The sequence below is a fragment of the Cohnella sp. genome (assembly GCF_041641335.1).
In the GTDB taxonomy this organism is placed as follows: domain Bacteria; phylum Bacillota; class Bacilli; order Paenibacillales; family Paenibacillaceae; genus Cohnella.
The window spans coordinates 1-46,671 of sequence record NZ_JBEPYQ010000052.1 but is presented as its reverse complement, the minus strand read 5'-3'; the positions used below and the strand labels follow the sequence as shown (position 1 = coordinate 46,671).

General features: G+C 58.4%; 43 protein-coding genes, 2 pseudogenes and 1 riboswitch. Of the genes and pseudogenes, 2 read left to right on the top strand and 43 right to left on the bottom strand.

Annotated elements, in window-relative coordinates; genetic code table 11:
• From ACESLM_RS17450 to upp, 23 genes and pseudogenes are all read right to left on the bottom strand, one after another.
• Positions 1-271: pseudogene (locus ACESLM_RS17450) on the bottom strand (NADH-quinone oxidoreductase subunit M); the annotation flags it as partial.
• The gene (gene nuoL / locus ACESLM_RS17445; protein WP_372632851.1) at positions 271-2,139 is read right to left on the bottom strand and encodes an NADH-quinone oxidoreductase subunit L; all 1,869 of its coding nucleotides are present in this window, start codon (positions 2,137-2,139) and stop codon (positions 271-273) included. The pseudogene ACESLM_RS17450 and the gene nuoL, both read right to left, overlap by 1 nt.
• A 4-nt stretch (positions 2,140-2,143) precedes the next feature.
• Positions 2,144-2,446, bottom strand: a complete 303-nt coding sequence (gene nuoK, locus ACESLM_RS17440) for an NADH-quinone oxidoreductase subunit NuoK (protein ID WP_369827110.1) — start codon at positions 2,444-2,446, stop codon at positions 2,144-2,146.
• Between the two features lie 2 nt (positions 2,447-2,448).
• Positions 2,449-2,973, bottom strand: coding sequence for an NADH-quinone oxidoreductase subunit J (locus tag ACESLM_RS17435; protein ID WP_372632850.1), 525 nt, complete (start codon positions 2,971-2,973; stop codon positions 2,449-2,451).
• A gap of 3 nt (positions 2,974-2,976) precedes the next feature.
• A complete protein-coding gene (gene nuoI, locus ACESLM_RS17430; protein WP_372632849.1) occupies positions 2,977-3,423 on the bottom strand; it encodes an NADH-quinone oxidoreductase subunit NuoI in 447 nt (148 codons plus the stop codon).
• A gap of 13 nt (positions 3,424-3,436) precedes the next feature.
• Positions 3,437-4,444: an NADH-quinone oxidoreductase subunit NuoH gene (gene nuoH, locus ACESLM_RS17425; protein WP_094047609.1), complete on the bottom strand. Its 1,008-nt coding sequence runs from the start codon at positions 4,442-4,444 to the stop codon at positions 3,437-3,439.
• Positions 4,444-5,544, bottom strand: coding sequence for an NADH-quinone oxidoreductase subunit D (locus tag ACESLM_RS17420; RefSeq protein ID WP_372632848.1), 1,101 nt, complete (start codon positions 5,542-5,544; stop codon positions 4,444-4,446). The genes nuoH and ACESLM_RS17420 overlap by 1 nt, the downstream gene beginning before the upstream one ends.
• 6 nt (positions 5,545-5,550) lie before the next feature.
• On the bottom strand, positions 5,551-6,693 hold the full coding sequence (locus ACESLM_RS17415; RefSeq protein ID WP_372632847.1) for an NADH-quinone oxidoreductase subunit C: 1,143 nt from the start codon (positions 6,691-6,693) through the stop codon (positions 5,551-5,553).
• Positions 6,690-7,208, bottom strand: a complete 519-nt coding sequence (locus ACESLM_RS17410) for a NuoB/complex I 20 kDa subunit family protein (RefSeq protein WP_116060706.1) — start codon at positions 7,206-7,208, stop codon at positions 6,690-6,692. The genes ACESLM_RS17415 and ACESLM_RS17410 overlap by 4 nt, the downstream gene beginning before the upstream one ends.
• Entirely contained in the window at positions 7,193-7,564 is a 372-nt protein-coding gene (locus tag ACESLM_RS17405; protein ID WP_372632846.1) for an NADH-quinone oxidoreductase subunit A, read from the bottom strand. Before ACESLM_RS17405 ends, ACESLM_RS17410 begins: the two co-directional genes overlap by 16 nt.
• Positions 7,565-8,468: 904 nt before the next feature.
• Positions 8,469-8,903, bottom strand: a complete 435-nt coding sequence (locus ACESLM_RS17400; protein ID WP_372632845.1) for a Dps family protein — start codon at positions 8,901-8,903, stop codon at positions 8,469-8,471.
• Positions 8,904-9,497: 594 nt separating this feature from the next.
• Positions 9,498-9,920: a F0F1 ATP synthase subunit epsilon gene (locus ACESLM_RS17395; RefSeq protein ID WP_372632844.1), complete on the bottom strand. Its 423-nt coding sequence runs from the start codon at positions 9,918-9,920 to the stop codon at positions 9,498-9,500.
• 27 nt (positions 9,921-9,947) lie between these two features.
• Positions 9,948-11,366 carry a F0F1 ATP synthase subunit beta gene (gene atpD / locus ACESLM_RS17390; protein WP_372632843.1) on the bottom strand — a complete coding sequence of 473 codons (1,419 nt, stop codon included), beginning with the start codon at positions 11,364-11,366 and terminating at the stop codon, positions 9,948-9,950.
• 115 nt (positions 11,367-11,481) lie between these two features.
• On the bottom strand, positions 11,482-12,342 hold the full coding sequence (atpG, locus tag ACESLM_RS17385; RefSeq protein WP_372632842.1) for an ATP synthase F1 subunit gamma: 861 nt from the start codon (positions 12,340-12,342) through the stop codon (positions 11,482-11,484).
• A gap of 89 nt (positions 12,343-12,431) precedes the next feature.
• Positions 12,432-13,946 (bottom strand): F0F1 ATP synthase subunit alpha, encoded by a 1,515-nt coding sequence (gene atpA, locus ACESLM_RS17380; RefSeq protein WP_372632841.1) that lies wholly within the window; start codon positions 13,944-13,946, stop codon positions 12,432-12,434.
• A 46-nt stretch (positions 13,947-13,992) separates the two neighbouring features.
• Entirely contained in the window at positions 13,993-14,541 is a 549-nt protein-coding gene (locus tag ACESLM_RS17375) for a F0F1 ATP synthase subunit delta (RefSeq protein WP_372632840.1), read from the bottom strand.
• Positions 14,538-15,023, bottom strand: a complete 486-nt coding sequence (gene atpF / locus ACESLM_RS17370; RefSeq protein WP_372632839.1) for a F0F1 ATP synthase subunit B — start codon at positions 15,021-15,023, stop codon at positions 14,538-14,540. Before atpF ends, ACESLM_RS17375 begins: the two co-directional genes overlap by 4 nt.
• 107 nt (positions 15,024-15,130) lie before the next feature.
• Positions 15,131-15,355 carry a F0F1 ATP synthase subunit C gene (atpE, locus tag ACESLM_RS17365; RefSeq protein WP_094047624.1) on the bottom strand — a complete coding sequence of 75 codons (225 nt, stop codon included), beginning with the start codon at positions 15,353-15,355 and terminating at the stop codon, positions 15,131-15,133.
• A gap of 57 nt (positions 15,356-15,412) precedes the next feature.
• Positions 15,413-16,168 carry a F0F1 ATP synthase subunit A gene (gene atpB / locus ACESLM_RS17360; protein ID WP_372632838.1) on the bottom strand — a complete coding sequence of 252 codons (756 nt, stop codon included), beginning with the start codon at positions 16,166-16,168 and terminating at the stop codon, positions 15,413-15,415.
• A 1-nt stretch (position 16,169) separates the two neighbouring features.
• Positions 16,170-16,574, bottom strand: coding sequence for an ATP synthase subunit I (locus ACESLM_RS17355; RefSeq protein ID WP_372632837.1), 405 nt, complete (start codon positions 16,572-16,574; stop codon positions 16,170-16,172).
• Complete coding sequence (locus ACESLM_RS17350) at positions 16,574-16,816, bottom strand: AtpZ/AtpI family protein (RefSeq protein WP_372632836.1); 243 nt, start codon at positions 16,814-16,816, stop codon at positions 16,574-16,576. The genes ACESLM_RS17355 and ACESLM_RS17350 overlap by 1 nt, the downstream gene beginning before the upstream one ends.
• A 252-nt stretch (positions 16,817-17,068) precedes the next feature.
• The gene (wecB, locus tag ACESLM_RS17345) at positions 17,069-18,241 is read right to left on the bottom strand and encodes a non-hydrolyzing UDP-N-acetylglucosamine 2-epimerase (RefSeq protein WP_372632835.1); all 1,173 of its coding nucleotides are present in this window, start codon (positions 18,239-18,241) and stop codon (positions 17,069-17,071) included.
• Between the two features lie 16 nt (positions 18,242-18,257).
• Entirely contained in the window at positions 18,258-18,887 is a 630-nt protein-coding gene (upp, locus tag ACESLM_RS17340) for a uracil phosphoribosyltransferase (protein WP_094047629.1), read from the bottom strand.
• A gap of 214 nt (positions 18,888-19,101) precedes the next feature.
• Between upp and ACESLM_RS17335 the strand changes: the two genes are divergently transcribed.
• Positions 19,102-19,401 (top strand): LSm family protein, encoded by a 300-nt coding sequence (locus ACESLM_RS17335; RefSeq protein ID WP_372632834.1) that lies wholly within the window; start codon positions 19,102-19,104, stop codon positions 19,399-19,401.
• Between the two features lie 97 nt (positions 19,402-19,498).
• Here the strand turns inward: ACESLM_RS17335 and ACESLM_RS17330 are convergent, their stop codons facing one another.
• The 14 genes from ACESLM_RS17330 to thrC form a co-directional block, all read right to left on the bottom strand.
• Positions 19,499-21,178: a glycerophosphodiester phosphodiesterase family protein gene (locus tag ACESLM_RS17330; RefSeq protein WP_372632833.1), complete on the bottom strand. Its 1,680-nt coding sequence runs from the start codon at positions 21,176-21,178 to the stop codon at positions 19,499-19,501.
• Complete coding sequence (locus ACESLM_RS17325; RefSeq protein WP_372632832.1) at positions 21,168-22,100, bottom strand: hypothetical protein; 933 nt, start codon at positions 22,098-22,100, stop codon at positions 21,168-21,170. Before ACESLM_RS17325 ends, ACESLM_RS17330 begins: the two co-directional genes overlap by 11 nt.
• Complete coding sequence (locus ACESLM_RS17320; protein WP_372632831.1) at positions 22,097-24,766, bottom strand: sulfatase-like hydrolase/transferase; 2,670 nt, start codon at positions 24,764-24,766, stop codon at positions 22,097-22,099. The genes ACESLM_RS17325 and ACESLM_RS17320 overlap by 4 nt, the downstream gene beginning before the upstream one ends.
• Positions 24,767-24,784: 18 nt before the next feature.
• Positions 24,785-27,535, bottom strand: coding sequence for a glycosyltransferase (locus ACESLM_RS17315; protein ID WP_372632830.1), 2,751 nt, complete (start codon positions 27,533-27,535; stop codon positions 24,785-24,787).
• On the bottom strand, positions 27,525-28,397 hold the full coding sequence (locus ACESLM_RS17310) for a hypothetical protein (RefSeq protein ID WP_372632829.1): 873 nt from the start codon (positions 28,395-28,397) through the stop codon (positions 27,525-27,527). Before ACESLM_RS17310 ends, ACESLM_RS17315 begins: the two co-directional genes overlap by 11 nt.
• An 18-nt stretch (positions 28,398-28,415) precedes the next feature.
• Complete coding sequence (locus tag ACESLM_RS17305; protein ID WP_372632828.1) at positions 28,416-31,340, bottom strand: glycosyltransferase; 2,925 nt, start codon at positions 31,338-31,340, stop codon at positions 28,416-28,418.
• A gap of 91 nt (positions 31,341-31,431) precedes the next feature.
• Positions 31,432-32,130, bottom strand: coding sequence for an S-layer homology domain-containing protein (locus ACESLM_RS17300; protein ID WP_372632827.1), 699 nt, complete (start codon positions 32,128-32,130; stop codon positions 31,432-31,434).
• 256 nt (positions 32,131-32,386) lie between these two features.
• Positions 32,387-33,634 carry a serine hydroxymethyltransferase gene (locus tag ACESLM_RS17295; protein WP_372632854.1) on the bottom strand — a complete coding sequence of 416 codons (1,248 nt, stop codon included), beginning with the start codon at positions 33,632-33,634 and terminating at the stop codon, positions 32,387-32,389.
• A gap of 45 nt (positions 33,635-33,679) precedes the next feature.
• Positions 33,680-34,294 carry a TIGR01440 family protein gene (locus tag ACESLM_RS17290; RefSeq protein WP_372632826.1) on the bottom strand — a complete coding sequence of 205 codons (615 nt, stop codon included), beginning with the start codon at positions 34,292-34,294 and terminating at the stop codon, positions 33,680-33,682.
• Positions 34,295-34,477: 183 nt separating this feature from the next.
• A riboswitch (ZMP/ZTP riboswitch) is annotated at positions 34,478-34,560 on the bottom strand.
• A gap of 52 nt (positions 34,561-34,612) precedes the next feature.
• On the bottom strand, positions 34,613-35,203 hold the full coding sequence (locus ACESLM_RS17285; RefSeq protein ID WP_372632825.1) for a low molecular weight protein arginine phosphatase: 591 nt from the start codon (positions 35,201-35,203) through the stop codon (positions 34,613-34,615).
• 36 nt (positions 35,204-35,239) lie between these two features.
• Positions 35,240-35,800: a manganese efflux pump MntP gene (locus ACESLM_RS17280; RefSeq protein WP_372632824.1), complete on the bottom strand. Its 561-nt coding sequence runs from the start codon at positions 35,798-35,800 to the stop codon at positions 35,240-35,242.
• A 126-nt stretch (positions 35,801-35,926) separates the two neighbouring features.
• Positions 35,927-37,132 (bottom strand): L-threonylcarbamoyladenylate synthase, encoded by a 1,206-nt coding sequence (locus ACESLM_RS17275; RefSeq protein ID WP_372632823.1) that lies wholly within the window; start codon positions 37,130-37,132, stop codon positions 35,927-35,929.
• Between the two features lie 61 nt (positions 37,133-37,193).
• Entirely contained in the window at positions 37,194-37,838 is a 645-nt protein-coding gene (locus ACESLM_RS17270; RefSeq protein ID WP_372632822.1) for a stage II sporulation protein R, read from the bottom strand.
• Positions 37,839-37,963: 125 nt separating this feature from the next.
• Positions 37,964-39,217: a threonine synthase gene (thrC, locus tag ACESLM_RS17265; protein ID WP_372632821.1), complete on the bottom strand. Its 1,254-nt coding sequence runs from the start codon at positions 39,215-39,217 to the stop codon at positions 37,964-37,966.
• Between the two features lie 104 nt (positions 39,218-39,321).
• On the opposite strand from thrC, the gene ACESLM_RS17260 reads away from it, so the two are divergent.
• The gene (locus ACESLM_RS17260) at positions 39,322-40,251 is read left to right on the top strand and encodes a LysR substrate-binding domain-containing protein (protein ID WP_372632820.1); all 930 of its coding nucleotides are present in this window, start codon (positions 39,322-39,324) and stop codon (positions 40,249-40,251) included.
• Between the two features lie 214 nt (positions 40,252-40,465).
• On the opposite strand, the gene ACESLM_RS17255 is transcribed toward ACESLM_RS17260, so the two are convergent.
• The 6 genes and pseudogenes from ACESLM_RS17255 to ACESLM_RS17230 all read right to left on the bottom strand — a co-directional run.
• Positions 40,466-41,422, bottom strand: a complete 957-nt coding sequence (locus tag ACESLM_RS17255) for a N5-glutamine methyltransferase family protein (protein ID WP_372632852.1) — start codon at positions 41,420-41,422, stop codon at positions 40,466-40,468.
• Between the two features lie 174 nt (positions 41,423-41,596).
• Positions 41,597-41,839, bottom strand: a pseudogene (locus tag ACESLM_RS17250) (protein-(glutamine-N5) methyltransferase, release factor-specific); the annotation flags it as partial.
• Between the two features lie 13 nt (positions 41,840-41,852).
• Positions 41,853-42,929 (bottom strand): peptide chain release factor 1, encoded by a 1,077-nt coding sequence (gene prfA / locus ACESLM_RS17245; RefSeq protein WP_372632819.1) that lies wholly within the window; start codon positions 42,927-42,929, stop codon positions 41,853-41,855.
• Positions 42,930-43,309: 380 nt separating this feature from the next.
• Positions 43,310-44,440 (bottom strand): stalk domain-containing protein, encoded by a 1,131-nt coding sequence (locus ACESLM_RS17240; RefSeq protein WP_372632818.1) that lies wholly within the window; start codon positions 44,438-44,440, stop codon positions 43,310-43,312.
• Between the two features lie 206 nt (positions 44,441-44,646).
• On the bottom strand, positions 44,647-45,747 hold the full coding sequence (ychF, locus tag ACESLM_RS17235; RefSeq protein WP_372632817.1) for a redox-regulated ATPase YchF: 1,101 nt from the start codon (positions 45,745-45,747) through the stop codon (positions 44,647-44,649).
• Positions 45,748-45,877: 130 nt separating this feature from the next.
• Positions 45,878-46,671 (bottom strand): DUF6612 family protein (locus tag ACESLM_RS17230; RefSeq protein WP_372632816.1); only part of this gene is annotated, 794 nt, incomplete at its 5' end.

Here is a 46,671-nt window from a genome sequence, read left to right as displayed (position 1 = left end):
AGCTCAGCTTTAAGGATTGAATTCCCTCTCCGAACGCTTCGATGTTCAGCGGAATCGCCAGCCACTCGACCTGTTCCGAGTACGCCGCCCCTCCCGCCGAAGGGTTGTAGGAAGCGTATAGCCATAATGTCAGAGCAAGCGGAATGAGCGTGAATACGATCGCGGTTCCGCGAATCCAATGACTTCTGCCGCCAGGCAGCAGGAGCACGACGAGGGCGCCAAGCAGCGGCGCGAACGCAATCAGAGATAGAACCGGCAGGTCTTCCAGCATTACCAGAACCTCCTTCCGGCGATCGCGAGCATCAGAATCACGATGCCGATAACGGCGGTCAGCGCGTAAGCTTGAACTTGCCCGCTCTGCAGCCTCGTATTCAGCCTGCCCACCGCTCCGACCGCATGGCCGGACAGCCGGACGAGGCCGTCGATCACATATTCGTCGAACAGTTCAAGCAGCTTGCCGAGCCCCTGAAGCGGCTTGACGAACGCGGCCTGATAGAGCTCGTCGATGTAATATCTTCTCTCCAGCACTTTAACGAGTCCCGGAACGCGCGAGGAGACGGCGTCTCTGCGGATCGTTCCTTTGGCGTACATCAGCCAGCCGATATAGATGCCCAGCAGACCGACGGCCGCCGAGACGATCATGACGAGGCCGCTGATAGGATGCTCCGCTTCCCCTCCGAGCAGCCATCCTCCAAGCCAACCGTTGAACGGCGTCTCCACGAAGCCCGAGACGACCGCCAGCACCGCCAGCACGATCAGCGGGATCGTCATGACGGCCGAAGACTCCTTCGCCGCTTGCCCCTCTTTGGGCTTGCCCGCGAAAACGAGGAAGAACAGCCTTGCCATATACAGGGCGGTGAAGAACGCCGCGACCAGAGCGACGACGAACAGAATCGGCTGCTCCTCCAAGGCCGCGGTTAGAATCGCGTCCTTGGACCAGAATCCCGACAGCGGAGGAATGCCCGACAAGGCCAGCGCTCCGATGCCGAACGTCCAGGCCGTGATCTTCATCTTGCCGCCAAGGCCGCCCATCTCGCGGATGTCCTGCGTATGTACGCTATGAATGACGCTGCCCGCTCCGAGAAACAGCAGCGCTTTGAAGAACGCGTGCGTAAACAGGTGGAACATCGCTCCCCCGACTGAGCCGACGCCCAGCGCCAGCATCATGTAGCCGAGCTGGCTGATCGTGGAGAACGCGAGTATCCGCTTGATATCGTTCAGCGCCAGCCCGATCGTCGCGGCGAAAATCGCCGTGAACGCGCCGATGATCGCCACCGTGTTCATCGCGACCTGCGAGGCCTCGAAAATATCGAACGTACGGGCCACGAGAAACACGCCGGCCGCGACCATCGTCGCCGCGTGAATCAAGGCGCTGATCGGCGTCGGACCTTCCATCGCGTCCGGCAGCCAGACGTGCAGCGGGAATTGACCGGATTTGCCGACCGCTCCGAGGAAGATCAGCAGGGCGATCAACGTCGTGATCCCCGTGGAGATGACGCCGCCTTGCGTATCGAACACGTTATGGATCGCCGTGAAGTCGAGCGCGTTGCCCGGCATGTACCAGAACAGCAGCAGGATAGCGATCAGCAGGCCCAGATCCCCGATCCGGGTGACGATGAAAGCTTTCTTGGCCGCCGCCTTCGCCTCCGGCTTGCGATACCAGAATCCGACGAGCAGGAACGAGCATACGCCCACCAGCTCCCAGAAAATATAGAAGGTTAAGAGATTGTCGGCCAGCACCAAGCCCAGCATCGAGCTCGTAAACAGGGCCACGTAGGCGTAGAAAGTCGAAATTCTCTCGTCTTTCTTCATATAACCTTGCGAGTACAGATTGACCAGAAAAGCCACCAGAGTGACGACGACCAGCATCAGCGTAGACAGGTTCGTCACCTCGAAGCCGGCCATCAGCTTCAGCTTACCGATCGAGATCCATTCGAACTGCTTGCTGTACTCCGGCGCATTGCCCGACATTCTCTCCGTGGCGAGGCATACGGCCAGCACCAGGGAAACGAACGAAGCGACCGTGGCGATCCAGGCCCCCGCTTTTCCCAGCGATTTGCCCATCCCCGTCAGTATAATGAACGCGGCGAACGGAAACAGCGGAATCAGCCAGGCGTATTCGGTAAAGAAGGTGCTCATGAAGTTACCTCCTCAACTCGTCGAATTCGTCCACGTTCACCGTAACGCGGCTGCGATAGAAGACGATCAATATCGCGATGCCGACCGCGGCTTCCGCCGCCGCGACCGAGATGGTGAACAAGGAGAAGATTTGTCCCGTCAGCGACGGGAGCGCTCCGTATTTGGAGAAAGCGATCAGGTTGAGGTTCGCGGCGTTGAGCATCAGCTCGATCGAGAGCAGCACGATGATCGCGTTGCGCTTCGTCAGCACGCCGTACAGCCCGATGCAGAACAAAACCGCCGCCAGCGTCAAGTAAGAGGACAGCATGCTCATTCCGCGTCCTCCTCTCTCTTCGCCAGAGCGATCGCTCCGATGAAGGCGACCGTCAGCAGAACGGAAGTCAGCTCGAACGGAATCGCGTATTGGGTAAACATGAGAATGCCGATTTCCCTCGTATTCTCTTCCGCCAGAGAGACCGTCTGGACCGGGAACGTCGCGTTGCGGATTCCGAAGAAGAGAATGCCGAACAAGCAGATGCAGCCAACGGCCGCCAGCGTCTCAAGCAGCGGCCTTGCCGGCTCCCGCCCTTCCCCGTCGTGCTTCGTCATCATGATGCCGAAGATCATCAGAATCGTGATGGCGCCCACGTACAGAAGCACCTGCACGAAGGCGATAAACTCCGCTTCCAGCACGACGTACAGCCCGGCCAGGGCGATAAACGTGAAAGCGACCGAGAGAGTCGTGTGCACGACCTTCGTGAAATTGATCGCCAGCACCGCGCCGACGATCGCGCACACCGACAGCAGGAAGAAGGCGACGAATTCTCCCGTGAATTCAAGGTTGAAGTTGAACACCGTTTATTTGGCGCCTCCTTTCGGAGAGCCGATGTTGTTGTTGTCCAGGCGGATGTTCGTGCTGTTGTCGAACAGCCAATCCTTGTCCTTGAACAGTTCGTCCCGGCTGTAAGCCGCCAGCTCGAAATTGTTCGTCATGACGATCGCCTCGGTCGGACACACCTCCGTGCACAGGTCGCAGAGGATGCAGATTTCGAAATTGACGTCGAACGTATCGATGACTTTGCCCTTTTTCTCCGGATCCGGATTCGGCTTGCCCGACAGCGTGATGCAGTCCGTCGGACAGATGCGCGCGCATTGATTGCACACGATGCATTTCTCCGGGTCGAAATACTGAATCCCGCGAAACCTTTCCGGCATCTGGATCGGGATGTCGGGATACGCGTACGTCACCTTCTTGGTTCCCATCGTTTTTAGGGTCACGCCTAATCCTTTGAGCATGCCTTTCATGGCGACCGCCTCCCTATCCCATCAATTCAATGCCAATTGCCGTCAAGAATATATTGAGAATCGCCAGCGGCAGCAATACCTTCCACGCCATTCCCATCAGTTGGTCGACGCGGAGCCGCGGGAACGTCGCCCGCATCCAGAACAAGAAGAAGACGATAAACGCGAACTTCAGGAAAAACCAGACCAGCCCCGGTATAAAATCAAGCTGCGGGAACGGAGCGTTCCAGCCGCCGAGGAACAAAATCGTCGTCAAGCAGGCGATAGCGTACACGTACACGTATTCCGACAGCATGAAGAATGCGAACCGGAAGCCGCTGTACTCGACGTGGTAGCCGGCGACCAGCTCGGACTCCGCCTCCGGCAAGTCGAACGGCGTGCGGTTGAGCTCGGACACCGCCGCGACGATGAAGATGCCGAAGCCGAGAATCTGGGGCAGGAAGTTCCACTCCCAGAAGTAGCCGCTTTGCGCCAGCACAATCTCCCGCAAATTCAGGCTGCCTGTCATCATGACGACGCCGACGACCGACATGACGAGCGGCACCTCGTAGCTGATCATCTGCGCCGCGGAACGCATCCCGCCCAGCAGGGAGTACTTATTGTTCGACGCCCAGCCGGCGATGACGATCGCGATCGTCGTAATTCCGGAGAGCGCGATGTAATAGAGAAAGCCGACGTTCAGGTCCGCGAATTGCAGATTCATCGAATAAGGAATGAAAGCGAGCACCAGGAACGAAGGAACGAACGCCATTACCGGAGCCAAAATAAACAGCCCTCTGTCGGCTTTCCGAGGAATCGTATCCTCTTTCAGCAGCAGCTTGGCAACGTCCGCCACCGTCTGCAGCAAGCCGAGCGGCCCCGTGCGGTTCGGACCTTTTCGGTACTGCATCCAGCCAATGACCTTGCGCTCGAAGTAAATCGCATAGGTAACGAACAGGATCACGACGGCCAGCACTCCGATTCCCCCGGCGACGAAGATCGCCGCGTTGCCCCAGCTCAGGGGCTCATCCCAGAAGCGTTGCATCAGCAGTCAACCTCCCCCAGCACGATATCGATGCCGCCGAGAATCGTAACGAGGTTCGTCATGCTCTCGCCTACGAGCAGCTTAGGCAAAATCTGCAGGTTTACGAAAGAGGGTCTGCGGAACTTCAGCCGGTAAGGCTCGGCTTTTCCCTTGGAGACGATGTGGCAGCCGATCTCTCCGCGCGGCGATTCGATGCGGACGTAGATTTCTCCGGCCGGCGGGCGGATAGCGCGCGGCACCTTCCCCATCGTATCTCCGTCGCCAGGGAATTGCTCGAGCGCCTGTTCCAGAATGCGCAGGCTTTGCTCGAGCTCCGCTATGCGGATCAGATAACGGTCGTAGCAGTCCCCGTTCTTGCCGACCGGCACGTCGAATTGGAAGCGATCGTACAGGCTGTACGGCTCCGCCTTGCGCAGATCCCACTGCACGCCCGTGCATCGCAGGTTCGCCCCGGACAAGCCGTAGCTGATCGCCGTCTCCGCGTCGTACTTGCCGATCCCTTTGACCCGGGACAAGAAAATCTCGTTGCCGCTGACGAGGTTGTGATACTCGTCCAGCCGGAAATACATGTCTTTGACGAACGTCTTGACCCGATCAATCCAGCCCTCGGGCGCGTCCCATTTCACACCGCCGACGCGCATGTAATTATACGTCAGCCTCGCGCCGCACAATTCATTGAACAGCCCCAGTACGCGTTCCCGGTCGCTGAAAGCGTACAGGAACGGACTAAGGGCTCCGATGTCCAGCAAATAAGTTCCCCACCAGACGAGATGGCTGGCGACGCGCTGCAGTTCCATGACGATCAGACGCAGAAACTCCGCCCTTTCGGGAATTTCCAGCCCCATCATCTTCTCTACCGCATGGCAGAGAACATAGTTGTTCGTCATCGCGGAGACGTAGTCCATCCGGTCCGTATAAGGGATGATCTGCGTAAAATTCAAATTCTCCGCCAGTTTCTCCGTACCGCGATGCAGATACCCCATCACGGGGGTTGCTTCCGTGATGACTTCCCCGTCCAGCTTGACGATGATCCGGAACACGCCGTGCGTGCTCGGATGCTGCGGACCTACGTTGAGCAGCAGCTCTTCAGTACGAATCACGTGATCTTACACCTCCGGGTCCAGCGGAACGTAGTCTTTGCGAAGCGGATGGCCGACCCAGTCGTCGGGCATCATGATGCGTCTCAGATCCGGATGCCCCGGAAAATCGATGCCCAGCAGGTCGTAAATTTCTCTCTCGTTCCAGTTCGCCGTCTCCCAGATCGGAGTAACGGACGCGACGGAAGGACTTTCCCGATCCGTGCGCACCTTGACGCAATAACCTTCTCGAGCGTTCATGTTCCAAGGGTAATAGACGACTTCCATATGAGTCTCGTAATCTACTCCGGACACGTTGCGCAGATAAGCGCATGCCAGCTCCGCATGGTCGCGAAGCAACCTCGCCGCCTGGCCCCACCGCTCGTTCTTGATGACCAGCGTCGGCAGGTGATCGTTCGCTTCATTGATATAAGCTTCCTCGACCGCATCCTCCGCCACCAACTCCCGCAGCATCACCGCGACGCGGTCGAGCCTGGGCTGGCTGGGCGACGGCGGCTTCGGCGGCGGCGCATCCGCTCCCGCGCCCTCTCCGGCCCCCGCCGCTCCAGCCGGAGCGCCTCCTTGCGCGGCTTGCGCCGCCGCTTGGGCCGCGGCCGCCTTCGCCGCTTCGCGCGCCTCCAGCGCGGCTTTGCGCCGGGCTGCCTTCTCCTCGTCCGTCTCCTTGCGGCGGACCGGCGCATCGCCTTCGCTTGCCGCCGGCGTTGCTGCTGCCGTACCCTCGCTCGCGACCGAGCCTACTGCTGCGGCGCCCTCGCTTGCCGATGACCCGCCTGCTGCCGCTGCGGCCGGAGCCTCTGTCGCTCCCTTCGCGCTCTCTTCCGCCGGCTGTGCACCCGCTGCACTCGCTGACGAGCCGCCTTTCGCCGCCTCAGCTGCCGCCAGTGCGGCTGCTACCTTCGCAGCCTCGCGCGCCTCCAGCGTCGCTTTACGTCGCGCCGCCTTCTCCTCGTCCGTCTCCTTGCGACGCTCCGGAACGGGCGCATCGCCCTCGCTTGGCGGCTGTCCCGCCGACGCTGCGACGGCTGCCGGAGCCTCTGCGGCCGATTCCCCTGCCTTCGGCTCGGCTTCAGCCGACGGATGAGCGGGCGGCGCTTCCGATTCCGGAGGTTTATTTTCAACAGGATTATCGTCCCGTTTGTTCTCTTCGCTCATCGGCTAGTCACCTGCTTCCCGGTTTTCGCCTCGTAGCGTATTTTCGCCTGCAGTTTATTGATGCCGTAGATCAGGGCGGCGGGATTCGGCGGACAGCCGGGTATGTAGACGTCCACGGGGACGATCTGATCGACGCCCTTCACTACGGAATAAGACTTTACGTACGGGCCTCCCGCGGTCGCGCAGGACCCCATCGCAATTACCCACTTCGGCTCCGGCATCTGATCGTACAGACGCTTGAGCAGCGGCGCCATTTTCTTCGTTACCGTTCCCGAGACGATCATGACGTCGGCCTGCCGGGGAGATGTCCGAAACATAACCCCGAAACGGTCCAAATCATAGTGAGCCCCGCCCGCGGCCATCATTTCGATCGCGCAGCATGCCAAACCGAAGGTCAGCGGCCACAGCGAATTGCTCCGCGCCCACCCCTTCAGTTGTTCAATGGTGCCAAAGAAAACGTTGCGCTCCACTTCCTTCCGGTCCTCCGGAGATACGTTCGCTAAATCGAGTTCCATTTGAACACCTTCTTTCTCCATGCATACACCAGGCCGACGAGCAGCAAGCCCGCGAAAATCAACATCTCGATCAACGCAAATAGACCAAGCTGATTGTAAGCTACGGCCCAAGGGTAAAGAAATACGGTTTCCACGTCGAAAACGACAAACATAAGCGCGTACAAATAATACCGGACGTTAAAGCGGATCTGGCTGTCTCCCACCGGCTCGTTGCCGCTCTCGTAGGTGGTCATCTTCTCTTCAGTAGGCTTGCGGGGCCTAAGAATAGAACCGAGCCACAGGACGAAAATCGGAAACACGATACCCAGCACCAGGAAGACGGTAACAATGACGTATGAGTTGATGTACTTCTCCACTGCAACGCCTCCGCAAACAGGTAAATTTACCCCATAATTATAACAAATGCCCCCATTCAAGTCCATGGAAAAAGCGTTTTCATTGGAAGCTGTCCAAATTTGTCGAACGTCCATCAGCCAGTTTCAGAAATAAAATACGATTCTTCACCACGCCGATGCAGTCGACTTAAGGTGGGAGTGCCCGTCAGCCAGGCAGCCCCTGCAGCTCGATTCAGTGCGATTTCAGCCTCGCCTCGCCGCCTTTTGCCGCTATCCCACCCGCTCAGTACGCCTGCAACCTCCGCTGTACCTCCATTTTCCGCTCTATCCCCCGACTCAGCGCGATTGCAGCCTCGCCTCGCCGCCTTTTGCCGCTATCCCACCCGCTCAGTACGCCTGCAACCTCCGCTGTACCTCCGTTTTCCGCTCTAGCCCCCGACTCAGCGCGATTGCAGCTTCGCCTCGCCGCCTTTTGCCGCTATCCCATCTGTTCAGTACGCCTGCAACCTCCGCTGTACCTCCGTTTTCCGCTCTAGCCCCCTACTCAGTGCTATTGCAGCCTCACCTCGCCGCCTTTTGCCGCTATCCCATCCGTTCAGTACGCCTGCAACCTCCGCTGTACCTCCGTTTTCCGCTCTAGCCCCCTACTCAGTGCTATTGCAGCCTCACCTCGCCGCCTTTTGCCGCTATCCCATCCGTTCAGTACGCTTGAAATTGTCGACTGCCTGCTTGGTTTCATTATTTTGGAGTACCCTACCGGCCATTACTCGAACGCTCCGCACCTGCCTCCCACCCAACGAACGAAACATTGGGGATACTACAGTCTGCCAGTACCTATATATATGCGGCTTTGTTCTCCCTAGTCCCAGAACACGCAAGAACCGCCGAGCGTATGCTCAACGGTTCCCTCTACCGCTCGCCCTGTTTACGCCAGTGTCGACTTCAGCATCCAGACCTGTTTTTGAAGCCCCTCCACCTGACCGATTAACATATCCGAAGTCGCCGTGTCCTCGGCTTCCTCAGCCGTAGCCGCGGCATCCTTCAGCCCCTGGATCAACTCTTTCAGATCCTCGATCGTCGCCGATAACATGTCGCTCTCGCTATTCGCTTTATCCGCTTCCTTAATAGTGGCATGCGCTAGAAACTCCCTCATCGTAGACAGCGGGCTTCCTTCGATCGAGAGAATCCTCTCTGCAAGATCGTCCAACTTCAACGCAGCCATATCGTATAGCTCCTCGAACTTCGCATGAAGCACGGGAAAATGCGGGCCTTTCACATACCAATGATAATGGTGAAGCTTAATGTACAGCACCGCCCAATTTGACAGCTGAACGTTCAACGAATCCGTCAACGCGCTCATCTCAGCCCCTCCTTCATTAAACTTTCCCTTCCTCCCTCTAATGTACCCCTCCTCGTGAAAAAGAATCAGTGATAACCGTCACTTTCGTCGAAAGGATAGCGACAAATGCCCGCGATACGACCACTGCTCTGAGCAGACGGGATACCGGCAAAAGGAGCGACACGACTACTGCACTGAGCAGAGGGGATACCGGCAAAAGGAGCGGCGCGACTACTGCACTGAGCAGAGGAGATACCAGCAAAAGGGGGACGCGACCACTTTACTGAGCAGAGGGGATACCAGTAAAAGGGGGACGCGACCACTTTACTGAGCAGCGGGGATATCGGCAAAAGGGGAGACGCGACCACTTTACTGAGCAGCGGGGATATCGGCAAAAGAGGCGACGCGACCACTTTACTGAGCAGGGGGGATATCGGCAAAAGGGGGCGACGCGATGACTGCACCGAGCAGCGACAGCGTTACACACTTGGCGGAACCCCCGACACAGTCGGAACCGCCACTCACCCACCCCCAGCGAAATATCGCCAAAACGGCAAAAAAGCCGCCCCACGGAAGATCGTTTCCGATCCTCCGCAGGGCGGCCGATAAAGCCGATTATTGGTTGCGATGCTGCTGTTCCTTCTCGTTGACCGTTTCCAGCCGCAAGATGGCCCGTTGCAGCGCCAGTTCGGCGCGAGCCGCATTGATGTCCGCTTGCTTCTGCGCGAGACGACGTTCAGCGCGTTCCTTCGCAAGACGCGCGCGGGAAACGTCAATGTCCGATTCAAGCTCGGCGGCTTCGGCCAATATAACGACTTTGTCCTTGCGCACTTCCATAAAACCGCCGTGAACGGCAATGAATTCGTTCGTATTGCCGATCTTGGCTTTAACCGGAGCCACTTTCAGCGGCGTAACCAGAGGAATATGGTTGGGCAGAATACCGAGCTCGCCGGCTACGCCTTTAACGACGACCATATTCACGTCTTTCTCGTAAACCTTGTGCTCCGGAGTGACGATCTCTAACCGTAAGGTGCTCATATCGATCCCTCCAAACCAACCGCCGGATTAAACCTCGGCAGCGAGTTTCTTCGCTTTCTCGACCGCTTCCTCGATAACGCCGACATTGTGGAAAGCCGGTTCCGGAAGATCGTCGTGCTTGCCTTCGAGGATTTCCTTAAAGCTGCGGATCGTTTCTTTGATCGGAGCATAGACGCCCGGGATGCCGTTGAACGCCTCTGCGACGTGCAGCGGTTGGGACAGGAACAGTTGAATGCGACGAGCGCGTTGAACGACCTGTTTGTCTTCGTCGGACAACTCGTCCATACCGAGGATGGCGATGATGTCTTGAAGCTCTTTGTAACGCTGCAGCAATTTCTTAACGCCTTGCGCTACGTTGTAGTGCTCTTCGCCGACGATTTCCGGAGCAAGAATCCGGGAAGAGGAAGCCAGCGGGTCAACCGCCGGGAAAATCCCCATCGCCGCAATGTTACGCTCCAAGTTCGTCGTGGCGTCCAAGTGGGCGAACGCCGTAGCCGGAGCCGGGTCGGTATAGTCATCCGCTGGGACGTAGATCGCTTGGATCGACGTTACGGAACCCTTTTTCGTAGAGGTGATACGCTCTTGAAGTTGACCCATCTCGGTAGCCAGCGTAGGCTGGTATCCAACCGCGGAAGGCATACGGCCGAGAAGCGCCGATACTTCGGAGCCCGCTTGGGTAAAGCGGAAGATGTTGTCGACGAACAGAAGAACGTCGCGGCCTTCTTGATCGCGGAAGTATTCCGCCATCGTCAGACCCGTCAGAGCAACGCGCATACGCGCGCCCGGAGGCTCGTTCATCTGACCGAACACCATCGCCAGCTTCGCGATAACGCCGGATTCCGTCATTTCGTGGTAGAGGTCGTTCCCTTCGCGGGTACGCTCCCCTACGCCGGCAAATACGGAAATACCGCCGTGCTCGGATGCGATGTTATGAATCAGCTCTTGCATCAGAACGGTTTTACCTACGCCCGCGCCGCCGAACAGACCGATCTTACCGCCCTTGGTGTAAGGCGCGAGCAAGTCGACGACTTTGATTCCCGTCTCCAGCATTTCCGTCTGGGTAGTCAAATCTTCGAAAGAAGGAGCTTGACGGTGAATCGGGTTCGTGTGCGTGCGATCGGCTTCGCCTTTGCCGTCAATCGCATCGCCCAATACGTTGAAAACCCGGCCCAATGTCGCAGGACCTACAGGAATCGTGATCGGTACGCCCAAGTCGACCGCTTCCGTTCCTCTGACCAAACCGTCGGTAGAGGACATCGCGACCGCGCGAACCAGATTGTCGCCAAGGTGCTGCGCGACTTCAACCGTAAGGCTGACGTCGGTGCCGCTAGCGCTCTCGGCCTTCGCTTCAATTTTAATCGCATTGAGAATGTCAGGCAGATGACCGTGGTCGAACTCGATGTCGACGACAGGCCCCAGCACCTGAACAACGCGCCCTTTGCTCATGGATTTACCTCCTAAAATAGTGCGATCACCGAGTTGCGCCTTCGGCGTCTGCGGTTGATCGTCACGGTGCAATTGAATTCTTGCCCGCCGGGCATGAAAGCAATCGTCACGATTGTTATTGCTGTGCGTTCGCTCCCGCGACGATCTCCGAGATTTCCTGCGTAATCGCCGCTTGACGAGCACGGTTGTAATGCAGCGTCAAATCGGCGATCATCTTCGTCGCGTTCTTCGTCGCATTGCCCATTGCCGTCATCCGCGCCCCGAACTCGCTGGCTTTGCCCTCGAGCACCGCGCTGAACACGAGCGTCTCCGCGTATTTAGGCAGAAGCACGTTAAGCACCTCTTCGGCGGACGGCTCGTATTCGTATTCGGCTTTGTCGACTCCCGCGCCGATATCGCCAAGCGGCAGCAGACGTTTAAGCGTCGGAATTTGGGTGACCGCGTTCCTGAATTCATTGTAAGCCAGGTGCAGCTCGTCGTACTTGCCTTCCTCGAAGCCTTGAACCGCTTTGGCCGCGATCTCTTTAATGTCCGAGAACTTAGGAGAATCGGACAGCCCGGTCACTTCCTCGACGATCGGAATGCCGCGTCGTTGGAAGAAGTCGCGCCCTTTACGGCCGATCACGAATACGGCGTACTCGTCCTTCGAGTTATGCTGGTCTTTAATCGTCAACAGCACTTTACGCAAAATGTTGGCGTTGTAGCCTCCGGCCAGACCGCGATCCGAGGTAATGACCAGGTATGCCGTTCTCTTGATCGGACGGCTCTGGAGCATCGGATGCTTGCTGCCGCCCGAGGCGGACGCAATGCTGGATACGACTTCCTTCAGCTTATCCGTGTAAGGCCGAGCGGAGACGGCTGCTTCCTGGGCTCTTCTAAGCCGCGAAGCGGCGACCATCTCCATCGCTTTCGTAATCTGCTTCGTATTCTGCTTGCTCTTGATCGAGCGCTTGATCTCGCGCATCCCTTTAGCCAATCGTTTCACCACCTTATTGCCAGGCTTGCCGACGGCAAACCCGGCTCAAGCTTATTGTTGCGATTCGAGTTCCATGTTCCGACTCTATATTATGCCGATGCGTTAAAGCCCTTCTTGAACGTCGCGATCGCGTCGATCAGAGCGCTGTCGGTGTCGGCCGTCAAATCCTTCGTATCGCGGATCGACTGGAAGATTTCCGGACGGTTCGCTTCCACGTAAGCAAGGAACTCCGCTTCGAAGCGGCGAACGTCCTGCACGGGAATCGTGTCCAGATGGCCTTTGGTTACGATGTACAGAGATACGACTTGACGCTCGACCGGAAGCGGCTGGTTAACGCCTTGCTTCAAAATTTCGAGCGTACGGATTCCGCGATCCAGACGCGACTTCGTCACTTTGTCGAGGTCGGAGCCGAATTGCGCGAACGCAGCCAATTCGCGATATTGCGCGAGGTCGGTTTTGAGCGTGCCCGCAACCTTCTTCATCGCTTTGATCTGAGCGGAGCTGCCTACCCGGGATACGGAAATACCGACGTTAACCGCCGGACGTTGGCCGGAATAGAACAGGTCTGCTTCAAGGAAGATTTGACCGTCGGTAATCGAGATTACGTTGGTCGGAATATACGCGGAGACGTCGCCCGCTTGCGTCTCGATGAACGGCAGAGCGGTCATCGAACCGCCGCCCTTCTCGTCGCTCAGCTTGGCAGCGCGCTCGAGAAGACGGGAGTGCAAGTAGAATACGTCGCCCGGATAAGCTTCACGGCCCGGAGGACGGCGAAGCAAGAGGGAAAGTTCGCGGTAAGCGGCGGCTTGCTTCGTCAGGTCGTCATAGATGATCAGAACGTGCTTGCCGTTGTACATGAATTCTTCGCCCATCGATACGCCCGTATAAGGAGCGAGATAGAGCAATGGAGCCGGTTCGGACGCGTTCGCCGTTACGACGATCGTGTAGTCGAGGGCGCCATGTTTGCGCAGCGTTTCAACCAGGCCGCGCACGGTCGATTGCTTCTGACCGATCGCAACGTAGATACAGATAACTCCGTTGCCCTTCTGGTTAACGATCGTATCGACCGCGATCGTCGTCTTGCCCGTTTGACGGTCGCCGATGATCAATTCCCGTTGGCCGCGGCCGATCGGAATCATCGCGTCGATCGCTTTGATACCGGTCTGCATCGGCTCGTGAACGGATTTACGATCCATAACGCCCGGAGCCGGGGACTCGACAGGACGAGATTTCGTCGTGTTGATCGGTCCGTTGCCGTCAACCGGCTGGCCCAGAGCGTTCACGACGCGGCCGAGCAATTGCTCGCCGACCGGAACTTCCATGATGCGGCCGGTTCTCTTGACTTGGTCGCCTTCGCGAATGCCCGTGTAAGGACCCATGATGACGACGCCGACGTTGTCTTCTTCCAAGTTGAGGGCCATGCCGATAACGCCGCCTTCGAACTCGAGAAGCTCTCCCGCCATACATTTTTCCAAACCGTGCACGCGCGCGATTCCGTCACCGACCTGGATGACGGTGCCGACGTCGACGACTTGAATATCGGATTGATATTGCTCGATCTGCTTCTTGATCAGAGTACTGATCTCTTCGGGCCTAATACTCAATTCGTTCACCCCTGTCTCCATTGCTTGCAAATGGTATTGTTATTCGTTAGATCGCCGCGGTTTGCAGCGTTTTGTCCAGACGTTCGAGTTTGCCCTTCAGACTGCCGTCGTACAGCGTATCGCCGATGCGAACGGTCAAGCCTCCGAGCAGTTCGGGATTAACGGAATTCGTAACCCGGACGGTCTTGCCGAGCAGAGCGCCGAATTTGTCGGCCAGCTTGGCCTGCTCATCCGCGCTGAGCGGCTTCGACGAAGTGACATGCGCGTCCGCGCGCCCGAGCGCTTCGCCCGCGACCTGCAGGTAAGCGGCAAGCACGGAGGCGAGTTCGCCCTCGCGTCCGCGTTCGATCAGCAGGTTGATCGTTCCGAGAACGATCGGGGAAGCTTCCGCTCCGAACGCTTGAATCAGCGTCTGCTTTTTCGTCTCCAGCGTAATGTTGGGGGCCGAGAGAAACGCGCGCAGTTCCGCGCTGCTTTCTACGACGTCAACGACCAACTTAAGCTGGCTTTCCGTTTCGGCTACGAGCCCTTTGTCGTTCGCGGCTTGGAAGAGCGCCTTCGCATAGCGCTTGGCGACTACCGAACCGCGGCTCATGATTGATTCCCTACATTCTGCAGGTATTGTTCGACAAGCTCCTTCTGGGACTGCTCGTCGACTTGTTTCTCGATAATCTTCGAAGCGATCAATACGGACAGGCCGCTGACTTGCGCCTTAAGCGCGGCAAGCGCCTTGTTCTTCTCGGCTTCGATTTCGCGACGCGCTTCTTCCTTGAGGCGGTCGGACTCGCTGCGGGCGGTTTGGATAATATCGTCCGCCTGTCTGGAACTCGTGATTCTCGCTTGCTCGATAATGTCGTGAGCTTCTTTGCGCGCTTGCTGAAGCGCTTGCTTCTGCTCTTCTATGAATTGATCCGCTTCCTCGCGATTTTTCTTCGCGCTGTCCATTTGCTCCAAGACCATTTGGCGTCTTTTTTCCATGATGCCGAACAACGGCTTGAACGCAAAGCGCTGCAGCAGGAAGAACAAGATCAAGAACGCGACCAGCTGAACGAAAAAGTTAGACCATACGATGTTCATTAGGGGGATCCGCTCTCCTTTCATACGGCTTTCGTGAACTTAGTTTCATGCCTTGCAAAACGAAGGCGTGGAGGCAACGGCACTCCCCGCCTTGTTCCTATTCCGTACTACTCGGCTTGACCCATCAAGATGAACGCAAGAACGAGGGAGATGATCGGAAGGGCTTCGACCAGACCTACGCCGATGAACGCCGTCGTTTGCAGAGAACCGCGCAGCTCAGGCTGACGGGAGATCCCTTCGATCGTTTTGCTGAAGATCATACCGTTACCGATACTCGCGCCGAACGCACCAAGACCAAAAACAATTGCCGCTGCCAACAGACCGTATACCATTTGTAAATCCTCCTCAGGAATGTAGGGTTTATTTTAATTAGTGTGAATCCATATCGATTAGTGATCTTCGTGAATGCTCGCTTGGCCGATGTACACCATGGTGAGCATCGTGAAGACGAACGCCTGGATAGCGCCTACGAAAATACTGAATCCTTGCCACACCATGAGCGCCGGAATTCCGATCCAGCCCATGCCCAGGATGATGCCAATCATCACTTCGCCCGCGTAGATGTTCCCGTATAGACGAAGACCGAGCGTAAGAGGCTTAGCCGCCGTCTCGATCAGGTTGATCGGGAGGAAGAATGGCCACGGCTCGAAGTAGTGCTTCAGATAATGCTTGCGATTATGACGCAAGCCTTGGATATGCGACAGACCGATAACCGTCAGCGCAAGCGCCATCGTCATCGCGGCGTCGGCCGTAGGCGATTTCCACCAAAGCCATGCCAGATGATCGTGCGCTTCCTTGACGACCAGCTCTTGTCCGAATACGGTTTGTCCCTCATGTCCTTCCGTGACGATCCCGAACGGCAAGCCGAGCATGTTGCTCACGAAGATGTACATGATAAGCGCAAGTCCGAGCCCGGTGTAGACCCGGCCTTTCTTGAAATCCGTCGCCATGCCAATGATGCTCTGAACGAATTCCACGACCCACTCCAAGAAATTCTGTAGCTTTCCTGGGTTTTCCACCGACAGATTGCGCACGGCCAACCGCGCCAGCACGAATACGATGATGCTGGAGATGATGACCATCAGAATGGCGGAGAGATCGAATTCGATGCCGAAAATCTCGATAATGGGCACTAAATGATCCATGTTACTGCTTTTCACCCCTTTCATCTGAGGGATGTCCATTGCGTCTGCGGATGGACGATAATCCCAATACGAGTGTTGCCATCGGAGTAACAATTAATCCAGCTACCGTAGCGGCCGGATCGTACCCCAACGTCCTGACGGAAATGACCGCGGCGAGCAGTGCGATCGCCGCCCTGGACAAGAAGCCGAAGCCTCGTCCCCTGCGTCCTCCGACAACCAAATCGGCAATGCGGATTACCTTCCATGCGAGCTGCCATGTAAAAAGGATGCTGCCGACCGCTCCGATCAGGAAACCTCCGAAGTAGACTTCCCATTCGGGCTTGATCGCCCAGCCCAAGCAACCCAAGAACAGAAAAAAGAATGTAACGCGGCTGATCTTGCGTATGACTACCGAAATATCGTCCATTATGACCCCCTGCCTCCCGCATATTTGCGGATAAGGCCGATGGCCGAACCGATTCCGGCGACGAGACCGACGATCAAACCGATGACGTAGCCGTTATCGGTGCCGTTCCGCTCGTCGTATACGCTGCCAAGCCACCAACCGAGACCGACCAGAACGGCAAGCTCCGCACCGATCGCCGTCACGAGTCCGGCCGCCCGCCAAGGGTTGTCGTCCTGCGGAGGGCTCTTCGGGGAATCCGCCATCTTTCGTCGCTCCTCGCTGTTTCCTCGGTAGGATGAAATCGGACCAAAGTAAGCCCTTTCCACCCATGTTCCACGTTATATTGTAGCTTTGCGTCAAGCGGTTTGTCAATCAAACCAAATTCAAATTTTGTGTGAACGGAATGGATGAAAACCGCGTAAAATCAAGACTTTCCGGCCACGCAAACCATACAGTTCAACTGTACGCTGTACGGCTCGCAAGGCTTTCGGGGCACGCCGGCGAATTCGCTCTTCCTATCGGCCGAACGACTCCGGACGCGTCGCTCCCAGAAAGTGGTGCAAAATCGCTTCGACAATTCTTTTCGACGCCCTTCCGTCGCCATAAGGGTTCGAGGCTTCGCTCATCCGCTTGTACAGCGCCGAGTCGGTCAGCAGCGCCCTCGTCCGCGCATAGACGTACTCTTCCTCCGTGCCGACAAGCTCCAGCGTACCCGCTTCGATGCCTTCCGGACGCTCCGTCGTATCCCGCAGCACCAGCGTCGGCACCCCGAACGAAGGCGCTTCCTCTTGAATGCCGCCGGAATCGGTCAGAATGAGATGCGTGTGCGCGTAGAAGTTGTTCATCCCCACGATGTCGAGCGGCTCGATCAATCGAACGCGGGGATGGTCGCCGAGAATTTCCCGAGCCGGTCCGAGAACGGCCGGATTCGGATGAACCGGATAGACGATCGCGATGTCCTCGAATTCGTCGGCGATCCGCTTGACCGCGCGGAAAATTTGCCGATGGGGCTCGCCCAGCGATTCCCGGCGGTGCGCCGTCATCAGAATCAGTCTCTTGCCCGAAGCCCAGTCCAGAACCGGATGGGCGTAATCCGGCTTCACCGTGTATTGAAATACGTCCGTAGCCGTATTGCCGGTTACGTAGATCGTATCCGGATTTTTGTTTTCCTTGATCAGATTGCCCTCCGACCAGGAGGTCGGCGCAAAATGCAAATCCGCCAGCACGCCGGTCAGTTGGCGGTTCATCTCCTCCGGATACGGGGACAGCTTGTTCCACGTCCGCAGTCCGGCTTCCACGTGCCCGACCTTGATCTGCTGCAGGAAGGAGGCGTAGCTGGCGAGGAACGTCGTCAGCGTGTCCCCGTGAACGAGCACGATATCCGGCTTCGCTTCTTTCAGCACCGGCTCCAGCCCTTGAAGGACGCGAATCGTAACGTCGTTCAGCGTCTGGCTCGCCTGCATGACGTCCAGATCGTAATCGGGCTCGATTCCGAACACCTCAAGCACCTGATCGAGCATCTGGCGATGCTGCGCGGTCACGCATACGACGGACTCGATCTGCTCCGGATATTTCTCCAGCTCCAAAATCAGCGGCGCCATCTTGATCGCTTCCGGCCGCACGCCGAAAATCGTCATGACCTTGATTTTATTGCCCACTCTCTTCTCCCCTTCTCGCGGCAAATCCATGATTCCTTTATTCTCCTTATTTCGTTCCGTACAGCCGGTCTCCCGCGTCGCCCAGCCCCGGAACGATGTATCCGTGCTCGTTCAGCCTCTCGTCCAGAGCTCCCAAATAAATATCGATATCCGGATGCTTCTCCTGGACCGCTTTTACTCCCTCCGGGGCGGCGATCAGGCACATCAGCTTGGTCGGGCGGCATTCCCGCGCCTTCAGCATGTCGATCGCGGCGTTCGCGGAGCCTCCCGTAGCGAGCATCGGATCGATGACGATCAATTCCCGCTCCTTCACGTCGGAAGGCAGGCTGCAGTAATACTCCACCGGCTGCAGCGTATCGTGGTCGCGGTACAAGCCGATATGGCCGACCTTGGCGGACGGGATAATCTTCAGCACGCCGTCGACCATTCCGAGTCCCGCGCGCAAAATCGGGATTAATCCCATCATGCGCCCTGCGATGACTTTTCCTTCCGCGGCCTGGACCGGCGTCTCCACCCGCACGGTGGACAGAGGAACGTCCCTCGTCAGCTCGTACGCCATCAGCATGGCCACTTCGTCCACCAATTCCCGGAATTGCTTCGTATTTGTCATTTTGTCACGGATAAACGTGATTTTGTGCTGGATCAACGGATGATCGCAAATGACGAGTCGTCCCATTATGTTCTTCCCTTTCTCCGACGGCTCCCGCAAGCGCTTCGCGCGCTTCCGGCCGTTCTCCTATGTAGCTTGCCCCGTTCATTATATCATTGTCTCCGAACGGGTGCATAACATCCTTCCCCCGCCGCTCGGATTTCGTCGAAAAATCTTTGGGCTACACCTTCCGATGGGCGCATGCATAGCATAGAGCATAGACATCTAGGAGGAATGCAATATGCCATCCCGTTCCGCGCCGCCCAGCAGTTCCGCGCAGCTGTACAAAGCCGACAGCCAGTGGTGCGACCAACTGCGGAAAACCCGCCAGAAGCTTGCCGGCGTATGCGGCCAGTGCATGAACCGCCGAATCCGTGTAGAGACGATCGACGGACATTCGTACGAAGGCGTCGTCGTCGGAGCGGACAACACCTATCTGCACCTCATGACCGGGGACGCCCGTTTCTTCGGCCCTTACGCTTCCAACGCAATCCTTACGCTGGTGCTGTTCGAGCTTCTGGTCATCACTTTGCTGATCTGACTCGCTCACGCAGAGCCGAAGTGCGAAAAAACCTCTCTCGCCGGTGCAGGAGAGGTTCTTCTCGTTGGACGCATCGATCCGAACGAAGGCTTATTCGTCACTCCGGATTTAACACGGAATACACCTCCGCCGCGGTCCGGCATTCGAACAGTCGTCCGGACAGCCTCGCCAAGTCGTCGAGACTCCTGCAATCCAGTTCCTTGCGCGCTCCCTCCTCCGGAAAATCAAAATGACGAACCAGGAACTCGCTCAGCATTTCCCGTCTCGTATCCAGCTCCACCCCATAGGCGAGGAAGACCCGGTCCACTTCGGCGGCCGTCATGGAGTCCGTGTAAAATCCGTCCACATGTTCGCGGATATATCGTTGAACGGACTCGAGATCGTTGATCGTATGGAGGAGCACCGATACGCCGGCATCCTTTAATCGCTTGCCCAGCTCTTCGCTGTAGCGGTCCGGATTCGCCGCCACGAAGCGGATTCCCTTGTTCGCCACGAACCGGACGACTTCGTCGTCGGTCGCTTTCGTTTGATACAAGGTGTAGATATACCGGGGAAAAGGAAATACCTTCTCGACAGCGTCGTACATTTCCTCGGTATACAGCTGCGGGATCACGCGCAGAAGAACGTCGCAGCCGAACGGGGCCGCCGCCTCGACCAGCTTCGCGAATTGGAGCTCCGCCAGCTTCGGATCGGAGTGTTTGGTGTCCGTGACCAGACAAGCGTCCGGACAGCGAACCAAGAACGAGAACAGATCGATCGCGGCGACGGGCGTATACCGGTTCAATATCCTCAAGCTCTTGAATTGCTCCAGACTGAGCGGCCGGCCTTCCGGATGTCCCTCCGGTTGCTGTTGCTGCAGATGCCGGTACAAATAAGGCTCCCAATCGTGCCTGAGCGCCAACTCTCCGTCGGAAGTCATGACGATGTCCGCTTCGAATACGCGATGCCCCCGTTCCCCGTAACTCTGTTCGAACGCCTCGAGGCAATTGGTATAATCCATGCCGTCTATCCGGCCGCCGGCATGGCTGACCGTTCGGAATCGATCAACTCTCCGTATCGGAGGATCGGCGCGATACAGGCTCCCTTGCGCCTGCAAGGTCGCGAACGTGTCGAAGGAAGCGGCTTCCACGCCCAATTCCGGCCCCCAGGTCACGATGTTGAGCCCCCTTTGGTTGAGGCTTCTCTCGATCCCGTCCAATCGTATGCTGCTGACGTTGGTCGCAAGGGAGCCTCCGCTGACGACGGACGCACGGGTTGCTCCCAGCGCTCCTTCCCATTGCAGCTCCTCGGCCGAGCATTCTTCGTGCAGCACCTCATAGGAAGTCTCGTCTATTTTACGGGCGATCCAGAGGTAACTGTGGCGAAGCTTCGATCGATCGAGCTTCGTCATGCCGAACGGCCGCAGTCGTTCCGCGACCTCGTCCGTAATCTGCTGGCTCCCCTCGTCTTTGACAGAGACGATGGCGTAAGCCCTCACTGGAACGCTGCGCAAATAATCCAGCAGATCGCGCCCCTCCACGACCTCGACGCCATACCCTTGATAGTTGAAATGGGGGATGTAGGCGCTGGCATGAAAATAAATCGGCTGGTCGTTGCGGTCCAGGGCAATATCCGCAAACGAACGAACCCAAACCCCGTGCCGCCGGTACAAGGATGAGCAGTAGGCCGTATAAACCAGGCCGGCTTTCCCTCTCCTCTTCTCCGCCGGCATGCCGGATGGCGGAATATAGACGCTCTCCCGCTCCAGCAAACCCAGCTCGGCCATCTTAGGAAGCATTCTTCTCCCCCTCTGCCGGAACGGCGCGGTAGATGGCCGTATCTTCATACATGCTTATGAATGCATCCACTCTGTGAATCCCTTCCACCTTGGAATCGATCATATCGAATACGGCGATGTTCATGCCTCGCAGATTTTGCGAGTATTGCCGGCCGTCGATCTTGATGCTGGAGGAATTGCCCGCGTGATAGCCCGCGCTCTCGACCTCCAGACTCATCGGAAATTTGAAATCGTTGACGAAATCTCCTTGATCGTACCTTTTGGCCAACGGCCCGTCCGAGCACTCTTCGTATAGGTTGATGTACGTATGGTGGTATTTCTTCCAAATGATATTGATGTAGCTGTGACGCAGATGTTCCCGGGTCAGGGAACGAATGCCCACCTCGCAAAGCTTCTCCTGCCAGTCGTGATTCAGCGCCTGGGAGCCGTCGTCCTTCACCGAAACAACGATGATCGAGAAAGGGGGAGTCCCCCGCAGCAGGTCGAATAAACTTTTGCCCTGAGCCAAATGAACTTGATAATTTTCCTCCCATAGGAGCGGCATCAGACGGCAGTCGTCGAAGTAAGCGGTTATGCGCCCGGCGACCCAATCCGAACCCTCCAGGCCGACAAAGCCGATACCTTTTTCCGCGCAGCCTCTCGCAAAATCTTCGTACGCTTCCGGAACCTCGTTCCAGCGCGGATTATTGCAAATGAACCTGCAAGCCCCGTCTTCCTTCGCCAGAACCTCTTCCCATCCCGAGAACGAGTACGTCGGCGCAACGTCGACGGCTTCCGGTTCGACCGGATGTTCCTCATCGGAAGCCTCCTCCGGATCGGGGCCGATCGATCGGCTCGGCTCCACCCTCCCCATAGCACGAAGAAGCGAGATCCAAACCAGCGCCAATGCCGCCGCGATACCTTGCAGCCATACCGCGCTCACGCCCCCGCCTCCTCGGCAGTCCTCGTCTTGACGGCCCGGTACATCTCCGTATCTACGTGCGCAGTCGCAAACGTGTCCGCCCAAAACTGCTGCTTGAAGTTTCCCGTTTCCATGTCCACCACCGCGAAGTTCAATCCCCTCTGGTTGCGGCTGCACGACAATCCGTTGACCTTGATCTCGGACAGATTCCCCGCCAATGCGCCCCGGCTGACGACTTGAAGATCGCAAGGCAGAGCGATTCCGTCGATCAGCGCGCCGCTTCGCCATTCCTGTTCGATCGGAAGCTCGGTCGCCTTCTCGAACAGGGAAATGTACCCTTTGTTTTTATACATCAGATTCACATAGCTATGACGATACTTCGTAACGTTCAATTGACGGAAGCCGAATTCGGCCATTTCCTCCGCAAACTTCGGACCGAACTGGCCGGAAGCATCGTCCTTGGCCGCGACCACGATCAGAGAGTGATCGGGCAGACCCCTCAAATACTCGGGCAGAGGAATCGGATCCACAAGTTCCACCTTATAGCCCCTTTCGGTCAGCATCTTCGCATAGATGCGATCCCCGAAATAAACCGGCCGCTCGTTCGCGTCCCAGTCGAAGGTAGAGTAGAAGCGAATGTTTTTCTTCCTGGTCCGACGGTAGAAGCCTTCCAATCGTTTCATTTCTTCCGGATCCTTCTGCTTGTCCGAATAAAGGCGGTCCATGGACAGCGAGATCGGAATGACGACCGCCGCATCGTCCGCAATGCTTATCAGTCGCTCTACGTTCGGAGTAAAAGCCGTTTGCCCGGCCGCATCCTCCTCCGCAGCGGTGTCCGGACGATCCGGAACCAGCAGGTCGTTGGCAATCAGATACTCCGCACGATTGATCTGCTGTCGGCTATGCTCGAACCGGTTTCGGTTGATCCCCGAAACCGGGAGGACCATCGTTTCTTTCTCGCGATCGTAAATGGCGCTGTATACGTAATCTCCCGACTCGGGAGCGCAGCAGAGCGTGTCCCGCGTCGCGAAAGACCCCGGATAGAATTGGGCCAAGGGAACGATGCGATCATCTGGCGCCGCGAACAGATTTGCCCCCATCCCGTACGCGATTTTGGGCAGCCCCAGCAGGTGCAGAAGCGTCTGGCCGACGTCCAGCGTGCTTCCTACCCGGTCGGAGGCGTAGGCGATTCTCCGGTTCGTGTCTCCGCTGGCGATTATGAAGGGAACCTGCGCCACGCTCATTCGATTGGCCGCCTTCAACAGGTTCGATTGCGGCATGCCCAGCTCTTCGTACAACAGCGGAAGATGTTCCAGGCTAACCCCTTCATGATCGCCATAGAGGGCGAATACCGTATTGTTCAGCAGATCTTCCCGCTCCAACAGCTCGTAAAAACGCTGCAGCGCGCGATCTGTATAATTAACGCTTTGGTAGTAGCGGGCCAGGGGCTCCGGAACGTCGCTACCGAGCCGGAGTCCCCAATGCTTCTCTTCCAGCTCGAACGGAAAGTGGGAGGTCATGCTGATCATAAACGAGAAGAAGGGCTGCTTCATCGCTTTAATCTTCTCGACCGACTGTTCGAAGAACGAAAAGTCCGACATCCAGTAGGAAGCCCGATCCGTAGACAGGTAATCCTCCTCCGCGTGGAACGCCTCGAATCCGTACGTCTTCATCATCGTACGTCGATTGTAAAAATCGCCTTTATATCCGTGATAGGCCGTCGCCTGATAGCCGCGATCCCGCAAAATCGCCGGCAGTCCGCGGAATTTCTTGTCATAGTGCCTGTAATTGACCACTTCATGCTTCAAAGGATACAGAGAATGCAGAACGGCCAATTCCGCATCGCAGGTGTGCCCCTGGGCGTATTGGCTGAAAATATCCGTGAAGACCAGGTTTTCGCGAGCCAGCCGGTTGAGGAACGGCGTGATCTCCTGGCCCGCGGCTCGACGATGCAGCAGGAACTGCTGGAACGATTCCAGTTGGACCAGAATTAGATTCATCCCCTTAAACCGTCCGAACCATTCATCCTTCGGCGGATCCTCGTCGGCCGCTGCGCCTCCTTCTCCGTCCTCGTTTCGCCGCAACGCCGATTCCTCGCGCATCCGTTCCTGCTCCGTTCGGCTCCTGCGCGCCAGCAGCCAGGAGAAATAGTAAGAAACGAACATCCCGAATACATGGCTCTCCATCGCGCCTGTTTTCAACCTGCGAGACTGTTTTAATGTCAAGGCAACCAAGACGGCAAGCGCTCCGTTCAGAGCCCACCACTTCCATAAGGGATCTCCCGGGTTGCGGACGATAAACAGGACGGCGAGCGCTTCCGCCCACAGAACGATCAAGACAGTATCGCTCCGCTTTGCCAGCCGGCTAGCCGACTGGAAGAGCAGCACGGCGCTGGAGGAGGCCGTTTCCGCGGAACGAAGAAATTGCCGGATCTGCGAAAGCGGAATCGGATGCCCGAAAAAGCGGATATGAATCAAATTGGCGTAATAAGCGATACTGGCCAGAGAGGTCAGGACGATCGCCGCCCAGACGCTCCATCCGGCAATCTCCTGAAGAAGCGCTCCGACAACCGCCGAAACCGCGACTTGCTCCGTGGACAGCGGCTTCAGGCCGCGCGCCTGATTCAATACCATATTCCAGGTCAAATGCCATACGATAAAAACTAAGATGAGTATTGCGGAGGACATTGCCTTATCCCTTCTTCCTCAGTCGAACCTGGCCACGAGCGGCCGAAAGCCGAGCTCGGCCTCTTCGGGGATCCACTGCAGCCTGCCGAAGCTGGACTCCGGCGGCCGGCCGCCGTTCCCCCGGATAAACACGGACATTCCCTTTTTCAAGCAGCTGACGACCTCGGGCAGCCAGTCCTCTTCTCGCGCGCCGGGACCAAGACGGAATTCGACTTCTTTCCGTTGCCGTTCCCCGGCTTGTTCCGCGCCGCCTTTCCGAAGCTCCTCGTCCCCGAGTACGTCCCGGATCACGTTTTTCCACCGCTCTTTCCAGCTCGCCTTGTTGAAGGCCTGGGAGACTTGCAGCGCATTCTCCCCCAGCCGCCGCCGCAATTCCGGGCTCTCCAGGCATTCGACGATCGCTTCCTCCAACGACCTTGCGTTCGGGCTGACGAGAAGCCCATTGAACCGATCGATGATGAGGTCCGTCAAGCCGCCGATTCTCGTTGCGATTACGGCGTTGCCCGTGGCGCACGCCTCCAGACAGGACAGGCTTGTGCCCTCGCTGTACAGAGTCGGAATCAATACGATGTCCGCCTCCTTATAGACCGCATGCATCTCGTCCGGATCGCGGTGATAGCAGAAGATGCGGCCGGGCCAACGTTCCATCGCTTTGCGAATCTGCCGCACATCTTCTTCGAAGCCTTTGCCGACGAAGTGGAATTCGGCGCCGGGATACCGCTCCAAAATACGATTCGCTGCAGCCAGCGTCAAATACAAGCCTCTCGCTTCGTACAGCCTACGCGGGTAGACGATGCGGATCTTCCCGTCCTGCTGCCTCGGAACGGGGAAGAACTCGTTCGGATCGACGTAATTCGGTATCGTCAGCATCTGCTGCCCGGTTCGGTAAGAGACGGTCTGAAACCAATTCGCCGTGTTCGTATCCACGGAGACGATCTTCTGGAGATGCTCCGCGCTGCGAATGAAGCGTTCATTATGAAGCCAGAACTGCTCCCCGTTCTCGTAGTTGCTGCCCCGGTTGTCCCAAGCTACGCCGTGGCTGATCCCGATGCTCGGATGAGCGGCGTGCGGATACGCCTGGAAAAACGCCGAGTAAACATGAAGCAGCGCCTTGCCCTCCGCTGCGTACAAGTAACGCCGATTAAAAGCGCCAAGCCGTTCCACCGAAAATTCCCCGATATCCAGGTTTTCGTGTCCAAGACTGTACACATCGATATTCTTATATTTGCGATACCAGGCGTAATTGCCGTATTGGTACAAGTCCATTCTCAAGCCGAGTTCGTCGCATACCTCGTGAAGGTCCACGAGGTATCTTTCCGCCCCGCCAGTATAGAAATTGCCCCCGTCATAATCGAAGAACGTCGCGGTGAATACGCTGACGTGCCGGTCATGGGAACGATTGGCTAACAGTTTCAGACAGTTCGGCCTGGACTCGAGCTCTCGCTCGACCTCTTCGGCTCTCGTCTTCCACTGATTGGATCGGGCGATCGAGCGCAAACGTCTTCGGGCCTCCGGAGCCAACCGCCAGAAGGAATCGTCGAACGCGATGAGTTCCCCGGAACGGACGATCGCAATCCCGGGTCCTGCATATGGCAGCACTTCAGCGATTGGCGTCGAGAGGATCGGCTTGCCGATGGCGCAATATTCGAAAAATTTCACCGGCGAGACCGAGTTCGTCAGTTCGTTCACGACAAAGGGAATCATGAGCGCGTCGAAACGCGCGGCATACTCCTTCAACCGCGCGTAAGGCTTTGGTCCGAGAAAGTGAACGTTATCCGGAAACGGCTCCTGCGAAATTCCGCAATGTCCGATCAGGACGATCTCAACCTGCGGCGCGCGGGCCATCTCGAGAACCAGCTCTGTATCGAACCATTCCTCGATCGCTCCGTAATACCCGATAATTTTTTTGCCGTTCGCGACAATCGGTTCCAGCTCTTCCGGGATGGCGGACATCTCGCCCGATTCCGATCGAAAGTCCTCCGGTCTTACGGCATTCGGCAAGTAGACGGCATCCGGCCTGTCCCCGACGTATTCGGCCAATCGGCGGGCCGAATACGTCACCACATCGGCATCGTGCAACACCTCATAATGCTTGGCCAGCATATTGCGGTCGTAGAGGCCGAAAAAATCGACCCGATCCAACACGTCGTACCAAATCGTTTTGTGGGGGAGCCGGTCGATCCACGCATTTTGCATCAAGTACGTATTCAGCACGAGAACGTGGCAGGTCTGCAAAGCCTGAAGCAGATGCTCCTGTCCGGCTACGACGTACAGTCCCCGCTCCCGTTCCGTCAGGCGGAATTGGCCGCCGGGCTCGCAGAAAAAGCAAAGATATCCCTTCCTCGCGAGCTCGGTCAGCAGATGCTGCGGACGTTGGAGCGGCTCCCAGTGCACGGCGATCGGATACACGACGATTCCCCCATAGTCCCCGCCTTGCACGACCTGCATGATCCGTCTTGCTTCGTCGGTCAACGGCGACTCGACGAACTGGCCGTAATAGCGGGACTGGTCCCGGTAACGCGGAGCGAAGAGCAGATCGGCCCTTGCCAGCTCGCCTTCAAGGCGAACGATTTCCTCGCGAAGCTCCCGGACGGCCTCCTCGCCCGCAGCCTCTTCCCGCTCCAGATCCGCGATCGTCTGCCTGCAGCCTTCGAACGAATCGAGTTGGTCCTCGCTCAGCGCCCGCAATTGCTCCACTGCCCTGCGCATCGCCTCCGCGTCGCGTTGAACCGCGGTCGGTCCGCTGGAAAACGCGCGATTATCCTGCATGTCGGCGAACCTCCAACCGAGCGCTAACGTCGGGAAGCAGCCGCGCGAGACTGCCGGTTTCCAGGGCGAAAGCGTCTTTTCTGGCCGCTGCGTATTTCCTCCACCTTTTATCCGAGTAGGTGACGAGTCCGGCCTCTTTAAGCAGGGCGTAATGCTTCAGTCTCGACGAAGCGTCCATCCCCCACAGCTGATCCTCATGCTCGCAGAGATCGTACCAGATCGTCTTGGAAGGGAGTAAATCGAACCAAGCGGCTTGCAGCACCCAAGTGCACAAGACCGTCGGAGCAACTTCTTGTTCGAGCAGCCAGCGTAGAAGCAAAGCCTCGTCATCGAACTCATAATAGCCGTCCGGCGCCTGCTGCCCGACGCGCCCTGCGGCTTCCGCGCGATCGGTAAAAGCGAGACAAAGAAAGCCTGCCTCCGCGAGCCCCTTCAGCAAGGCCGAGATGCGGCCATTCTGGAACCTGAGCCCGTCGGGCGCGACGACAACGCCCCGATGCGAACCCTTCAACCGAGGCATCGCGCCAGGACAAGCGATAGCCGGGTCGATCCGCCGCGAGACGTCCGTATAGTACTGCCGCCTTTGCCGGTAATCGGAATCGTAAGACACCTGCGATGTCTGAGCGTCCAGCAACCGGGACAAGCTCTGGACGTGCAGCTGAAGCGCCTCGATCTCCCGCTGCTTCTCGCGGATCGCCTCGCGACGCCGGGCCGCGTCCCGCTCCATTTCCGCCGCCGCCCGCTTTAACCGTTGAAGCTCCAGTCTCCTGCTTCCGTACAACTCCCGGAGCGCGTCCAATTGGCGCTCCTGATGGCTTTGTTGCAGGAAGGCGGCTTCCGTGTTGGATTCTATTCGGATCATGACTTCACTTCCTTGATTTTATACGAAGCTTAAATAAAGCCACTTCCGTTTCAGCTTCTCATGCAGCTCGGACCAGCCTCCGGCAAAGCCCGAGTCGATTTTGGAAGACAAGCTTCCTTCGTGAATTCGGTAATAATACAGGGGCTCCCGCAGATGAACGATTTTGCCGGCGAGAGCAAGCCGAATCGTGAAATCCCGGTCCTCGATGCCGAACAACGATTCGTCGAATCCCCCGGATTTGCGATGGGCCGAAGCTCTCCACAGCAGCGACGGACCGCCGTTCTGCAATCCGTTTAAGCGATACGCGGACAAGCGTTTCGTCTCGATCGCCAGGCCGTCCTTATCGATATGGTAATAATCGGAGTACACCGCGCTAGCTTCCGGATAGGCGGAGATCGCTTCGACCATCCGCTCCAGCCATCGGGGCTGAACTTCGTTGTCCGCCGAAGTCCAGCCCAGCAGAGAGCCTTTGGCTTTCGACAACCCGTAGTTCAACGCATGCGGGAGCCCCTGGTTCTTCTCTACTCTGTAGTACCGCACCCGGCTGTCATGACCGAATCGCCGCACGACCTCCGCTATGTCCCGGTCCGATCCGTCGTCCACGACGACGAGTTCCAGATTCAGATAGGTTTGGCCAAGGATGCCGCGAATACTCTCGAATAAATAGTCCGTATCGTTATAGACGGGCAAAATCAGACTGACAAGCGGGGGGCCCGATTCGGGCGCTGCCGCTTCATTGGCCGGGCTTCTCTCGCGCGACAGCTTGAACAACGTGGACCACTCCGGCATGTTCAAGTAGGAGAAGACTGGCGAGAGCAGGCTTTGGGCCGCTGGCGAATCAACGGGGAAGGCTTCCAGAATGGCGCGTGTTACTTGGTCAGGCCCTTCGGCTCTGTGCGTCTCGTAGATCGCTTCGGCAAGCCGGTAAGCGCAGCGCTCGTTCGAATAGCCGGAGCTTTCCAAGCCGTGCCGCCAGGAGACGAGAGCTTGCATCCGGTCGCCCGTCTGCCATTGAAGCTCAGCGATCAGTGACAACCAGTCCGACTCGGTCGTCTTCACATGCTTCGTATCGACGATCGGATTCGATTTCAGCGTCTCGTCCAACAAGCTCAGCGCCTCTCGCTTCATCCCGTCCAGCTCCGCGTTCGCGGCCAGCTTTCCGTACAGATAGATGAAATCGAGCTCGTCCCTTCCGCCGATATCGGCTTCCAGCGCGTTATAAAGGTTCTCCGAAGCTTCCTCCATCTTGCCCAGGTTGATCAAAGCCAGAATCCGATAGAAACGGAAAGTCGCCCATTCCTCCGAGCCTTCCGGAGGTTGACGCATATCCAATACTTCCTCATAACTCTGGCAAGCGAAGGCGTTCAGCAAGCGCTGAATCGGAGAAGTCAGATCGGCTATTTCGCGATAGGCGTTCCGTTTGTCGGAAGAAACGATAAAGGGTCTCTCTACGATAATCCCCTCGGACGAGTCGAAGGTCTGCGACGAAGCAAGAAGCGGTTCGCGTTCGGCCGAATTCAGCAGTTTGATCCTGCTCTCCGTCCATTGACAGCCAAGCCTGTCCGAATAAGCCCGGACCGATACGACCCCGCCTCGGGCAATCGCCTCCGCAAGCGTCGCCTCGTCCAATTCGGATACAAGCCGCTCGTTCGCGTGCCAGACCCATAAAATATCCGCTCGGCTTACGGCCGCCAGCCGGGCTCCCGCTTGCTCAACCCCTTGTCCCTCCACCCCCCGGATGCGACTCTGTTTCAGCCACATCTTCACGTCCTTCCCCGCCTTGTCGAGGGACGGCTTGGACCATGATCCGATCTCATAGGTCATGCCCTCAAAACGGGCAAATAGATGTTTCAGCAATTCCTCGCGGTCCGTCTCCAATTGCGGATGGACGATTAATAACGCCACTTTCATTTCGCGAACCTCTTTTCCGAACGTTTCATTGAATCTCTTCGTCTTGACGGCGGCAATCCGCCGGTGCCGCCGTAAGGCGTCTGCGAGCGAGACGCAATGATTCGGCATGAACTCCGTTTGCCGTTCCGTCTCCCGTTCCCATCGTTCATACCAGCGAAACGCCTCTTCCCAACGCCGTTCTCCGAAGCAAATCTCCGCCTGGATGGCGTACGGATCCGTATAAGAAGGCAATTCCTCTATGCTTTCCCGAGCCGCCAACTCGGCTTCCCGGCCTCTTCCCAGCTGCAGGCAGGCCATGATTTTATAGTAATGCGCTTGCGCCCTGCTGTACTTGTCCGTATCGCCCAGCAGACCAAGCGCAGAATTCGCATGCCGGGTACTATCGCCGTATCGTCCGGCATGGTACAGCTCCGCCGCCAAGTAGCGATGAATTCGCCCGTCGGAGGGACGGGCTTGCAGTTCTCCGCGCAAGAGCCTCAGGTTTCGGGCGCTTTTGGCGGGATGGAACTCGGAGGAATAGCCGGAATGCCGGAAGAAAGCGACGCGGCATTGCGCGTTCTGCCGATCGCCCCCAGCTCCGTCGGAGACCAGCCTTTCGTGAATGCTGCCCTCGTAACGATAGTGCTTAGGCGAAAATAACCGTTCGACATGGGTGGTAGACAGCAATCGGGCATCCTTCGTCTCATAGTGAAGGCATTCGAAGGCCACGACCGTTCGCTCGGAAGGTAGAACGCCAAGCCATTCCCTGAGCCCGACTCCCCCTTGCCAGACGAATTGTTCGTCCGAATCGAGCATCAGAATCCAATCGGCCCCTTCCGCGTACTTTAGCGCAACATTCCTCGCTTCCCCGAAGTGGTCGTTCCATGACGCTGCATACACGCGGGCGCCGAGCTCCCGGGCCAACCGAACGCTTCCGTCCGCGGAACCCGTATCCACAACGACGATCTCGTCCAAGTGCGGCTTTACGCTCCGTATGGCCTCGGCCAAAGTCGCCTCATTGTCTCTCGTCAACATGCAGCATACGATTTTCATTCCGCCTCATTTCTTTCCCGTCCGACATAGGAAAGACGTTACCCGGCCATGGTGAAGGCGGGGTAACGCCCCTCGGAAAGCCGTCCCTCGATTAAATCGAAGGATCGCTGTTCGAAATCTTCTTTCCTTCGCTAAGCAGCGCGTTCACGCTTTCCTTATACGTCTCGAAGTTCTCGCCGTTGATGAACGCCGAGGCCACCAGGGCCACTTCCTTGCGATCCACCTGGCTCTTGGGAGCGAACCTGCCGTTCGGCGCAGGCAATAATCCGGCTTCGAGAGCGGCCTGAACATACGGTCTGGCCCAGCCGCTCACTTCGCCGGCGTCGCTGACCGCCAATTGATTACCTTTTCCTACAATGCTCGTCTGCGTGATCCGAACCAGAATGACGGCCAGCTCTTCTCTCGTCAGAACGGCATTCGGGCGAAACTTGCCGTCCGAGCCCGTCATGACTCCCAACCTGTCCATAATGCTTATGTAATTCAGGCCCCAGTGATCTTTGCTCACGTCTCGAAATGCGGAGGCCGGCGCAGCGGACGCGTCCAGGCTCAGAGATCTTGCCAATATCGCGGCCACCTGGGCGCGGGTCAATTTCCCTTCCAGATTGAGCTGTCCTTTGTCGTCTCCGACCATGATCGCCTTGTCCATCAATTCCTTAATCGCCGCTTGCACCGCATCCGGGCGCCCCGACTCTTCTGCAGCGAATACCGCGACAGGCGCGGCCAGCGCATTGACGACCATTGCCGACGAAACGACATATCTCGTTATTTTGCTCCTTTTATCGACATTCAAATTTCCATCCTCCATTTCTGTTTGCATTGCGTCATTTAGCCATCCAATGCGTCAAACTTCGACCAGACCCTTCGAGAAGTATTATAGTTTGCACTTTGTAATACCGGTAAGTGACCGTCGTCATCGTTTTAGTCACATTATGGTCATGTCTTTCCCCGCCGCGGAGGTTGAAAATGTCCCGGAACGCGAACAAAGCCCTCCTGGCTTCCATCTGGAAGCGGGAGGGCTTTGTTCGCTCTTTCATTACTCAAGAGGTTTAATATTCCAGGTTCGGGTACAAAGGATACTGCGCGGTCAGATCGGCGACGATCTTGCGAGCTTGGTCCAGCTTCGCTTCGTCTTTCGTGTTCTTCAGCGTCAGCGCAATGACTTGCGCGATCGTCTTCATCGCTTCAACGCCCATGCCGCGCGTCGTAATGGCCGGCGTGCCGATCCGGATGCCGCTCGTGATGAACGGGCTTGTCGGATCGAACGGAATCGCGTTCTTGTTGACGGTGATCGCGACGGAGTCGAGCACGTGCTCGGCTTCTTTGCCCGTAATGTTCAGATTGCGGGTATCGATCAGCATCAGGTGGTTGTCCGTGCCGCCGGATACGATGTTCAGTCCTTCGGCTACGAGCGCTTCGGCCAGAGCCTTGGCGTTCACGACGACGTTGCGCGCATAATCTTTGAAGGACGGCTGCAGCGCTTCGCCAAGAGCGACCGCCTTGGCCGCGATGATGTGCATCAGCGGGCCGCCTTGCGTTCCCGGGAATACCGCTTTGTCGATCGCGGCCGCCCAAGCTTTGCGGCACAGAATCAAGCCGCCGCGAGGACCGCGAAGCGTCTTGTGCGTCGTCGTCGTAACGAAGTGCGCGTAAGGCACCGGATTCTGATGCTCGCCGCCGGCCACGAGGCCCGCGATGTGCGCCATGTCGACCATGAACAACGCGCCTACGTCATTGGCGATTTGGCCGATTTTCTCGAAATCGATCGCGCGCGGATATGCGGAAGCACCCGCTACGATCAGGCGAGGACGGTGTTTGAACGCCGCTTTGCGCAGTTCCTCGTAATCGATCGTGAACGTCTGGTCGTTAACGCCGTAAGCGACGAAGTTGTACAGGAGGCCGGACGCGTTAGCCGGGTTGCCGTGCGTCAAGTGGCCGCCGTGCGCCAGGTTCATGCCCAGCACCGTGTCGCCCGGCTTCAGGACGGCCAGGTAGACGGCCAGGTTCGCTTGGGCGCCGGAGTGAGGCTGAACGTTGGCATGCTCGGCTCCGAACAGCTCCTTCGCGCGATCGCGCGCGATCTGCTCCGGAATGTCGACGTATTCGCATCCGCCGTAGTAACGTTTGCCCGGATAGCCTTCGGCGTATTTATTCGTCAGCACCGTGCCCATCGTTTCGAGAACGGCTTGGCTGACGATATTTTCGGAAGCGATCAGTTCAATGTTGTCGCGTTGACGTTTCAATTCCAGGTTCAGGGCTTTGACGATTTCCGGATCTTGATTGCGCAGATTTTCCAACATAATGGCTATTCCTCCCGTTTTGCAATTCAGATTGGTCTGTCGTTAATCGCAAGCATTCGAAGGTCGGCTTCCGCCGGCCCCTTCTTCGACCGGGGCCGAGGCTCCGGTCAGCTCATACACGGCTCTGGCGCCCCCGATCAGCTTCGGCCGGGTCGCGGCCATGTTCACTCGGGCATGCCCGATCTCGCGGACGGACGGCCTAAGCGGAACCGCAACGGGACGAAGATGCATCCCGATCAGCGTCTCGCCGATATCGATGCCCGCATGTACCTGCACCGCCTCTACGAGGCAGGGCTCCTCCATGCGGCGATAAGCGTATGCGGCCATCGAGCCGCCCGCTTTCGGAACCGGTACCGCCGACACCTCCGTCCAGCCTTGAGCTTCGGCCAAGCGGCGTTCGGTAACGAGCGCCCTGTTCAGATGCTCGCAGCATTGCCATACGACGTGCACGCCGATGCGCTCCCGCGCCCGCTCCACGCCCTTGTGGATTTCGCTCGCGACCTCTTCCGCCCCAGACGTCCCGATGCGCTGTCCTCTCACTTCGCTTGTGCTGACACCCAGCACGACTATCTGGCCCGGACGGACGTTGCCCATCCTTGCCAATTCGTCCATCAAGCCTTCCACCTGATCGGCTATCGAACGAGACTCCGCAGTCATACCCGACAACCTCCTAACCGCACAGTTGTTCCGTAGACAACAATACAGGTATTATACCTGAATTCACCCGGCTCAAACATCGGGCGGATGTCGAACCGCGTCGCAGAGCGCCTCCAGCCGGCGTTCGCGATCAGCTTCAAGCAGGAAAAAGACAAAAAAGAGCAAGCGCGCTTCACGCACGCTGCTCTTCGCCCAGGCGACCGGCCGTCATTCCGATGCTCCACCGTGGTATACTCCACTTGTCGTCGCCAGTCACATCGGAACCTTGAAGTTATATCCTCATCATACCGAAGGTCTGCCGAAAAATCAATCACCGGCTTACGAATCGCGCCGTTCCCGATCCCATTTGTCGATCAACGTCATTAAAATGTCCTCGATCTCGTCGGCCGTCCGCTCGTAGAGCGACAACGGTCCTCCGAACGGGTCGGCGATATCGAAATCCGGAATTGTCCGCTGCAGCTCGAACAATCGCGCCTTCTCCTCGTCCGTCAAAGCTTCTCCGAGCAGCTGCTTCACCTGCCACTCCGAATACAGCCTCTCCGCCTCCGCCACGTCGTCCATAACCGGATCTCCGCGCAGCGCGTATTCCTTCAGCGTATACGTCTTGGACAGCGCCTCGGGATATCTTTCCAGAATCGCCCTCTTGTGTCCCGCCGTCATCGTCAGAATCAGATTGGCCCACAGCACCTCTTCGGCGGACAGCGGCGTCGAAGCTCCGGGAAGCTCCAGATTGCGCCTTCTGAGCGCCTCCGCCGCGTTCGGCGAGATCGGCGAGCCGCTAGCGGCGGCTATGCCCGCGGAGCGAATCTCGAGCGGCTTGCCGCTGCGGGCGGCCAGGTCCTTGAAGATCGCTTCGGCCATCGGACTGCGGCAAGTGTTGCCCGTGCATACGATTAAAACCCGATTCATGGTCTCCCCCTGCCAGCATGTTGTGATGGGTAGTCTCTATATAAGAAATAATAGACCAAATCCGAATAAAATAACACCTCCGAGCGCCTCTCCATATCCTCCCAGGCTTCGGCTGGCCTTTCTCCCGAGCATCAGTCCGAGCACGCTCATCAAACCGCCGAACAAGCCGAACAGCAGCACGGTCAACCATATATGCGCCGAGAACATCCCCAGGGACACTCCGACGGAAAAAGAATCGATGCTCACGCTGAACGCAAACACGAGCATTCCCCACAGCGTTCGGTGGTTGATCGAATCGACCGCCTCTCCGCGCAGGGAGCTGTACACCATATGCCCTCCGAGCAGGAGCAGCAGCGCGCCGGCCGCGGAAGTGGCGATTCCTCCGAGCAGCTCGCTTACGTATTGCCCCGTATACATCCCGCCAAGCGGCATTAACACGTGGAAAACGCCGATCAGCGAGCTTAGCTTCAAGATGTCGTACAGCCGAACGCCCTTCAAGCCGATTCCGATTCCGAGCGAGAACGCGTCCATGCCCAATGCGACCGCCATGACGAAAATGGTCAGCGCCTGACCGGCTGCCGCAGACACGTCAAACATGCTTGTCCCCCCTTGCATTCGGCCGGCGCGACGAACGTTCGTTACGCAGGCTGCCGCCTTGTCCTTCTCCACAACATATGCGGACAAGGCGACGATCATGCAAAGGGGGGGTCGATTAGCGGGTCGTCAGCGGACGGAGAGCTCGCGACCTCCGGCGGCTTTGCGCATCCGGTTCATGAGCGCCGCTCCGATTCCGTCCTCCGGATAGCCTTCGGCGACGATGAAGTCGATGGCCCGTTCGTCGCATTCGCGAAGCGTCGCGTACAGCGACTGCGCGGCCTTCTCCGGCTCGCCGCGGGGGCCGCAGTCGAACACGGCGTCCGCCCGATAGAGGGCGACATGCTCCGCGCAGCTCAGCACGGCGACCCGCCGTCCTGCGTCAGCTGCTTGGAGCGCCTGCTCCTGCACGATTGCCGGCAGCCGATCGGCCGCTCCGGTCACAAGCAGCATCTCCCCGCGCGGCGCATAATGCGCGTACTTGACCCCCGGGGAGCGCGGCGCTTCCCCGGAGGGCGTCCCAGCGCCCCGGTCTATCCCCGCCGTTCCCGCCGTTCCCGCTCTCCCGTCTGTCGCTCCGGATCGTCTCTCTGTCGTCGTTCCCGCTCCCCCGTCAATCGCCCTCATTCCTGCTCGCCCCTCGGCCGTCATTCCCGCTCCAGCCTCTGCCGGCATCGCTTCCTCCGCCACGTCGGCGAGCCCCTCCGCCGCCTGACGCAGCTGCTCCCGCGTAATGCCGCCCGGACGCAAAATATGAATCGTGCCGTCCACGACCCTAACGACGGTCGACTCCAGCCCGACGCCGGTCGCCCCGCCGTCCAGCACGCCGTCGATTCTCCCGTCCAGATCCTCCAGCACGTGCCGCGCCAGCGTCGGGCTCGGCCGTCCCGAGCGGTTGGCGCTCGGCGCCGCGATCGGGCAGCCCGCCCGCTCGATCAACTCCCGGGCCAGTTCGTGCGCGGGAACCCGCACCGCGACCGTGTCCAACCCCGCCGTCACGAGCGGCGACACCGCCCCCTCTCGCACCGGCAGCACCAGCGTGAGCGGCCCCGGCCAGAAAGCGTCCATCAGCGCCGCTTCGACGGCGCCAATCTCCTTGGCCAGGCCGGCCACGCTTGCGCGGCGCGCCAGATGCACGATCAGCGGATTGTCGGACGGGCGGCCCTTGGCCGCGAATATCCTCCTTACCGCTTCCGTGCTCCCGGCGCCCCCCCCGAGACCGTACACGGTCTCGGTCGGGAACGCAACGACGCCGCCGGCGGCGATCGCCGCGGCGGCTTCCTCGATGCCGGTCCCGGGCGACTCCGCGGGCCAGTATTTCGTCTCTATGCTCATGATGCCGATCATCCTTGTCTCACCTTTTTCCCGCTATTATAGCATACCGGGACGGGCCGGGTTAGCCGAACAGCGAGCCGAGGAACGCGAACAGCTTCTCCAGCAGCTCCCACAGGAAGAACTTCGCTTTGGGCGCTTCGTCCCCGGCTCCTGCGGACGCCGTCCGCACTTCCGAAGCGGCTCCTGCATCCTCGTCGGCGGTAGCCGCGGTCAGGCAGAGCGGCGGAAACAGCACGCACCACCAGTTCGTCCCCGTTCCCTTGCCGAGCGTAATCCGCAGCGCTTCGTAATTGCCGGCTTCGTATGACTCTCCTTCGAACGTTTTCTCCGGAAAAGGCACCTCTCCCAGCTCAGCGATGCCTTCATAGGAGACGCCAAGCTCGTTCAGCTCGCGGTCCACGATGCCCTGTATGTCGGTCAGACGGCTTTTAATGAGCGCGTACGCCTCGTCATGGGTGTCGGGCATGCCGCCCCAGGATTGGATATAGGAGGCGATCTCGTCGCGCACTTTATTTTTGGCGGACTGATCCGCCTTCTTGTCGGAATTGGCGATAATGCGAATGCGGATGGCGTCTTCGGGGATCGCGTCTCCCGAATTCGCAGCGACATAATGTCCTATGCCGAGCAAACCGAAACCTATCGCAACGATCAGCAGAACGACTCTCGATAGCGACGAATAAGAAAAAAAATGATGGCTATTACGCATAGTTCCCGCTCCTTGTCGCACCCGTCGGTGCAGCGCTATGCGTTCCGGAACGTCTTAGCCATCATTATGTCCGGATTCGGAATCTATAAACCTAGCAATCCGGATTTTTCCGCTGAAATCTCTTTCTATCGCGCCGCCTTCGCCCTCCGTTTCATAGATTCGAGCGTCAGCTCCTCCGCAATCGTCTTGTCTTCCCACAACGTCGTCCGCAAAATATCCGTATCCTTAAGCAGATTGCCGGTGAGAATGCAGGCGGCCGTCTCGTCCTTATCGATCTTCCCGCCGGCGACCAGCCTCCGCAAGCCCGCGACCGTCGCCGCCGACGCCGGCTCGCAGCCGATGCCGCTCCGGTCGATCAGCCGCTTCGCCTCCAAAATCTCCGCATCCGTCACCGAGCAAGTCGTCCCTCCGCCATCCGCAAGCAGATCGCGCGCCTTTTTCCAGCTCGGGGGATGTCCGATGTTCATCGCCGTGGCGACCGTCGACGGCCGTTCGAACGGAACAAGCTCCGCCCTCCCCTCGGCCATCATCGCATGAAAAGGGCTCGCCCCTTCCGCCTGCACCAGAGCCACCTTCGGCATCCGCTCGATGAAACCCAGGGCCAGCAAGTCTCTCAGCCCTTTGCAGAGCGCCGTTACGTTGCTGAGCGCTCCGCCGGGGAGGACGATCCAATCCGGAAGCCGCCAGCCCAAGCTCTGCGCCAATTCGTAGACGATGCTCTTCTGACCTTCGATCCGATAAGGATTGATCGAATTGCAGATGTACCAGCCCAGCTCCCGCCCATGCCGTTCATAGAAACGGATGCCTTCGTCGTACGTGCCGTCGAAACCGATTACCTCGGCCCCGTACGCCAGCGTCTGAAGCACTTTGTTGATCGACACCTGCTCCTTCGGGACAAGCACGAACGATTCGCAGCCGGCCAGCGCCGCGTACATCGCCAGAGAGGACGAAGTGTTCCCGGTCGACGTGCAGGTGAAGCGTTCGTAACCCAGAGCGCGGCCATGGGACACCGCCACGGTCATCCCGTTGTCCTTGAACGAGCCGCTCGGATTTTCGCTCTGCGCTTTCAGCCACACCTCGCGCATGCCGACCGCCCGTCGGATCGGCTCGGATCGGTACAATCCCGTGTTGCCCTCGTACTTGGTCACGACGGCATCCTTCGACATCTCCGGATAGATCAGTTCCTTATACCGCCACACCCCGCTCGCATACGGCCCCGTCCTTTCGGACAGCCTCTCGTGAAAAATACGCTTCAGCCGCTCCCCATCCGCCCCCTTGAAGTCCTGAACGATTTCAAGCAGTCCGCCGCATTCGCAGCGATACCCCGCATCCTCTTCCTTATGTCGTTTCCCGCAGTCGTAGCATACGATCGTCGCCATTCCGGCCATCTCCCTCTTCCCCAGAAGTTCCTTTCAAGGTTAGAATAAGGGAGGAATTTTCATAAATCTAATATATTATAATTACGTTTGTATAAATTTTGATTATGATTTACATACTGACGGGAGAAAAGGAGACCGGGAGAAATGCTGAATCTTCACGCGCTGCGCTTGTTCCTGAAAGTCGCCGAGTCGGGAGCGTCACGCTAGCGGCACAGGAGCTCGGCATCAGTCAGCCTGCCGTCACCTCGCAGATCAAGAAGCTGGAGAAGGAGCTGGATCTGCAGCTCCTCTCGCCGATGGGCCGAGGAGTGCGCCTGACCGAGGTCGGAGCCCGTCTCGCGAGCGAAGCGGGCAGATTGTTCTCGCTGGAGAGGAGCATCGAGACGATGCTGGAGGAGCACCGGCTAGGGCAGGCGGGCACGCTGAAGATCGCCGCCACCTATCTGCCCGCCAACTTCCTGCTGCCGGGGCCGGTTGCGAGCTTCAAGCGCGGGCATCCGAATGCCGACGTCGCCTTTACGACGACCGGCTCGGCCCAAGCCTTCGACCTGCTGCTGCGCTACGAAGCGGACATCGCCTTTATCGGGGGAGGAAAACGACTAGATCGCGCCGATCTGACAGGCATCCCGTGGATGGAAGACGAAATGTGGTTCGTCGTCCATCGAGAGCATCCGCTTGCGGACAAAACCGTCCCCCTGGCCGCGCTTGCCGGAGAGCCGTTCGCGCTGCGCGAGCCGGGAAGCTTCTCCCGCGAGCAGCTCTTCTCGCTGTTCCGCCTTCGCGGCTTGCCGCCGCCCCGCGTCGGCCTGGAGATGAACGGCTTCAGCGAACTGATCCGCGTCGTCTCCGATGGCTACGGTCTCGCCTTCCTCTCTGCGCTGGAAGCGCAAGAAGCCGTCGAGCGCGGCCCTCTGCGGCGAATCCGCGTCGAAGACGTCAGGCTGACCAATCCCATCAGCCTGTATACGAGAAAAGAACCTTTGTCCGCTCTCGCGGCAAGGTTCTTGGACATGCTGTCTACCGCGCATCGATGAATACAAGGGAGAAGTTTGGCGCGGAACAGTTTTAGGCGGATAATCCGCGCTATTTTTGTCGAAAGGGAAAGATAAGCAGATTTAGAGTGGAAATCCCGCTTTATTTTTTCCAAAACAGGAGAATCGCTGAAATAGGGTGGAAATCCCGCTTTATTTTTTTCCAAAACAGGAGAATCGCCGAAATAGAGCGGCAAATCCGCTTTAAATCCAAAACTCACCGAACCGCCACAACGTGCCGCTCGATGCCCGCGTAATCCGGCACGAAGCGGATTTCCTTCCAGTCCGCCGCAGCCCTCAGCAGATCGGCAACGTCCCGGGCTTGGCCGGCTCCGACCTCCCAGGCGACGATCCGCGGCAATTGCGGCAGCTCCTTGAGCTGCCGGGCCATCGTCCGATACGGATTCAGCCCGTCGTCGCCCCCATCCAGCGCCAGATGCGGCTCGTGATCGCGCACCTCGCGCTGCAAGCCCGGGATGTCCGACGACGGAATATACGGAGGGTTGGACACGAGAATATCGACGACAAGTCCACCGTCCGCAGCAGACTTCAGAAACGGCGTCAGCAAGTCCCCTTGAACAAACGAGATTCGCCCATTCGCCCCATGCTTTCTCGCATTGCCGCGCGCCACTTGCAGCGCCGCCTCCGACAAGTCGGACGCCGTCACCCGCCAGAGCGGCCGCTCTGCCGCCAATGTAACCGCCAGCGCGCCGCTTCCCGTGCCGACGTCCAGCACGATGGGAGCAGAAAGGAAATCTGCCCGCCCCCCAGATCGCCCCTCCTCGGCGGAACCCGCCGCTTCCGCTCTCTCGGCGCCCGCCGCCTCTGCTCTTCCGGAACCCGCGGCCCCTGCTCTTCCGGGACCCGCCGCTTCCACTCTCTCGGCGCCCTTGGCCCCTGCTCTTCCGAGACCTGCCGCCGCTTCGACTCTTTCGGGGCCCGCGGCCCCTGCTCTTCCGGGACCCGCCGCTTCCACTCTCTCGGCGCCCTTGGCCCCTGCTCTTCCGAGACCTGCCGCCGCTTCGACTCTTTCGGGGCCCGCGGCCCCTGCTCTTCCGGGACCCGCCGCTTCCACTCTCTCGGCGCCCTTGGCCCCTGCTCTTCCGAGACCTGCCGCCGCTTCGACTCTTTCGGGGCCCGCGGCCCCTGCTCTTCCGGGACCCGCCGCTTCCACTCTCTCGGCGCCCTCGGCCTCTGCTCTTCCGAGACCTGTCGCTTCCGGCGGCCAGATCAGGTCTCCGGCCTTCAGCACGGCCTCGGCCAGCAATTCCGTCTCCGGGCGCGGAATAAGCACCGCCTCCGTCACTTCGAATGCCCGCCCGTAAAAATACTGCTCCCCGATCACATACTGAACCGGAACCCCCGTCGCCCGCCGCTCCAGCAGTTCCTCCCACGGCTCCCTCTTCCCGGGAGGAAACGGTTCCCGCCAATCCCGCAGCAGCTCCGCCTTCCCGACGCCCAGCGCATAAAGAAGAAGAAGCTCCGCGTCCGCGTTCGCTTCCTCGACTCCTGCTTGCCCCAGTCGATCCGCGCCCGCTCGCCAGGCTTCTCCCAACGTCGGCGGGCGGCCAGAAATTCGTTCCAAGCTCACGCCCAGCCCTCCATTATTGCTTCATCTGCTCGCGTTCGAGAATTTCGGCCTGCTCGGCCAGCGTCAGCGCCTTAACGATCTCGTCCATGTCGCCGTTCAGCACATACTCCAGACGGTGCAGCGTCAAGCCGATCCGATGGTCCGTCACCCGGCTCTGCGGAAAATTGTACGTACGAATCCGCTCGCTGCGATCTCCGGTTCCGATTTTCTCCCTGCGTTCGCCGGAATATTTGGCCTCTTCTTCTTGACGTTTGACGTCCATAATCCGCGTCCGCAGCACTTGCAGCGCCTTATCCTTGTTATCGTTCTGCGATTTGCCGTCCTGGCAAGTCGCCACGATGCCCGTAGGCACGTGAGTGACGCGTACGGCCGACTTCGTCGTATTAACCGACTGGCCGCCGGCGCCGCTGGAGCAGAACGTATCGACGCGAATGTCCTTGTCGTGAATGACGATGTCCAGCTCTTCGGCCTCCGGCATGACGACGACCGTCGAGGTGGACGTATGGATGCGTCCGCCCGACTCCGTCTCCGGAACCCGCTGCACGCGGTGGGCGCCGCTCTCGTACTTCATCTTGCGATAGGCGTCCGGTCCGCTGACCGAGAAAATGACTTCCTTGAACCCGCCGAGATCGCTCACGCTCGCTTCCAGCATCTCCGTGCGCCAGCCTTGGCTGTCCGCGAATTTGGCATACATCCGGTACAGCTCCGCCGCGAACAGGTTCGCTTCTTCCCCGCCGGCCGCGCCGCGAATTTCGACGATGATGTCCTTGCCGTCGTTCGGGTCCTTGGGCAGCAGCAGGAAGCGGACTTTCTCTTCCAATTCCGCGCGCCGTTCGTCCAGCTCTTCGATCTCGAGCTTGACCATCTCGCGCATCTCGTCGTCCAATTTATCCTCCAGCATCGCTTTCGCATCCTGCAGCTGCGCCAGCACTTGCTTATATTCCTCATAAGCGCGGTACGCTTCCTCCAGCCCGGCCTGCTCCTTCGCATAGGTTCTAAGCCGCGTGGAGTCGTTCACCACGTCCGGATCGCTCAACAATTCGTTAAGCTTCTCATATCGATCCGCCAAAACTTGCAGACGGTCTAGCACTTGTCCTCATCCTCCGCTCGCTTGCAGTGTTTACATCACCCCTTATTATAGCATACGATGGCAAATTCGTGCGGATACGGCTTGGCGGTTCAAATCGGTCCCGACAACGAAAAGGCTGCCCCATAAGTAAACAGAGTCGTACCGAACGATTATCGATGGATGCAGGGTAATGGGCATCTATCTCCTTCCGAGGCTATACGATCCTGAAATGAGAACGGTAAACCCGTGAATGGGTGATTTCAGGACCGTATGAGGCAGTCTCCAGGAGATAGATGCCCTTCTTTTTCATCGATAATCTTGTACGACTCTACTTACGGGACAGCCTCTTCCTGCTTGTTAATTGTTCAATTGTCGGGCCGCCGCTGGCGGCAGCCTCCCGATTACTTCCGGGGAAGAATGCCGAGGAACGCCTTCGATTCCGGATCGAAGATCATCACGATCGGTCCGATCAGAGCGTCCTGGTCCGTGCTGTACACGACGGAGATCACCTTGCCGTTCACGGCTTGAATCTCTTCGAGCTTCTTCTTCTGTTCGTCCGTCGCCAGCATCACGTTGATATTCCCCGAATCGACTTCCTCGACCCGAGCGTCTTCCTTCTTCGTCGTCACGTGCGACTTCTGGTCTTTCGGGATGCTCTTCCAGCCCAGCTCGCGATACTCCTCGACCGTCGCCGGAGCGAGCCGCTCTTTCTCGGTAAGCACGACAAGATAGTGAAGCGGGCTTTGCGGCGGCAGGCTCTTCGTCATGATCGGACCGTAGTACGCGCGAACCTTGTCTCCGGCTTTCAGATCGGCGAACGGAACGTCGAAGCCTTCCGTCGTCATGACGCCCGTGCCGCTGCTCGCATTCAGCACGATCGACGTCGTCGTTTGCCCGTCCTTCATCTCGCCGAACTTCACCTGCCAGCCGTCCTCCGTTTTCTCGACCGACTGGATGACGTCTTCCTTGACGAGCGACGGTCCGCTGACGACAACTTTACTCGCATGGGACTGCCCCGGATAGCTCAACGCGATGACTGGGCCGAACTCGGCCATGATCCGCGTTCCCGCTTCCAGGTCGGCGACGGCGATCGCTTGGCCGCTCTCGTTCGTCAGCTCGGTGTCCTTGTCGACGTAGAGGATCATCCAGCGCTGGTCCCCGTGACCGAGCAGCTCGATCCGATACTGCCCTTCCTTGTCCGTCGGCGCGATATCGACGATCACGCCCACCATTCTCAAATATTCCACCGCTTGCTCTTCCTTCGAGTTGATTTGGATTTCCTTCGTCTTCGGATTCCAGTTCAGCGTGTATCCGAGCTCGGTCGCCGTTTCGCGCGCCGGCAAGTACGCTTTTCCGTTAATGTAGACCGGATTCAAGGAAGTTTTGTCCCCGTTCACGGATACGACGATATCTTTATGAAACACCCCGGTAACTTTGCCGACCAGTCCGCTCGCTCCTACGGCCGCGGCCGCGCTTGTGCCCAGCAGCCCGACGGCGGTCAATACGACCAACAGCTTTTTCTTCTGCATCATGCATTCTCCTTTCGGAAATCAGGTTGAAGACCAGCGGCAGATGTTTCCGCCCTTGCTTCAATCTCACAGACGCGGCTTCGTTCTCAAAGGTTTCATTAGAAAAAGTTAACTTCTCTCGCGGATTTGAACCTGTACGGTCAGAATGTCCCTTCTCCGCAAAAAATAGACCGTCCCCGCATGGGAACGGCCTGCTCCTTCACCACAGCTTACACGTTAAACAAGAAATGCATCACGTCGCCGTCCGCGACGACGTACTCCTTGCCTTCCAGCCGCACGAGCCCTTTCTCCTTGGCCGCTTTCATCGAGCCGTTGGCAACCAAGTCCTCGTACGATACGACCTCGGCGCGGATAAAGCCCCGCTCGAAATCGGTGTGGATGACTCCGGCGGCCTGAGGCGCCTTCGTGCCTTGACGAATCGTCCAAGCGCGCACTTCCTGAACGCCCGCCGTAAAATACGTGTACAAGCCAAGCAGCTTGTACGAAGCGCGAATCAACCGATTAAGCCCGGACTCGGTCAGGCCGAGCTCTTCCAGGAACATCTCCTTGTCCTCGCCCTCAAGCTCGGCGATCTCGGATTCCACCTTGGCGCTGATATGCACGACCTCGGAGCCTTCGGCCGCCGCGAATTCGCGAACTCTCTGAACGTACTCGTTGCCGTCGGCGCTGGCCGCCTCGCCCTCGCTTACGTTCGTCGCATAGAGCACCGGCTTCATCGTAAGCAGGTGCAGGTCGCGAACGAGACGCGCTTCCTCCGGCGTCAGCTCCAGGCTTCTCGCCGGCTTCTCCGCCGTAAGGGTCGCGTGCAGACGCTCGAGCACCTCAAGCTCCTCGGCGACCTTCTTGTCCCCGCCCTTCAGCCCTTTGCGAGTGCGCTCTATCCGCTTCTCGACCGACTCGATATCGGTGAGGATCAACTCCAGGTTGATGACCTCGATATCGTTGATCGGATCGATCTTGCCGGAGACGTGAGTGATATTCTCGTCCTGGAAGCAGCGAACGACGTGAACGATCGCGTCCACCTCGCGGATGTTGGCCAGAAACTTGTTGCCCAGCCCTTCTCCGCGGCTCGCGCCCTTGACCAGTCCGGCAATATCGACGAATTCGAACGCGGTCGGCACGATCCGGTTCGGATTCACGATCTCCGCCAGCTTCTGCATCCGCTCGTCCGGCACTTCCACGACGCCGACGTTCGGATCGATCGTACAGAACGGGTAGTTCGCCATCTCCGCTCCCGCCTGGGTAATTGCATTAAACAAGGTCGACTTCCCTACGTTCGGAAGGCCGACGATTCCGCACGACAATGCCATTTTATCCTAACACTCCTGACTTCTCGCGACCGCTTGCGCCGCCTGCCGCAAACGCGTCGTCGAGCTGTTCAATTCTCACGCCATTATAACGGAACTGGGCTGCAACGTCTACTGTCCGCCCGTTCCGCGCTCACGCTCCGAAATCGAGCAGATTCTCGATCTCGGACGGATCGGGAGCTTCCAGCGCTTCCGGCGGAACGACGATCGGTTGCGTGGCATTCGGCTTGCCGTACGTGCCGGCCACCGTCTGTTTGATCGGGGTCGGCCGTCCCGGCTCGAGCTCGATCGTCAGCTCCGTCTCGATGCGGTAGGACAGCGGCCAGTGGCGTTCCGCGTCGATATGGTAAGCCGCCTTCAGCTTCGTCACCTTCAGCTGTTCCGCAATGACTACTTCGGAAGCGGTCAGTCCCAGCGTGCTTTTCAGCAATCCCGCCAGAAACGCCTTCGCCTCGGCGCCGTTCCCTTCATAACGAATCACCGCCGCATTCCCGCTGCGTTCGGCGATCAGCCCTTCCCCCAGTGCCCGGATGCGTCGGATCGCCTGTTCCGGGTTGATCTGAAAGTCGGACAGCGTCTCCGAATTCTCCGCCGCCACTTCCTTGGACAGCCGGCTCCATTCCTCGTATTCGGGCAAATACATGAAGTAAGCCTCCGGCGTCACGATCGCGCGCAGCGTGGACTCTTCCCCGTCGATCACGCTCTTGATCGTCTGGTCCAGCTTCAACGGCTCCCTTTCCGCCTTCCCCTGCATGTCGACCCGAACGCTCGACCCTTTCGTTTCTCCTGCCGGGCCGAGTTCTTGGCTCATTTGCAGCTCGAAGGCGTATCTTTTCATCTTGCCGGCAGCGGCGGCCGCTTGCTCCAGCCACTGCTCGGCGGACGGAACTCCCTTGGCGGCCGTGGCCGGCGGAACCGGCTCGGCCT

Bases quoted from the DNA above. Each gene is read 5' to 3' on its own strand.
- nuoL (WP_372632851.1), bottom strand. From the start codon at position 2,139: ATGAGCACCTTCTTTACCGAATACGCCTGGCTGATTCCGCTGTTTCCG.
- nuoK (WP_369827110.1), bottom strand. From the start codon at position 2,446: ATGCTGTCCTCTTACTTGACGCTGGCGGCGGTTTTGTTCTGCATCGGG.
- nuoI (WP_372632849.1), bottom strand. From the start codon at position 3,423: ATGAAAGGCATGCTCAAAGGATTAGGCGTGACCCTAAAAACGATGGGA.
- nuoH (WP_094047609.1), bottom strand. From the start codon at position 4,444: ATGCAACGCTTCTGGGATGAGCCCCTGAGCTGGGGCAACGCGGCGATC.
- ACESLM_RS17415 (WP_372632847.1), bottom strand. From the start codon at position 6,693: ATGAGCGAAGAGAACAAACGGGACGATAATCCTGTTGAAAATAAACCT.
- ACESLM_RS17410 (WP_116060706.1), bottom strand. From the start codon at position 7,208: ATGGAACTCGATTTAGCGAACGTATCTCCGGAGGACCGGAAGGAAGTG.
- ACESLM_RS17400 (WP_372632845.1), bottom strand. From the start codon at position 8,903: ATGAGCGCGTTGACGGATTCGTTGAACGTTCAGCTGTCAAATTGGGCG.
- ACESLM_RS17395 (WP_372632844.1), bottom strand. From the start codon at position 9,920: ATGAGCACCTTACGGTTAGAGATCGTCACTCCGGAGCACAAGGTTTAC.
- atpD (WP_372632843.1), bottom strand. From the start codon at position 11,366: ATGAGCAAAGGGCGCGTTGTTCAGGTGCTGGGGCCTGTCGTCGACATC.
- ACESLM_RS17375 (WP_372632840.1), bottom strand. From the start codon at position 14,541: ATGAGCCGCGGTTCGGTAGTCGCCAAGCGCTATGCGAAGGCGCTCTTC.
- atpF (WP_372632839.1), bottom strand. From the start codon at position 15,023: ATGAACATCGTATGGTCTAACTTTTTCGTTCAGCTGGTCGCGTTCTTG.
- atpE (WP_094047624.1), bottom strand. From the start codon at position 15,355: ATGGTATACGGTCTGTTGGCAGCGGCAATTGTTTTTGGTCTTGGTGCG.
- atpB (WP_372632838.1), bottom strand. From the start codon at position 16,168: ATGGATCATTTAGTGCCCATTATCGAGATTTTCGGCATCGAATTCGAT.
- ACESLM_RS17355 (WP_372632837.1), bottom strand. From the start codon at position 16,574: ATGGACGATATTTCGGTAGTCATACGCAAGATCAGCCGCGTTACATTC.
- ACESLM_RS17350 (WP_372632836.1), bottom strand. From the start codon at position 16,816: ATGGCGGATTCCCCGAAGAGCCCTCCGCAGGACGACAACCCTTGGCGG.
- wecB (WP_372632835.1), bottom strand. From the start codon at position 18,241: ATGGATTTGCCGCGAGAAGGGGAGAAGAGAGTGGGCAATAAAATCAAG.
- upp (WP_094047629.1), bottom strand. From the start codon at position 18,887: ATGGGACGACTCGTCATTTGCGATCATCCGTTGATCCAGCACAAAATC.
- ACESLM_RS17335 (WP_372632834.1), top strand. From the start codon at position 19,102: ATGCCATCCCGTTCCGCGCCGCCCAGCAGTTCCGCGCAGCTGTACAAA.
- ACESLM_RS17330 (WP_372632833.1), bottom strand. From the start codon at position 21,178: ATGCTTCCTAAGATGGCCGAGCTGGGTTTGCTGGAGCGGGAGAGCGTC.
- ACESLM_RS17320 (WP_372632831.1), bottom strand. From the start codon at position 24,766: ATGTCCTCCGCAATACTCATCTTAGTTTTTATCGTATGGCATTTGACC.
- ACESLM_RS17315 (WP_372632830.1), bottom strand. From the start codon at position 27,535: ATGCAGGATAATCGCGCGTTTTCCAGCGGACCGACCGCGGTTCAACGC.
- ACESLM_RS17310 (WP_372632829.1), bottom strand. From the start codon at position 28,397: ATGATCCGAATAGAATCCAACACGGAAGCCGCCTTCCTGCAACAAAGC.
- ACESLM_RS17305 (WP_372632828.1), bottom strand. From the start codon at position 31,340: ATGAAAATCGTATGCTGCATGTTGACGAGAGACAATGAGGCGACTTTG.
- ACESLM_RS17290 (WP_372632826.1), bottom strand. From the start codon at position 34,294: ATGACTGCGGAGTCTCGTTCGATAGCCGATCAGGTGGAAGGCTTGATG.
- ACESLM_RS17285 (WP_372632825.1), bottom strand. From the start codon at position 35,203: ATGAATCGGGTTTTAATCGTATGCACGGGCAACACTTGCCGCAGTCCG.
- ACESLM_RS17280 (WP_372632824.1), bottom strand. From the start codon at position 35,800: ATGTTTGACGTGTCTGCGGCAGCCGGTCAGGCGCTGACCATTTTCGTC.
- ACESLM_RS17275 (WP_372632823.1), bottom strand. From the start codon at position 37,132: ATGAGCATAGAGACGAAATACTGGCCCGCGGAGTCGCCCGGGACCGGC.
- ACESLM_RS17270 (WP_372632822.1), bottom strand. From the start codon at position 37,838: ATGCGTAATAGCCATCATTTTTTTTCTTATTCGTCGCTATCGAGAGTC.
- thrC (WP_372632821.1), bottom strand. From the start codon at position 39,217: ATGGCGACGATCGTATGCTACGACTGCGGGAAACGACATAAGGAAGAG.
- ACESLM_RS17260 (WP_372632820.1), top strand. From the start codon at position 39,322: ATGATTTACATACTGACGGGAGAAAAGGAGACCGGGAGAAATGCTGAA.
- ACESLM_RS17240 (WP_372632818.1), bottom strand. From the start codon at position 44,440: ATGATGCAGAAGAAAAAGCTGTTGGTCGTATTGACCGCCGTCGGGCTG.
- ychF (WP_372632817.1), bottom strand. From the start codon at position 45,747: ATGGCATTGTCGTGCGGAATCGTCGGCCTTCCGAACGTAGGGAAGTCG.